40 protein-coding genes, 4 tRNA genes, 3 rRNA genes and 4 pseudogenes (2 of these 51 only partly in view) are annotated in these 57,671 nt (G+C 59.3%); 33 read left to right on the top strand and 18 right to left on the bottom strand.

The window, feature by feature from the left end:
* The 13 genes from glmM to PSH87_RS24125 all read left to right on the top strand — a co-directional run.
* A protein-coding gene (gene glmM / locus PSH87_RS24185) for a phosphoglucosamine mutase (RefSeq protein ID WP_017735548.1) crosses the window boundary here: on the top strand, positions 1-1,049 show its 3' portion. Its footprint begins 289 nt before the window's first position; only the last 1,049 of its 1,338 coding nucleotides appear in the window; its start codon lies off the left edge, out of view; it ends in the stop codon at positions 1,047-1,049.
* A gap of 66 nt (positions 1,050-1,115) precedes the next feature.
* Positions 1,116-1,871: a triose-phosphate isomerase gene (gene tpiA, locus PSH87_RS24180; protein ID WP_026136640.1), complete on the top strand. Its 756-nt coding sequence runs from the start codon at positions 1,116-1,118 to the stop codon at positions 1,869-1,871.
* A 4-nt stretch (positions 1,872-1,875) separates the two neighbouring features.
* Complete coding sequence (gene secG / locus PSH87_RS24175; protein ID WP_026136641.1) at positions 1,876-2,259, top strand: preprotein translocase subunit SecG; 384 nt, start codon at positions 1,876-1,878, stop codon at positions 2,257-2,259.
* 22 nt (positions 2,260-2,281) lie between these two features.
* A tRNA-Leu gene (locus PSH87_RS24170) sits at positions 2,282-2,367 on the top strand.
* A 96-nt stretch (positions 2,368-2,463) separates the two neighbouring features.
* A tRNA-Met gene (locus PSH87_RS24165) sits at positions 2,464-2,540 on the top strand.
* Positions 2,541-2,680: 140 nt separating this feature from the next.
* Positions 2,681-3,139, top strand: a complete 459-nt coding sequence (gene rimP / locus PSH87_RS24160; protein WP_032864760.1) for a ribosome maturation factor RimP — start codon at positions 2,681-2,683, stop codon at positions 3,137-3,139.
* A gap of 47 nt (positions 3,140-3,186) precedes the next feature.
* Positions 3,187-4,668 (top strand): transcription termination factor NusA, encoded by a 1,482-nt coding sequence (gene nusA, locus PSH87_RS24155; RefSeq protein WP_017735551.1) that lies wholly within the window; start codon positions 3,187-3,189, stop codon positions 4,666-4,668.
* A gap of 27 nt (positions 4,669-4,695) precedes the next feature.
* On the top strand, positions 4,696-7,212 hold the full coding sequence (infB, locus tag PSH87_RS24150) for a translation initiation factor IF-2 (RefSeq protein ID WP_017735552.1): 2,517 nt from the start codon (positions 4,696-4,698) through the stop codon (positions 7,210-7,212).
* A gap of 159 nt (positions 7,213-7,371) precedes the next feature.
* On the top strand, positions 7,372-7,767 hold the full coding sequence (rbfA, locus tag PSH87_RS24145) for a 30S ribosome-binding factor RbfA (protein ID WP_003176137.1): 396 nt from the start codon (positions 7,372-7,374) through the stop codon (positions 7,765-7,767).
* 3 nt (positions 7,768-7,770) lie between these two features.
* Entirely contained in the window at positions 7,771-8,688 is a 918-nt protein-coding gene (gene truB / locus PSH87_RS24140) for a tRNA pseudouridine(55) synthase TruB (protein WP_026136642.1), read from the top strand.
* A 115-nt stretch (positions 8,689-8,803) separates the two neighbouring features.
* On the top strand, positions 8,804-9,073 hold the full coding sequence (gene rpsO, locus PSH87_RS24135; protein WP_003176135.1) for a 30S ribosomal protein S15: 270 nt from the start codon (positions 8,804-8,806) through the stop codon (positions 9,071-9,073).
* Between the two features lie 194 nt (positions 9,074-9,267).
* On the top strand, positions 9,268-11,373 hold the full coding sequence (pnp, locus tag PSH87_RS24130; protein ID WP_017735554.1) for a polyribonucleotide nucleotidyltransferase: 2,106 nt from the start codon (positions 9,268-9,270) through the stop codon (positions 11,371-11,373).
* Between the two features lie 299 nt (positions 11,374-11,672).
* Positions 11,673-12,293, top strand: coding sequence for a BON domain-containing protein (locus tag PSH87_RS24125; protein ID WP_026136643.1), 621 nt, complete (start codon positions 11,673-11,675; stop codon positions 12,291-12,293).
* Between the two features lie 295 nt (positions 12,294-12,588).
* On the opposite strand, the gene PSH87_RS24120 is transcribed toward PSH87_RS24125, so the two are convergent.
* The 14 genes from PSH87_RS24120 to dksA all read right to left on the bottom strand — a co-directional run bounded on the left by PSH87_RS24120 (position 12,589) and on the right by dksA (position 32,108).
* A complete protein-coding gene (locus PSH87_RS24120; RefSeq protein WP_305431397.1) occupies positions 12,589-15,507 on the bottom strand; it encodes a DUF748 domain-containing protein in 2,919 nt (972 codons plus the stop codon).
* Between the two features lie 87 nt (positions 15,508-15,594).
* Positions 15,595-16,611, bottom strand: coding sequence for a class I SAM-dependent rRNA methyltransferase (locus PSH87_RS24115; RefSeq protein WP_017735557.1), 1,017 nt, complete (start codon positions 16,609-16,611; stop codon positions 15,595-15,597).
* A gap of 67 nt (positions 16,612-16,678) precedes the next feature.
* Positions 16,679-17,548, bottom strand: a complete 870-nt coding sequence (locus PSH87_RS24110) for an oxygenase MpaB family protein (protein WP_017735558.1) — start codon at positions 17,546-17,548, stop codon at positions 16,679-16,681.
* A gap of 16 nt (positions 17,549-17,564) precedes the next feature.
* Entirely contained in the window at positions 17,565-19,502 is a 1,938-nt protein-coding gene (gene acs, locus PSH87_RS24105) for an acetate--CoA ligase (RefSeq protein ID WP_305431396.1), read from the bottom strand.
* 105 nt (positions 19,503-19,607) lie between these two features.
* The gene (gene pgi / locus PSH87_RS24100) at positions 19,608-21,272 is read right to left on the bottom strand and encodes a glucose-6-phosphate isomerase (protein ID WP_207045574.1); all 1,665 of its coding nucleotides are present in this window, start codon (positions 21,270-21,272) and stop codon (positions 19,608-19,610) included.
* 213 nt (positions 21,273-21,485) lie between these two features.
* The gene (panC, locus tag PSH87_RS24095; RefSeq protein ID WP_017735561.1) at positions 21,486-22,337 is read right to left on the bottom strand and encodes a pantoate--beta-alanine ligase; all 852 of its coding nucleotides are present in this window, start codon (positions 22,335-22,337) and stop codon (positions 21,486-21,488) included.
* On the bottom strand, positions 22,334-23,134 hold the full coding sequence (panB, locus tag PSH87_RS24090; RefSeq protein WP_017735562.1) for a 3-methyl-2-oxobutanoate hydroxymethyltransferase: 801 nt from the start codon (positions 23,132-23,134) through the stop codon (positions 22,334-22,336). The genes panC and panB overlap by 4 nt, the downstream gene beginning before the upstream one ends.
* A 364-nt stretch (positions 23,135-23,498) precedes the next feature.
* Complete coding sequence (folK, locus tag PSH87_RS24085; protein ID WP_305431393.1) at positions 23,499-23,984, bottom strand: 2-amino-4-hydroxy-6-hydroxymethyldihydropteridine diphosphokinase; 486 nt, start codon at positions 23,982-23,984, stop codon at positions 23,499-23,501.
* A 2-nt stretch (positions 23,985-23,986) separates the two neighbouring features.
* The gene (locus tag PSH87_RS24080; protein ID WP_017734147.1) at positions 23,987-25,375 is read right to left on the bottom strand and encodes a polynucleotide adenylyltransferase PcnB; all 1,389 of its coding nucleotides are present in this window, start codon (positions 25,373-25,375) and stop codon (positions 23,987-23,989) included.
* Positions 25,376-26,072: 697 nt separating this feature from the next.
* The gene (locus tag PSH87_RS24075; RefSeq protein WP_305431391.1) at positions 26,073-27,503 is read right to left on the bottom strand and encodes a sigma-54 dependent transcriptional regulator; all 1,431 of its coding nucleotides are present in this window, start codon (positions 27,501-27,503) and stop codon (positions 26,073-26,075) included.
* 22 nt (positions 27,504-27,525) lie between these two features.
* Complete coding sequence (locus PSH87_RS24070; protein ID WP_026136437.1) at positions 27,526-30,480, bottom strand: sensor histidine kinase; 2,955 nt, start codon at positions 30,478-30,480, stop codon at positions 27,526-27,528.
* Positions 30,464-30,640: a hypothetical protein gene (locus PSH87_RS24065; protein ID WP_003176118.1), complete on the bottom strand. Its 177-nt coding sequence runs from the start codon at positions 30,638-30,640 to the stop codon at positions 30,464-30,466. The genes PSH87_RS24070 and PSH87_RS24065 overlap by 17 nt, the downstream gene beginning before the upstream one ends.
* A gap of 62 nt (positions 30,641-30,702) precedes the next feature.
* Complete coding sequence (gene gluQRS, locus PSH87_RS24060; RefSeq protein ID WP_017734144.1) at positions 30,703-31,590, bottom strand: tRNA glutamyl-Q(34) synthetase GluQRS; 888 nt, start codon at positions 31,588-31,590, stop codon at positions 30,703-30,705.
* An 83-nt stretch (positions 31,591-31,673) separates the two neighbouring features.
* Positions 31,674-32,108 carry an RNA polymerase-binding protein DksA gene (dksA, locus tag PSH87_RS24055; protein WP_017734143.1) on the bottom strand — a complete coding sequence of 145 codons (435 nt, stop codon included), beginning with the start codon at positions 32,106-32,108 and terminating at the stop codon, positions 31,674-31,676.
* A gap of 313 nt (positions 32,109-32,421) precedes the next feature.
* Between dksA and PSH87_RS24050 the strand changes: the two genes are divergently transcribed.
* Both PSH87_RS24050 and sfsA read left to right on the top strand, forming a co-directional pair.
* Entirely contained in the window at positions 32,422-33,594 is a 1,173-nt protein-coding gene (locus tag PSH87_RS24050) for a pyridoxal phosphate-dependent aminotransferase (protein WP_305431390.1), read from the top strand.
* A pseudogene (gene sfsA / locus PSH87_RS24045) lies at positions 33,594-34,306 on the top strand (DNA/RNA nuclease SfsA). Before PSH87_RS24050 ends, sfsA begins: the two are co-directional and overlap by 1 nt.
* Here the strand turns inward: sfsA and PSH87_RS24040 are convergent.
* Positions 34,303-34,620: a Rieske (2Fe-2S) protein gene (locus PSH87_RS24040; protein WP_017734140.1), complete on the bottom strand. Its 318-nt coding sequence runs from the start codon at positions 34,618-34,620 to the stop codon at positions 34,303-34,305. The pseudogene sfsA and the gene PSH87_RS24040 sit on opposite strands and share 4 nt — an antisense overlap.
* A 156-nt stretch (positions 34,621-34,776) precedes the next feature.
* Between PSH87_RS24040 and PSH87_RS24035 the strand changes: the two genes are divergently transcribed.
* The 3 genes and pseudogenes from PSH87_RS24035 (at position 34,777) to PSH87_RS24025 (ending at position 37,457) form a co-directional block, all read left to right on the top strand.
* Positions 34,777-35,655 (top strand): hemin ABC transporter substrate-binding protein, encoded by an 879-nt coding sequence (locus PSH87_RS24035; RefSeq protein WP_017734139.1) that lies wholly within the window; start codon positions 34,777-34,779, stop codon positions 35,653-35,655.
* A gap of 50 nt (positions 35,656-35,705) precedes the next feature.
* Positions 35,706-36,690, top strand: a pseudogene (locus PSH87_RS24030) (FecCD family ABC transporter permease).
* Positions 36,690-37,457, top strand: coding sequence for a heme ABC transporter ATP-binding protein (locus tag PSH87_RS24025; protein ID WP_017734137.1), 768 nt, complete (start codon positions 36,690-36,692; stop codon positions 37,455-37,457). Before PSH87_RS24030 ends, PSH87_RS24025 begins: the two are co-directional and overlap by 1 nt.
* Positions 37,458-37,703: 246 nt before the next feature.
* On the opposite strand, the gene PSH87_RS24020 is transcribed toward PSH87_RS24025, so the two are convergent.
* From PSH87_RS24020 to PSH87_RS24010, 3 genes are all read right to left on the bottom strand, one after another.
* Positions 37,704-37,976 carry a TfoX/Sxy family protein gene (locus tag PSH87_RS24020; RefSeq protein WP_017734136.1) on the bottom strand — a complete coding sequence of 91 codons (273 nt, stop codon included), beginning with the start codon at positions 37,974-37,976 and terminating at the stop codon, positions 37,704-37,706.
* A gap of 202 nt (positions 37,977-38,178) precedes the next feature.
* The gene (locus PSH87_RS24015; protein WP_017734135.1) at positions 38,179-38,523 is read right to left on the bottom strand and encodes a pentapeptide repeat-containing protein; all 345 of its coding nucleotides are present in this window, start codon (positions 38,521-38,523) and stop codon (positions 38,179-38,181) included.
* A 93-nt stretch (positions 38,524-38,616) separates the two neighbouring features.
* On the bottom strand, positions 38,617-40,173 hold the full coding sequence (locus PSH87_RS24010; protein ID WP_305431385.1) for a bifunctional aminoglycoside phosphotransferase/ATP-binding protein: 1,557 nt from the start codon (positions 40,171-40,173) through the stop codon (positions 38,617-38,619).
* A gap of 118 nt (positions 40,174-40,291) precedes the next feature.
* On the opposite strand from PSH87_RS24010, the gene mrcB reads away from it, so the two are divergent.
* The 15 genes and pseudogenes from mrcB to recC all read left to right on the top strand — a co-directional run.
* A complete protein-coding gene (gene mrcB / locus PSH87_RS24005) occupies positions 40,292-42,616 on the top strand; it encodes a penicillin-binding protein 1B (protein WP_305431384.1) in 2,325 nt (774 codons plus the stop codon).
* A 16-nt stretch (positions 42,617-42,632) separates the two neighbouring features.
* On the top strand, positions 42,633-43,367 hold the full coding sequence (locus PSH87_RS24000) for a M48 family metallopeptidase (protein WP_305431383.1): 735 nt from the start codon (positions 42,633-42,635) through the stop codon (positions 43,365-43,367).
* Positions 43,367-43,696, top strand: a complete 330-nt coding sequence (locus PSH87_RS23995; protein ID WP_017734131.1) for a YqcC family protein — start codon at positions 43,367-43,369, stop codon at positions 43,694-43,696. The genes PSH87_RS24000 and PSH87_RS23995 overlap by 1 nt, the downstream gene beginning before the upstream one ends.
* 431 nt (positions 43,697-44,127) lie before the next feature.
* Positions 44,128-45,852 carry an acetolactate synthase 3 large subunit gene (locus PSH87_RS23990; RefSeq protein WP_026136434.1) on the top strand — a complete coding sequence of 575 codons (1,725 nt, stop codon included), beginning with the start codon at positions 44,128-44,130 and terminating at the stop codon, positions 45,850-45,852.
* Positions 45,853-45,854: 2 nt separating this feature from the next.
* Positions 45,855-46,346: an acetolactate synthase small subunit gene (gene ilvN / locus PSH87_RS23985; protein WP_003176102.1), complete on the top strand. Its 492-nt coding sequence runs from the start codon at positions 45,855-45,857 to the stop codon at positions 46,344-46,346.
* 47 nt (positions 46,347-46,393) lie between these two features.
* Positions 46,394-47,410, top strand: a complete 1,017-nt coding sequence (ilvC, locus tag PSH87_RS23980) for a ketol-acid reductoisomerase (protein WP_305431382.1) — start codon at positions 46,394-46,396, stop codon at positions 47,408-47,410.
* Positions 47,411-47,555: 145 nt separating this feature from the next.
* Positions 47,556-48,414 (top strand): annotated as a pseudogene (gene pssA / locus PSH87_RS23975) (CDP-diacylglycerol--serine O-phosphatidyltransferase).
* A 64-nt stretch (positions 48,415-48,478) separates the two neighbouring features.
* Entirely contained in the window at positions 48,479-49,492 is a 1,014-nt protein-coding gene (msrP, locus tag PSH87_RS23970; protein ID WP_017734127.1) for a protein-methionine-sulfoxide reductase catalytic subunit MsrP, read from the top strand.
* Complete coding sequence (gene msrQ, locus PSH87_RS23965; RefSeq protein WP_017734126.1) at positions 49,492-50,112, top strand: protein-methionine-sulfoxide reductase heme-binding subunit MsrQ; 621 nt, start codon at positions 49,492-49,494, stop codon at positions 50,110-50,112. Before msrP ends, msrQ begins: the two co-directional genes overlap by 1 nt.
* 487 nt (positions 50,113-50,599) lie before the next feature.
* A 16S ribosomal RNA gene (locus tag PSH87_RS23960) occupies positions 50,600-52,139 on the top strand.
* 83 nt (positions 52,140-52,222) lie between these two features.
* Positions 52,223-52,299, top strand: a tRNA-Ile gene (locus PSH87_RS23955).
* Between the two features lie 30 nt (positions 52,300-52,329).
* Positions 52,330-52,405 (top strand) — tRNA-Ala (locus tag PSH87_RS23950).
* 249 nt (positions 52,406-52,654) lie between these two features.
* Positions 52,655-55,546, top strand: a 23S ribosomal RNA gene (locus PSH87_RS23945).
* A gap of 156 nt (positions 55,547-55,702) precedes the next feature.
* A 5S ribosomal RNA gene (rrf, locus tag PSH87_RS23940) occupies positions 55,703-55,818 on the top strand.
* Together the 16S, 23S and 5S rRNA genes with 2 tRNA genes alongside form the textbook arrangement of a ribosomal RNA operon.
* Before the next feature lie 134 nt (positions 55,819-55,952).
* A pseudogene (gene recC / locus PSH87_RS23935) lies at positions 55,953-57,671 on the top strand (exodeoxyribonuclease V subunit gamma) (it continues 1,735 nt past the right edge of the window).

The following is a 57,671-nucleotide window of genomic DNA, read 5'->3' as shown; positions in this document are numbered from 1 at the left end:
TGATCAGTGCTTCGCACAATCCCCATGATGACAACGGCATCAAGTTCTTCTCCGGTCAGGGCACCAAGTTGCCTGATGAAATCGAACTGATGATCGAAGAGTTGCTGGATGCGCCGATGACCGTGGTCGAGTCCAGCAAATTGGGCAAGGTGTCGCGCATCAACGACGCCTCGGGCCGCTACATTGAGTTCTGCAAGAGCAGCGTGCCGACCAGCACCAATTTTGCCGGGCTGAAAATCGTCGTCGATTGCGCGCATGGTGCGACCTACAAGGTAGCCCCGAGTGTCTTCAAGGAGTTGGGCGCGGATGTCACCGTGTTGTCGGCTCAGCCGGATGGTTTGAACATCAACGAAAACTGCGGCTCCACTCATATGGAGCAGTTGCAGGCCGCCGTACTCGCCAAACATGCCGACCTCGGTATTGCCTTTGATGGTGATGGCGATCGCGTGCTGATGGTCGATCACACGGGGGCCGTGGTCGATGGCGATGATCTGTTGTTCATCATTGCGCGTGATTTGCATGAGCGTGACAAGCTGCAAGGCGGTGTAGTCGGCACGTTAATGAGTAATCTGGGGCTGGAGCTGGCCTTGGCTGATCTCGGCATACCTTTCGTTCGCGCCAACGTGGGTGACCGTTATGTGATTGCCGAGTTGCTGGAGCGTAACTGGCAGGTCGGCGGCGAGAACTCCGGGCATGTGGTCTGCTTCCAGCACACCACCACAGGCGACGCGATTATTGCTGCGCTGCAGGTGTTGCTGTCGTTGCGCCGCCGTGAAGAGAGTCTTGCCCAGGCGCGTCAGGCGCTGCGCAAGTGTCCGCAGGTGCTCCTCAATGTGCGCTTCGCGGGTGGCGAAAACCCGATCGAGCACCCGGCTGTCAAAGAGGCGTGCGAGCGCGTAACGCTAGCAATGGCGGGGCGTGGGCGCGTGTTGTTGCGCAAGTCCGGCACAGAGCCTCTGGTGCGTGTCATGGTCGAAGGTGACGATGAAACACAGGTTCGCGAGCACGCTGAAAGCCTGGCAAAACTGGTAAGTGAAGTTTGCGCCTGAATTCGGCTTGCCAGTGATGATGTGGTTGGGTAACATCTGCGCCCACTTTGACCGACGAGGTACAGCATGCGTCGCACTATGGTAGCTGGTAACTGGAAGATGCACGGTACCCGCGCCAGTGTCGCTGAGCTGGTAAATGGCCTTCGTCACTTGGCCTTGCCTAGCGGTGTTGATATCGCTGTATTTCCGCCTTGCTTGCATATCGCCCAAGTGGTTGATGGCTTGAAAGGCAAGTCGATTCAGGTCGGCGCGCAGAACTCTGCAGTGGAAGCGATGCAAGGTGCGTTGACGGGTGAGATTTCGCCGAGTCAGCTGGTTGATGTGGGTTGTTCCTATGTGCTCGTTGGGCACTCCGAGCGTCGTCAGATGATGGGCGAGCGTGATGGAACACTCAACCGCAAGTTCGCAGCGGCACAGGCTTGTGGCTTGATTCCAGTGTTGTGCGTAGGGGAAACCTTGGCGGAGCGCGAATCGGGCAAGACTCTTGAAGTTGTCTCGCGTCAGCTGGGCAGCATCATCGAGGAGCTGGGTGTTGGTGCGTTTGCAAAGGCAGTAATTGCTTACGAGCCGGTCTGGGCCATTGGTACCGGGCTGACTGCTACACCGCAACAGGCGCAGGATGTGCACGCAGCCATCCGCGCGCAGTTGGCGGCAGAGAATTCTGAGGTCGCACAAGGTGTGCGGCTTCTATACGGCGGCAGCGTGAAGGCGGCCAATGCGGTCGAACTGTTCGGCATGCCGGATATCGATGGGGGGCTCATTGGTGGAGCTTCCCTGAATGCAGATGAGTTCGGTGCGATCTGTCGCGCCGCGGGAAACTGAAAAAATGCTGGAAACAGTCGTAGTCGTTTTTCATCTGTTGGCTGCCCTGGGCGTAGTTGCCCTGGTTTTGTTGCAACAGGGTAAAGGTGCGGATGCTGGTGCGTCTTTCGGTGCAGGTGCTTCAAATACTGTGTTCGGAAGCCAAGGTTCCTCTACCTTTCTTAGTAAGTTTACTGCTATACTTGCCGCAGGTTTTTTCATAACCAGCTTAGGGTTAGGTTACTTTGCTAAAGAGAAAGCTCATGTGCTGACTCAAGTAGGCTTGCCAAACCCAGCGGTGCTGGAAGTACCAAAAGCAAAACCGGCTTCTGACGATGTCCCGGTGCTTCAAGAGCAAAAGTCGGCTACTCCAGCGACTGACGTACCTCAAGCTCAAGAGCAGAAGTAAGAAGGGTTGTAAACGCTGTATTGCCGAGGTGGTGGAATTGGTAGACACGCAACCTTGAGGTGGTTGTGCCCATAGGGTGTAGGGGTTCGAGTCCCCTTCTCGGTACCAATTATCAGGAGAGCCCGCTGTTGCGGGCTTTCTTGTAGGTGGAAGGTTACATTGACCCTGCAAGGGATCGGTCGTATACTTCCGCCCCAGCTTTGTCGCGGGGTGGAGCAGTCTGGTAGCTCGTCGGGCTCATAACCCGAAGGTCGTCGGTTCAAATCCGGCCCCCGCAACCAGTTTTAGCGGAGCCCCTTTTAAGGGGCTTTTTGTTAGCTGGACACTTTCAACGCCGCTGTTCGACGGCGTTTCAAGGATGGGCGTTTCGCCCATTTTTTTATTTTGCACAGCATGCACATACATGCACGAGGGGGTTCAGGTGTCGAGCAAGCTAGAAGAGTTGCAGGCCTTGCTGGCCCCGGTGGTCGTGGCCCTAGGCTATGAATGCTGGGGTATTGAGTTTTCGGCTCAAGGTCGCCACTCAATGTTGCGCGTTTATATCGATAAAGAGGGCGGTGTGCTGGTGGACGATTGCGCCATTGTCAGCCGTCAGATCAGCGGTGTCCTGGATGTTGAAGATCCAATCTCCGTTGAATACACCCTCGAAGTTTCCTCGCCAGGCATGGAACGCCCACTGTTCACTATCGAGCAGTTTGCCAAATATGCCGGTGACCAAGTGAAGATCAAGCTGCGCTCCCCTTTTGAAGGGCGACGCAATTTTCAGGGCCTTCTACGCGGTGTAGAAGAACAGGATGTCGTGGTGCAGGTAGACGACCATGAGTTCCTGTTGCCGATCGATATGATCGACAAGGCCAACATTATTCCCAGTTTTGACTGAGACGCGGATCCCGCGGATCCAATGGCTTGCGAAAGGCGAGGCGTACGATGAGCAAAGAAGTACTGCTGGTTGTTGAGTCGGTATCCAACGAAAAGGGTGTACCGGCAAGCGTGATTTTTGAAGCGTTGGAGCTGGCCCTGGCCACTGCTACCAAAAAGCGTTTTGAAGACGAAGTTGATCTGCGTGTGGAAATCAACCGCCACACCGGTGCCTACGAGACTTTCCGTCGCTGGACGGTTGTCGAAGAGGACGATCTTGATGATCCGGCCATCGAAACCTGGCCAAGCAAGGTTGCGCAAACGCACCCTGGCGCCAAGGTCGGTGATGTTGTCGAAGAAAAGATCGAGTCCATCGAGTTCGGCCGCATTGCTGCACAGACTGCCAAGCAAGTCATCGTGCAAAAAGTCCGCGAAGCTGAGCGCGCGCAAGTCGTTGACGCTTATCGCGAGCGCCTGGGTGAAATCATCTCCGGCACCGTGAAAAAAGTGACCCGCGACAACGTGATCGTCGACCTGGGCAACAACGCCGAAGCGTTGCTGGCCCGTGAAGACATCATCTCTCGCGAAACCTTCCGTGTTGGCGTGCGTCTGCGTGCGCTGCTCAAGGAAATCCGCACCGAGAACCGCGGCCCTCAGTTGATCCTGTCGCGTACCGCGCCGGAAATGCTGATCGAGCTGTTCCGTATCGAAGTGCCGGAAATCGCCGAAGGCCTGATCGAAGTCATGGCTGCGTCCCGCGACCCGGGTTCGCGTGCCAAGATCGCGGTCCGTTCCAAGGACAAACGCATCGACCCGCAAGGCGCTTGCATTGGTATGCGCGGTTCGCGCGTCCAGGCAGTGTCGGGCGAATTGGGCGGTGAGCGTGTGGACATCGTCCTGTGGGACGACAACCCGGCGCAGTTCGTGATCAACGCCATGTCGCCGGCTGAAGTGGCGGCAATTATCGTTGACGAAGATGCCCATGCAATGGACATCGCCGTTGGCGCAGACAATCTGGCTCAGGCCATTGGTCGTGGTGGTCAGAACGTGCGTCTGGCCAGCCAACTGACTGGCTGGACCCTGAACGTGATGACCGAATCGGACATCCAGGCTAAGCAGCAAGCTGAAACCGGTGACATCCTGCGCAACTTCATCGACGAGCTGGAAGTCGACGAAGACCTGGCGCAGGTGCTGGTAGATGAAGGCTTCACCAGTCTGGAAGAGATTGCCTACGTACCGTTGGAAGAAATGCTCAACATCGACGGCTTTGACGAAGACACCGTCAACGAGCTTCGCGCTCGGGCCAAGGATCGTTTGTTGACTAAAGCCATCGCTACTGAGGAAAAGCTGGCAGACGCCCATCCGGCCGAAGACCTGCTCTCGCTTGAGGGTATGGACAAGGATTTGGCGATGGAACTGGCGGTGCGCGGCGTAATTACCCGCGAAGACCTGGCCGAGCAGTCTATTGACGATCTGCTCGACATCGACGGCATTGACGATGATCGTGCCGGCAAGTTGATCATGGCCGCCCGAGCCCATTGGTTCGAGTAACTAGGCGCGGCCTGAGGAGAGAAGTGCATGACGCAAGTCACGGTGAAACAACTGGCCGATGAGGTCAAAACACCGGTAGAGCGCCTGTTGCAGCAGATGCGTGAGGCAGGTCTGCCGCACACCGCCGCCGATGAAGGTGTGAGCGATAGTGAGAAGCAGTCTTTGCTGACTCACTTGAAGAGCAGCCACAAGGCGAAAGTGGAAGAACCGCGCAAGATTACATTGCAGCGCAAAACCACCAGCACCCTGCGTGTTGCTGGTAGCAAGAGCATCAGCGTTGAAGTACGCAAGAAGAAAGTCTTCGTACAACGCAGCCCGGAAGAAATCGAAGCCGAGCGCAAGCGCGAACTGGAAGAACGTCGCGCAGTAGAAAATGCTGCTCGTCAGAAGGCTGAAGAAGAGTCCAAGCGTCGCGCCGAAGAAGAAGCGCGTCGCCAGCCTGCTGCTGCGCAAACTGCTGGTACTGAAGCGGTCGCTGCGCCTGTTGAAGCTGTGCGTGAGGCCGCTCCGGTTGCCGCTGCACCTGCTCCTGCAGCCGACGCTCGCAAGCGTGACGAACCTCGTCGCCCGGACAAACCACGTGCCGACGATAACAATCGTCGTAGCGGCGGTGGCGATGGCGAGCGCAAAAACGCTCCGCATCGTGCTTCGGTCAAAGAGAAAGCGCCTGCTCCACGCGTTGCCCCACGTACTACCGACGAAGAAAGCGATGGCTTCCGTCGTGGTGGTCGCGGCAAGGCCAAGCTGAAAAAACGCAACGCCCACGGTTTCCAGAGCCCAACCGGCCCTGTCGTGCGTGAAGTGAAGATCGGCGAGACCATCACTGTTGGCGATCTTGCCCAGCAGATGTCGGTCAAGGCAGCTGAAATCATCAAGTTCATGTTCAAGCTGGGCACTCCGGCCACCATCAACCAGGTACTGGATCAGGAAACTGCCCAACTGGTTGCTGAAGAGCTGGGCCACAAAGTGACCCTGGTCAGCGACACCGCCCTGGAAGATTCCCTGGCCGAGTCCCTGAAGTTTGAAGGTGAGGCAGTTTCCCGTGCGCCGGTCGTGACCGTAATGGGCCACGTTGACCACGGTAAGACTTCCCTGCTCGACTACATCCGTCGTGCCAAGGTTGCTGCTGGCGAAGCCGGCGGTATCACCCAGCACATCGGTGCGTACCACGTAGAAACCGAGCGCGGCATGGTCACCTTCCTCGACACCCCTGGTCACGCTGCGTTTACCGCAATGCGTGCCCGTGGTGCCAAGGCGACCGACATCGTGATCCTGGTCGTTGCAGCGGACGACGGCGTAATGCCGCAGACCATTGAAGCTGTCCAGCACGCCAAGGCTGCCGGTGTTCCACTGGTCGTTGCCGTGAACAAAATCGACAAGCCGGGCGCTGATCTCGATCGCATCCGTAGCGAACTGTCGGTTCACGGCGTGACGTCCGAAGAGTGGGGCGGCGAGACGCCATTCGTATCGGTCTCCGCGAAGATGGGTACCGGCGTTGACGAACTGCTCGAAGCCGTTCTGCTGCAAGCCGAAGTCCTGGAACTGACCGCTACCCCATCGGCCCCTGGTCGTGGTGTCGTGGTTGAGTCCCGTCTCGACAAGGGCCGTGGCCCGGTTGCGACCGTACTGGTTCAAGACGGTACCCTGCGCCAAGGCGACATGGTCCTGGTCGGTTCGAACTACGGCCGTGTACGTGCCATGCTCGACGAGAACGGCAAGCCAATCAAGGAAGCAGGTCCTGCTATCCCGGTCGAGATCCTCGGCCTGGACGGTACGCCGGACGCTGGCGACGAGATGAGCGTAGTGGCCGACGAGAAGAAAGCCCGTGAAGTGGCTCTGTTCCGTCAAGGCAAGTTCCGCGAAGTCAAGCTGGCCCGTGCTCACGCCGGCAAGCTGGAAAACATCTTCGAGAACATGGGCCAGGAAGAGAAGAAGACGCTTAATATCGTCCTCAAATCTGACGTACGTGGTTCCCTCGAAGCGTTGAACGGCGCCTTGAACGGCCTGGGTAACGACGAAGTGCAAGTGCGCGTTGTCGGTGGCGGTGTCGGTGGTATCACCGAGTCCGACGCCAACCTGGCACTGGCTTCCAACGCTGTACTGTTCGGCTTCAACGTGCGTGCCGATGCTGGCGCTCGCAAGATCGTCGAGCAGGAAGGCCTGGACATGCGTTACTACAACGTCATCTACGACATTATCGAAGACGTCAAGAAAGCCCTTACCGGCATGCTTGGCAGCGACGTCCGGGAGAACATCCTGGGTATCGCCGAAGTGCGTGATGTGTTCCGCTCGCCGAAATTCGGCGCGATCGCCGGTTGCATGGTTGTCGAAGGCACCGTGTACCGTAACCGTCCAATCCGTGTACTGCGTGAAGACATCGTTATCTTCGAAGGCGAGCTGGAATCCCTGCGCCGCTTCAAGGATGACGCTTCCGAAGTACGTGCCGGCATGGAATGCGGTATCGGCGTCAAGAGCTACAACGACGTCAAGGTTGGCGACAAGATCGAAGTCTTCGAGAAGGTTCAGGTTGCTCGCAGCCTCTAACTCGCGCACTTCCGGAGCCACGCAGCGTGTGGGCATGCAAATGCCCCGTGCAGCGTACGGACTCTAAACGCAACGCCCGGTCTGGCTTTTGTCAGGCCGGGCGTTTGCCGCTTTCAGACCCCACGGGTTTCACCGTGTGGCAGTAACAGGTAACAAGACATGGCAAAAGAATACAGCCGTACCCAGCGTATCGGAGATCAGATGCAGCGCGAGCTGGCCCAACTGATCCGTCGTGAAGTCAAAGACCCGCGCGTTGGCCTGGTGACCATCACCGCCGTTGAAGTGAGCCGTGACGTTGGTCACGCCAAGATCTTCATCACCGTGATGGGGCAGGACAACAGCGAAGAAATCGCGCAAAGCATCAAGGTGCTCAACTCGGCCGCAGGCTTCCTGCGCATGCAGTTGGCCCGTGAAATGAAGCTGCGCAGTGTTCCCCAGTTGCACTTCCACTACGACGAAAGTGTCGTGCGTGGTGCGCACCTGTCGGCACTGATCGAGCGCGCCGTGGCTGAAGACAGCCAGCACCCGTCCACACCTGAAGACGCCAAGGAGTAAGTGGTGGCTCAGGTCAAACGTATCCGTCGCAACGTCAGCGGCATCATTCTGCTCGACAAGCCCATTGGCTTTACCTCCAATGCCGCCTTGCAGAAGGTTCGCTGGCTGCTCAATGCCGAGAAGGCCGGGCACACCGGCAGCCTCGATCCCCTGGCCACCGGTGTGTTGCCGTTGTGCTTTGGCGAGGCCACCAAGTTCTCGCAATACCTGCTCGATTCCGACAAGGGTTACGAAACCCTGATGCAACTGGGCAAGACCACCACCACGGCCGATGCCGAAGGTGATGTTTTGCAGGTTCGCGACGTGACCGTTGGTCGTGCGGATATTGAAGCGGCTTTACCCGGTTTTCGTGGGCAAATCAGTCAGATACCGCCCATGTACTCGGCGCTCAAGCGTGATGGGCAGCCTCTTTACAAGCTGGCACGTGCGGGCGAAGTAGTGGAGCGCGAACCGCGTTCTGTTACTATTGCGCGCTTGGAATTGCTCGCCTGTGAAGGTGACACTGCGCGCCTGGCCGTGGACTGCAGCAAAGGCACCTATATCCGTACCCTGGTGGAAGATATTGGTGAAAAGCTCGGTTGCGGCGCGTACGTTGCAGAACTGCGACGCACCCAGGCCGGCCCTTTCACCCTGGCCCAGACGGTCACGCTGGAAGAGTTGGAAGCGGTGCATGCCGAAGGCGGCAATGAAGCAGTTGATCGCTTCCTGATGCCATCGGACAGCGGTTTGCTGGATTGGCCATTGCTGCACTTCTCGGAGCACAGCGCGTTCTACTGGCTCAACGGCCAGCCGGTACGTGCCCCGGACGCGCCGAAGTTCGGCATGGTGCGGGTACAAGATCATAACGGTCGCTTTATCGGTATCGGTGAAGTGAGCGAAGACGGGCGCATCGCGCCGCGTCGACTGATTCGGTCAGAATGACCGAACGAGTGTGGCTGTTAACAGGCACGGTCAACACTCATTTTTAGATACAGGGATTTGTCCCTGGCCTGTTGAGACTGCCCTTTGGGCGGTTTCCTGAAAAAAGGATTGCCTCATGGCTCTCGACGTTCAAGAAAAAGCACAAATCGTTGCTGACTATCAGCAAGCTGTTGGTGACACTGGTTCGCCAGAAGTGCAAGTTGCACTGCTGACCCACAACATCAACAAGCTGCAAGGTCACTTCAAGGCCAACGGTAAAGACCACCACTCCCGTCGTGGTCTGATCCGCATGGTAAACCAGCGTCGTAAGCTGCTGGACTACCTGAAAGGCAAGGATCTGGGTCGTTATCAGGCTCTGATCGGTCGCCTGGGTCTGCGTCGCTAATAAGCGATTGCGCTAGAGGTTGGTTGTCTGCCGTGTGTCAGTGGGATTCCCGCTGGCCCATGGCAGGCTCCCAGCCTCAAGTTTTATCTGGATACACGTTTTACCCTGGACGAGGCTCGGGCCGATTCCCGAGATTGCCCAAGAATTTCGCAAGAAGACAAGTTCCCCAAGAGCCACAAAGAAGGTAGGACACCGTGAACCCGGTTATCAAAAAGTTCCAGTTCGGTCAGTCGACCGTTACCCTTGAGACAGGCCGTATCGCCCGTCAAGCCTCCGGCGCAGTGCTGGTTACCGTTGACGACGACGTTACCGTATTGGTGACCGTTGTTGGCGCCAAGACCGCTGACCCAAGCAAAGGCTTCTTCCCTCTTTCCGTTCACTACCAGGAAAAGACTTACGCTGCCGGTAAGATCCCTGGTGGTTTCTTCAAGCGCGAAGGCCGTCCTTCCGAGAAAGAAACCCTGACTTCCCGACTGATCGACCGTCCGATCCGTCCGCTGTTCCCAGAAGGCTTCATGAACGAAGTGCAGGTTGTCTGCACCGTCGTTTCCACCAGCAAGAAAACCGATCCGGACATCGCTGCGATGATCGGTACCTCGGCTGCCCTGGCTATCTCGGGCATTCCGTTCGACGGCCCGATCGGCGCCGCCCGTGTTGCTTTCCACGAAAGCACCGGCTACCTGCTGAACCCGACTTACGAGCAACAGAAAGCATCGAGCCTGGACATGGTCGTTGCCGGTACCTCGGAAGCCGTATTGATGGTTGAATCGGAAGCCAAAGAGCTGACCGAAGACCAGATGCTGGGTGCAGTACTGTTCGCCCACGACGAGTTCCAGTCTGTTATCAAGGCTGTCACCGAGCTGGCTGCCGAAGCTGCCAAGCCAACCTGGACCTGGGCTCCACAGGCCGAAGCGACCGAACTGCTGGGCGCTATCCGCTCCGAGTTCGGCGCTGCGATCTCCGACGCCTACACCATCACCGTCAAGGCCGATCGCTACGCTCGCCTGGGCGAGTTGAAGGATCAGGTTGTTGCCAAGCTGTCCGGTGAAGAAGGCCAGCCTTCGTCCAGCGAAGTCAAAGCCGCTTTCGGCGAAATCGAATACCGCACCGTTCGCGAAAACATCGTTAACGGCAAGCCACGTATCGACGGTCGCGACACCCGCACCGTACGCCCGCTGAACATCGAAGTCGGCGTTCTGCCGAAGACTCACGGTTCGGCGCTGTTCACCCGTGGTGAAACCCAGGCCCTGGTAGTCGCGACTCTGGGCACCGCCCGTGACGCACAGCTGCTGGACACCCTGGAAGGCGAGAAAAAAGACCCGTTCATGCTGCACTACAACTTCCCGCCGTTCTCGGTGGGCGAGTGTGGTCGCATGGGTGGCGCTGGTCGTCGTGAAATCGGTCACGGCCGTCTGGCCCGTCGTTCGATCGCCGCCATGCTGCCGGCTGCCGACGTGTTCCCGTACACCATCCGTGTTGTATCGGAAATCACCGAGTCCAACGGTTCCAGCTCCATGGCTTCCGTTTGCGGTGCTTCACTGGCCCTGATGGACGCCGGTGTGCCGATGAAGGCGCCGGTTGCCGGTATCGCCATGGGCCTGGTTAAAGAAGGCGAGAAGTTCGCCATCCTGACCGACATCCTGGGTGACGAAGACCACCTGGGCGACATGGACTTCAAAGTAGCCGGTACCTCCAAAGGTGTGACCGCGCTGCAGATGGACATCAAGATCAAAGGCATCACCGAAGAGATCATGGAGATCGCCCTGGGCCAAGCCCTGGAAGCGCGCCTGAACATCCTCGGCCAGATGAACCAGATCATTGGTCAGTCCCGCACCGAACTGTCGGAAAACGCTCCGACCATGATCGCGATGAAAATCGACACCGACAAAATCCGTGATGTCATCGGTAAAGGCGGCGCGACTATCCGTGCGATCTGTGAAGAGACCAAGGCTTCGATCGACATCGAAGACGACGGCTCGATCAAGATCTTCGGCGAAACCAAGGAAGCGGCTGAGGCTGCACGCCAGCGCGTCCTGGGCATCACTGCTGAAGCCGAGATCGGCAAGATCTACGTCGGTAAGGTTGAGCGCATCGTCGACTTCGGCGCGTTCGTCAACATCCTGCCGGGCAAAGACGGTCTGGTGCACATCTCCATGCTGAGCGACGCTCGTGTCGAGAAAGTGACCGACATTCTGAAAGAAGGCCAGGAAGTGGAAGTGCTGGTACTGGACGTGGACAACCGCGGCCGTATCAAGCTGTCCATCAAGGACGTAGCAGCAGCCAAGGCTTCGGGCGTTTAATCACCCCCAGGCTTCACGCTGAAAAAAAGGACTCTTCGGAGTCCTTTTTTTATGGGCGCGCAAAAAGTGCAGGAAAATCAACACCGCCCACGCTGTGGAAAAAGCCGCAACTTGCACGCAGGCACGATGGGCTTCATGCAAGTTGCACGATTCCGAAAATTGAGAGATTTTCTAACTTGTTGTTTTAAAAGGATTTTATAGGTCTGCAAAACTTGGCACAGCGCCTGCAATATCTCTGTTAACGCTGCAGCATCAAGGTACACACACTGCAGACTTTTAATAAAACAGGAGTTACTCGTATGAAGAAGTTCGCTCTCGCTACTGCTACCGCTCTGACCATGGCCATGGCTGCTAACGTAGCCTTTGCTCAGACTTCCCAAGCGCCTATGACTCTGGCAGCCGGCGAAGTGACCAAAGCCAAGGAGTCCACCTCGGACACTTGGATCACCACCAAGGTAAAAGCTGATCTGCTGACCGAAAAAGGTATTCCAGGTTCGGACATCAAGGTTGAAACCAACAAAGGTGTGGTTACCCTGTCGTCTGACGTAGAAATCTCCGAATCGCAGAAAGCGACCGCTGTCGCTATCACCAAGAAAATCAAAGGCGTGAAAGCGGTCTCTGCCGACAGCCTGCATGCAGGCGGCGCCTACAAAGCCGACAATGTCGACAAGACCAAGAGCGCTGCCGCCGGCGCCAAAGAGTCTACTTCCGATACCTGGATCACCACCAAAGTGAAAGCTGACCTGGTGACCGAGAAAGGCATTCCTGGCACCGACATCAAAGTCGAAACCAACAAAGGTGTTGTTTCCCTGTCTTCGACCGCCGCAGTGACCGAAGCACAGAAAACCACCGCGGTGAACATCACCAAGCAAATCAAAGGCGTTAAAGCTGTATCGGCCGATGGCCTGAAAGCAGAGTAATGCCCAACGTATCGTCTTGAACAAAACGTCGGCGGCAACGAGTGAGCCAGATATCCACTCAATGCACCTCACGTGTTCATGCGACCGACCACAGGGATGTGGTCATTACAGGCCCCGGCACTTGTGTCGGGGCCTGTTCTATTGTGGGTTGGAATACCGACGATAAGTCGATGAAGATCAAATGTGGGAGCGGGCTTGCCCGCGATTGCAGTGGATCAGTCAAAGCTGTTCAAGCTGACCCACCGCTATCGCGGGCAAGCCCGCTCCCACACAAGCCCACCCACATGTTTGTGGCTTACTCGGCATCCAGATGCATCGGTGTCACCACCCGCCCATCTTTCTCCGCCTGACCCAGGTTGGCATCAATGAAGTACACCCGGTCATCTTCCAGCTGGCCCTTGTCCACCAGGTAGTCCTTGATCGTGCTCGCACGGTCCTGGCCAAGTTGGCGCAGCAGTACGTCACTGGCGCTCCAGAACTTGATCACGCCGTCACGCAGCTTCGCAGTGCGGTCACTGTCGCTCAGGTCCTTCCATTCCGCCGGAGGTTGCTGTTTCAGGCGGGTGCGGTAGATGCCTTCCAGCAATGGCGCCTTTTCCTTCTCCGGTACAACCAGCAGCGAAGCCTGGGCGGGAACCTTGTCGCCACGGCGCTGAAGGATCTTGTAGTAGTTGTATTGGTATTCACGCTCCAGACGCTCTGCGGCCAGGAACGGCCCGTCGCTGCTGGCAGCGGCCGTGCCTTCGATTTCCAGGCGCAGGGCCGGGCGTTCTTTCAGCGCCTTGGCCAGCGTGTTCAAGGCGCCTTCGGCATCCTTGTTCAGCTCGCTGGAACCGGCGGCGAAGGACACATTGCCCAAGTCCTCCGCGCCACCGCCGGTAACCAACCCACCGATAAACTTGAACGGTGCCGTTGCGGCGCGTACCACCAGGTTGCGCAGGGTCTGCCACACGATCGGCATCACGCTGAACTGTGGGTTGTTGAGGTCGCCCGTCACTGGCAGCTCGATGGAGATTTTGCCATCGGAGTCCTTGAGTAACGCGATGGCCAGGCGGATCGGCAAGTCCACGGCGTCGGCGCTGTCGACTTTCTCACCCAGTTGCAGTTGCTCGACCACCACTTTGTTTTCGGCTTTCAGCTGGCCTTTGGTGATCACGTAATGCAGGTCGAGATTGAGCCGGCCCTTGCGGATACGGAAACCGGCGAACTTGCCGGAGTAGGGGGTCAGGGTCGTCAACTCGACCCGTTTGAAGCTGGTGGCGATATCCAGCGCCGCCATAGGATCAAACGGGTTCACGCTGCCCTTGATTGTCACCGGCGCGTAGCGATCCACCTTGCCCTTGATGTCGACGCTGGCCGGTTTGGCCTGGCGGCTGTCGATCGTACCGATCTGCCCGTTGAGCTGTTGAATGGCGGTGGCAAAGTTGGGGGTCAGGCTGAAGTCGGCAAAGTTGGCCGAACCGTCGTTGATCGCAATCTGCCCGATACGAATGCCCAGCGGCTTGTCTTTGCTGGCCGGTTTCGGACTCTTATCGGGCGCCTGTGGAATCAGCAAGTCATCGACGTTGGTGGTGCGGTCGTCGTTGATCATGAAACGCGCATAGGGTTGCAGCAGGTTGACCTTGTCGATCGACAGGCTCTCGCCGTGCTGGTAGTTGACGCCTTCGACCACCAGGCGCTGCCATTTGAGGAAGTCGCGGGTCTTGAGGGTGTCGAGGGTATGCAGCTGGTCGACCTGGGCGCGTCCGGTGATTTGCAGCTTGAGTGGATCGGCGCTTTTGAGGTTCACGTCCAGGTTGCTGCCGAGCATGCCGCTACGCAGTTCCAGGCGAATGAACGGGCTGATGTAGGCCTGGGCAACCCGCAGGTCGATGTCCTGGGTATTGACCTTGAGCTTGGCGCTGATCGGGTTCAGGTTGACCTCGCCCGTCGCGAGGATCTTGCCCTGCTTGCCCAGGCCGGTATCGACCTTCAGGGTAAACGGGCTTTGGTTGAGGCTGTCGAAGTTCTGCACGTCGACGTTCAGCGGGCCCAGCTCCAACGCGACGGCAGGTTTGACCTGGCGGTCGGCCAGATGCACCTGATAGTTACGCAGTTGCACGTCCTTGAGCAGCACTTGCCACGGTTTGCTGGGCGCTGCCGGTGCCGGTTTGGGGGAGTCGGCGGTAGCCGGCGCTGTGGCGGCTTCCGGCTTCTGGGCCGACTTGCTCGGTTGGCTGGCAAACAGTTTCTGCCAGTCCAGTTGACCGTCGGCTTCGCGGGCGGCCCAGGTTTCCAATTTGTTGCTACGGATCTTGCCCACCACCACTTGTTGCTTGGCCAGGTCCACGGTGGTTTCGCTGACGTCCAGGCGCTCCAGGCGTACCAGCGGCCGGCCATCCGGAGCCTTGAGGGCAAACGGTGCGATGCTGGCGGCGGTGTTGGTCAGGTTCAGCTCGGTCTCTTTGGCCAGGCTGAATTTGTAGTCGGTGCTGAAGTTCAGCACGCCGTCCTCAAGCACCAGCGGCAGCGCATCACGGACATACGGCCACCAGGCCTTCATCTTGCCGTCGGTGACTTTCAGCGTACCTTCGGACGTGATCGGCACCAGGCTGAAGTTGCCTTTCCAGTCGATCTGCCCGCCTTCCGGGCCGGCGGCGACCAGGGTCATGTCGGCATTGTCTTCGGGCAGTGTGCTGAGGTTTTTCAGCTCGAAGTCGAGTTTGTCGTAGAGGAATTCGATGGGCTCGCTGGGACGCAAGTCTTCGAAGTGCACATAGCCGCCGGCCAGCTTGATGGCGTCGATCCGCAAGGGAAAGGGCTTGGCATTCGGGTCGGCCGGGGTGGGCTCGCTGGGCGGAATCTTGAACAGTTGCGCCAGGTTCAACTGGCCGGACTTGTCGAACAGCAGCTGCGTCTTCGGCTGGTCCAATTGCACATCGGCCAGGTGCAGCGCGCGGGTCCACAGGCTGTCGATCTGCAGGTTGGCGTAGAGGCGTTCGAAACCGATCTGTTCTTTGCCCGGCTCGCCGATCTTCAGGCCCCAGACCGTCAGTTCCAGGCTGAACGGGTTGAGCTCGATGCGCTCGATCCGTGCCGGCACCGTGGCGTAATTGGCCAGTTGCTGGTTGGCAATGCGCAGGGCAATGCCGGGCAAAATCAGAAAGCCCAGCAAGCTGTACAGGGCAACGGCGGTCAACAAGGCGCCAGTGGCGCGAATCAATCCTTTGGGCATGGGGCGGCGCCATCTATGTCAAACAGGAGTGCCTTGGAGTATGGCACGGGTTTTCGGTTCCGAAGAGCAGGGCTATTGGGAAACGTCCTACAGCTGCAGTATCAGAGTTTTCAGCGGTGGCTGCTGGTCTTGTGAAGGGAAATCCACCCCCGGCGTCATGATTTTCCAGTCGCGTACCGGGCGCCCGGCCTTCTCCGCGCAGCGCAGCACCTGTTCGCGCCAGTCATCCATGCTGACCTTCGCCAGGTTGTTGCAGCAGATCAGCACGCCATTGTCGGCCGTGGCGAGCAGTGCGGGCTTGAGCAGGCTTTGGTAGTCACGCAACAGGTCGACGGTGCCAAAGGCGCTCTTGGCCCAGGCCGGAGGGTCGAGCAATACGAGGTCGTACTGACGCTGTTCCAGGCGTGGGTAGCTCGGCAGTTTCTGGCCGCGACGCTGGGTAATGGGCAGGCCGGCCAGTTGGCGGATCGCCGGGAAGTAGTCGGACTGCACGAATTCCATGGCTGGCAATTGCGGGTTCAGCTCGCCGTTTTCGCGACCAACCGCCAGGTTGCCCTCGGCAAAGTCCAGGTTGCACACCTCGCGGGCACCACCCGCCGCCGCGCTGAGGCCGACGCCGCAGGTGTAGGCGAACAGGTTCAACACGCTTTTGCCGGCGCTGTGGGCCTTGACCCAGCCGCGGGTGTTGCGCAGGTCGAGGAACAGCAGCGGGTCCTGCCCGGCATGGCGCCCGCGCACGCGGTAATTGAGGCCCCACTCGTGGCCGACCAGATCTTCCAGCGCTGCCGGTTCGGCGCGGTACACCGTGTCTTCGCGATCGATCCGCGAGTTGCCACGGGAACGGTCGTTGTACACCAGCAGCAATTCCAGGCCGATGTACTGGTTGATCAGTTGGTGCAGGTCCAGCAACTCGTCGGTTTGCAGCGACTGGTGGAAGCTCTGCACCAGCAATTGCGGGCCGTAGCGGTCGATGGTCAGGCCGCCGGCGCCTTCCTGGCTGCCATGGAACAAGCGGTAGCAGTCGGTGCCTTGGGCGTGCAGCTCGTTGATCAGGTCTTGGCGATGATCGAGGGCGGCGCGCAGCGCCTGATTCAAGGGAGACATGGAGCGCGCCTTGCTTAAGTAATGGGGGTAAATGTGGGCGCGGAGTTTAACAGCTATAGGGCCTGGCCTACATCAGCCCCATCCGCCGATGCGCCCGTTGTACCGAACCATTGCGCATCGCCCAGCGCAGCAGCGGTGCACTGCGCTTGACCCCGGCGCGGATCATCTGGCGTTGCAGCGGGCTCTGGTGCTGGTCAAGCATGGCGCTGGCCCAGTCCGGCAACAGGTCGATCCCGGCCTGCATCATCAGCGCGCCAAACGGCTTGGCCAAGGTGCTTGGCGCCGGGGCATCGAGCAGCAGGCGCAACACTTCGCGGCTGCGCTCGTCGCACAAGAGTTGTGGGCGGATACGCGCCAGGTAATCCGACACTTCCTGCCGCGAACGCGGCACATGCCGCGCGCCCAGTTGTTCGGCGACCAGGGCGATTTCGGCGTAGTAGCGGTCCTGGTCACGCCCCGACAGGTGCGGGTTGCGGTAGCGCAGGTGGGCGGCGAGAAAGTTGCTCACTTCCGCCACATGCACCCAGGTCAGCAACTCCGGGTCGCTGGCCGCATACGCGCGGCCGTCCGGTGCATGGCCGACCACTTGCAGGTGAATGGTGCGCACTTTTTCGATCAGCCATTCGGCGTCCTTGCGCGAGCCAAAGGTGGTGCCGGAAATGAACTGCGACGTGCGCCGCAAGCGCCCGAGCATGTCCTGGCGAAAGTTCGAGTGATCCCACACGCCGGCCAGGGCCAGCGGGTGCAAGGCTTGCAGCATCAAGGCGCTGATGCCGCCGATCAACATGCTGCTGAAGTCGCCATGGACTTGCCAGCTGACCGAGTCCGGCCCGAACAGGCCGGGGTCGCCCTTGGGGTTTTCCAGGTCCAGTTGGCCCAGTGACAAGCCCGTGAGGCTCATCAACTGGGTTTCGATACGGCTGCGGATAAATTCCATGGCGATTCAGGTTTTCCTATCGGTTCAGGCGTTTGTCGATCAGGCCATCGACCACGCTGGGATCGGCCAGGGTGGACGTGTCACCGAGGCTGTCCAGTTCGTTGCAGGCGATCTTGCGCAAAATCCTGCGCATGATTTTGCCGGATCGGGTCTTCGGCAAGGCCGGCGCCCATTGGATCAGTTCCGGCTTGGCAAAGCTGCCGATTTCCTTGCTGACCAGCTCCAGCAGGTGTTTTTTTAGCCCATCGTCGGGCGTGACGCCATTCATCGGGGTGACAAAGGCGTAGATGCCCTGGCCTTTGACATCATGGGGGTAGCCCACCACGGCGGCCTCGGCCACCAGGTCGTGGAGGACCAGGGCGCTTTCCACTTCAGCAGTGCCGATGCGGTGCCCGGAGACGTTGATCACGTCGTCAATACGCCCGGTGATCCAATAGTCGCCATCTTCATCACGCCGCGCGCCGTCGCCGGTGAAGTAGTAGCCGGGGTAGGGTTTGAAATAGGTGTCGATCATGCGCTGCGGGTCACCGTAGACGCTGCGGATCTGCCCGGGCCAACTGGCCTTGATCGCAAGTACGCCACTGCCGGCGCCGTCACAAGCTTTACCGTGCTCATCCAGCAACACCGGTTGTACGCCGAACATCGGCTGGGTCGCGCAGCCCGGCTTGATCCGCTGCGCGCTGACCAGCGGGCTGAGCATGATGCCGCCGGTCTCGGTCTGCCACCAGGTATCGACAATCGGGCAGCGCTGCTCGCCGACGGCATTGAAATACCAGTCCCAGGCTTCGGGGTTGATGGGCTCGCCCACGCTGCCGAGCAACCGCAGGCTGGCGCGGGATGTATTCTCCAGCGGGCCGTGGCCTTCACGCATCAGCGCGCGCAGGGCCGTCGGCGCGGTGTAGAAGATGTTGACCTGATGCTTGTCGATCACCTGCCAGAAGCGCGAGCTGTCCGGGTAGCTCGGCACGCCTTCGAACATCAGCGACGTCGCGCCATTGGCCAGCGGGCCGTACACGATGTAGCTGTGGCCGGTGACCCAGCCCACGTCGGCGGTGCACCAGAACACTTCGCCGTCGCGGTAGTCGAGCACGTACTTGAAGGTCATCGCCGCTTGCAGCAGATAGCCGCCGGTGGTGTGCAGCACGCCTTTGGGTTTGCCGGTGCTGCCGGAGGTGTAGAGGATGAACAGCGGGTCTTCGGCGTCCATCGGCTCGGGTGGGCAGTCGGCGCTGGCGGCGTCGAGGGCGTGTTGATACTTGAGGTCGCGACCTTCGCTCCAGTTCACCTTTGCCCCGGTGCGTTCCACCACCAACACGGTGCTGACATTCGGGCAACTGGCCAGGGCTTTATCGACATTCTGCTTCAATGCCACCGGCTTGCCGCCGCGCACGCCTTCGTCGGCGGTGATCACCGTGCGGCAGTCGGCGTCGAGGATGCGGTCACGCAGGGCATCCGGCGAGAACCCACCAAACACCACCGAGTGCACCGCGCCAATGCGGGTGCAGGCCAGCATGGCGTAGGCCGCTTCCGGGATCATCGGCATGTAGATGCACACCCGGTCGCCTTTCTTCACGCCACGGCCTTTCAGCACGTTGGCCAGGCGGCTGACGTTTTGGTGCAGTTGGTTGTAGGTGATTTTGGAGGATTGTGTCGGATCGTCGCCTTCCCAGATGAAGGCCGTTTGCTCAGCGCGGTGCGCGAGGTGACGGTCGATGCAGTTGTAGCTGACGTTCAGTTGGCCGCCGGCGAACCATTGCGCAGCGCCGGTGTGGATGTCCGATTGCTGAACGGTGTGCCAGGGGCTGATCCAGTCGAGAAAAGCCTTGGCCTGTTCGGCCCAGAAGGTATCGGGTTGCTCGATGGATTGGCGGTAGAGGCGCCTGTAGTCCTCTTGACTGAGTTGCGCAGCGCGGCGCACGGCATCGGCAGTGGGGAAAGTGCTGATATCGAACATGAGCGGTCCTTATTCTTGTTTTAGGCACAAGACATAAAGATGCACGCTGTGGGGGGAGGGTTCAAGGCCAACCTCCAAACGGACGTTGGCCTTGAAGGGGCAGGATCAGCCGCGGTGACGACCGCGGAAATAGTTGATCAAGCCTTGGGTCGAGGCGTCATCTGCCACGGCTTCTTCGGCGCCGGTCAGGCGGTTGTACACGCCCTTGCCCAGCTCTTTGCCCAACTCCACGCCCCATTGGTCGAAGGCGTTGATGCCCCAGATCACGCTCTGCACGAACACCTTGTGCTCGTACATGGCCACCAGTGCGCCGAGGCGACGCGGGCTGATGCGTTCCACCACCAGGGTGTTGCTCGGGCGGTTGCCCGGGATCACCTTGTGCGGTGCCAGCTTCTGCACTTCTTCTTCGGCGATGCCCTTGTCGCGCAGCTCGGCTTCGGCTTCGCTGCGGGTCTTGCCGAGCATCAGCGCCTGGCTTTGCGACAGGCAGTTGGCGTACAGCCACTGATGGTGGTCGGACACCGGGTTGAAGCTGACAATCGGCACGATAAAGTCGGCCGGGATCAGTTGGGTCCCCTGGTGCAGCAACTGGTGGTAAGCGTGCTGGCCGTTACAGCCGACGCCGCCCCAGATCACCGGGCCGGTATCGGTGGACACCGGCGTGCCGTCCTGGCGCACGCTCTTGCCGTTGGATTCCATGTCCAGCTGTTGCAAGTGCTTGGTGATGTTGCGCAGGTAGTGGTCGTACGGCAGGATCGCGTGGCTCTGCGCGCCCCAGAAGTTGCCGTACCACACGCCCAGCAGGCCCAGCAGCACCGGCATGTTCTGTTCGAACGGGGCGTTCTGGAAGTGCTGGTCCATGGTGTAGGCACCGGACAGCAGTTCCTTGAAGTTGGACATACCGATGGCCAGGGCAATCGGCAAACCGATGGCCGACCACAGCGAGTAACGGCCGCCGACCCAGTCCCACATCGGGAAGATGTTTTCTTCGCGGATACCGAACGCCACGGCCGCCGCGTTGTTGCTCGATACGGCGATGAAGTGGCGGTACAACTCGGCTTCCGAGCCACCCTGGGCCAGGTACCAGGCGCGGGCGGCCTGGGCATTTTTCAGGGTTTCGAGGGTGTTGAAGGATTTCGACGAGACGATAAACAGCGTGGTCTCGGCGCGCAGCTTCATGGTCAGTTCGTGGAACTCACTGCCGTCGATATTCGCCAGGTAGTGGCAGCGCACGCCTTTGTGGGCGTAGGACAGCAGCGCTTCGGAGACCAGCTCCGGGCCGAGGAACGAGCCACCGATGCCGATGTTCACCACGTCGGTGATCGGCTTCTCGGTGTAGCCACGCCACAGGCCGTCGTGGATGCGGCCGACCAGGTCAGTGATCTGGTTCAGCACCTTGTGCACGTCCGGCATGATGTTCACGCCGTTGACCGACAGCTTGTCACCCACCGGGCGGCGCAGCGCGGTGTGCAGGGCAGGGCGGCCCTCGGACGAGTTGACCGGCTCGCCCGCGTACAGCGAGTTGATCGCGGCCTTGAGGTCGACTTCCTTGGCCAGGGCCACCAGCAAATCACGGGTTTCGCTGGTGATCAGGTTTTTCGAGTAATCGAGGAAAAGTCCGCAGCTGCTCAAGGTGAATTGGGAAAAACGCTGGGGATCGGCATTGAACGCGTCGCGCATGCTGAAATCCTGCATGGCTTGGCGGTGTTGATTGAGCGCTTGCCAGGCGGGCAGAGCGGTAACGTCATGAGGAGTGCGGTAGTACGCCATCGCTGCGGGTTTCCTTTTATTACGGGGACTGCCTTTAGGACACTTCAAAGCCCGGAACGTCCTGCCTCTCATCAAGCGGCGGGTTCCAGACAGCGCTAACCAAGAGCGCAGGGCGATTACATTAAACCTAGCGTGTGAACTTGTCTTGGCTTTGTCTGCGCTGTGGCCGGTACTTTTTTATACCGGCACGGCAGGGAGGGCAACAGGCGAGGGTCAGTTGAGGTTCAGATGCAGGTTATCGATGAGGCGAGTTGTGCCCAGGTAGGCTGCGACGAGGATCACCACATCGCGGTCTTCAGGGGTTGCCGGGCGCAGGTTTACGCCTTGACGCACTTCGAGGTAGTCCATGCGCAGGCCGGCGGCTTCGATCTGCTGGATCTGTTCGGCGCGCAGCTTGGCGAAGTCGTGGTCACCGGCTTGGATGGCTGCGGCAATCTGGCTGAGGCTGCGGTACAGCACCGGCGCGATGGCGCGCTGTTCTGCGCTGAGGTAACCGTTGCGCGACGACAGCGCCAGGCCGTCCTCGGCGCGCACGGTGGGCTCGCCGATGATCTGGATCGGCATGTTCAGGTCCTGCACCATGGCGCGGATCACGGCCAGTTGCTGGTAGTCCTTCTGGCCAAATACCGCGATGTCCGGCTGGACCATGTTGAACAGCTTGCTCACCACGGTCGCCACGCCTTCGAAGTGCCCCGGACGGCTGGCGCCGCACAGGCCTTCCGACAGGTGTGGCACGCTGACGCGAGTCTGCCCGGTGGTGCCGCCGGGGTACATTTCCTCGACGGTGGGCGCGAACAGCAGGTTGCAGCCGGCTTGCAGGAGCTTTTCCTGGTCAGCGGCCAGGGTGCGCGGGTAGGTATCCAGGTCTTCGCCGGCGCCGAACTGCAGCGGATTGACGAAAATACTGGCGACCACGAAGTCCGCTTGCTGCGCGGCCTTGGTCACCAGGGTGGCGTGGCCGCTGTGCAGGTTGCCCATGGTCGGCACAAAGCCGATGCGTTTGCCGGCGTTGCGGGCGTGGGTCACAGCGGCCCGCAGTTCGCGTAGGGTTTTGACCGTGTTCATGCAGAGAATCCGTGTTCGGCGCCGGGGAAGGTCACGCCTTTGACTTCGCTGACGTAGGCGCTGAGGGCGGCGTGGATGCTGTCCTGGCCGGTCATGAAGTTCTTCACGAACTTCGGCACGCGGCCGGAAATCGACAGGCCGAGCATGTCGTGAACCACGAGCACTTGGCCATCGGTGGCCGAGCCCGCGCCAATGCCGATCACCGGCACCTTGACGGCCTGGGTGATCTCGGCGGCCAACTCACTCGGCACGCACTCCAGCAAGATCATCGCCGCGCCCGCTTGTTCCAGGGCGATGGCATCGGCACGCATCTGCCGCGCCTGCGCTTCGTTGCGGCCTTGCACCTTATAGCCACCGAGGACATTCACCGACTGCGGCGTCAGGCCCATGTGTACGCACACCGGTACGCCGCGCTCAGCGAGCAGGCGCACCGACTCGGCGAGCCACAGGGCGCCTTCGACCTTGATCATGTGCGCGCCGGCCTGCATCAGCTTGCCCGCGTTCTGGAAGGTCTGTTCGAGGGTGGCGTACGCCATGAACGGCAGGTCGGCGATGATGAAGGCACCATCGTTGCCGCGCTTGACGCTGGCGGTGTGGTAGGCAAGTTCATCGGTGGTAACAGGCAAGGTGCTGTCATTCCCTTGAAGAACCATGCCCAGGGAGTCGCCCACCAGTAACACTTCAACCCCGGCCTGGCAGCTGGCGTGGGCGAAGGTGGCGTCATAGCAGGTCAGCATGGTGATTTTTTCACCTTTGAGCTTGAGGCTCTGCAAGGTGGTCAGGGTAATGTCTGGCATGAAAAGGGTCCTCGTTCAGGCGCTTGGAAACAGCGAGTAACGCGCGTGAGTCTTCGTTTATACAGGCGCACTGTCTTGAGAGCAGTGCTTATAAGGCCTGGATTGCGCCCTTTAGCGCCGGGTTGGCGGCAGCGGGACGCCTATAGTCGTGAGGAGGGCACGGGAAGTCAATTGGATGTGTTACCGCATTGTTACGAGGGGGGTGTTACCCGTGTTACTGATGCGATTCAGCCTGTGGATAGGGTTTTTAGAACACGGGAGGTCAAAGGTGGGAGCTGGCTTGCCTGCGATAGCGGTGGGTCAGCCAAGTCTGTGTAGCTGACCCACCGCTATCGCAGGCAAGCCAGCTCCCACAGTGACCGAGTCAGTCTTGAGTCAGACGTTCCAGGCCGACAAACGGGCAAGCTGCCAGCAAGTCGCTGAGGCGTTGGCCGTCAGGTAATTGCAGCGTGTCGGTTGCCAGCTCGGCCAGCGGATACAGCACGAACGCCCGCAGGTGCATCTGGTAGTGCGGCACCTTCAGGCGTGGCTCGTCGATCAGGCGATCGCCAAACAGCAGGATATCCAGGTCCAGCGTACGCGGGCCCCAACGCTCAAGGCGTTCGCGGCCCTGGTCGTTCTCGATGGCTTGCAGCGCGTCCAGCAGTTGCAGCGGCGCAAGGTCGCTGTCGAGGGCGGCCACCGCATTGGTGTAGCGCGGTTGGCCCGGGAGCAGGGAATCACTCTGATAAAACGCGGACACGCCGGCCACCGTGGTACCTGGCAACAGCGCCAGCGCCTCGACGGCGCTGCGCAATTGTTGATCGGGGGCGGCGAGGTTGCTGCCCATGCCGATGTAGATGCGTTCCACGCTTACTCGCCTGAGGTGTCGGCGGCGCTGCGTTTACGCTTGGTGCCGCTGCGCCGGCGTTTTTTCGGGCCTTCGCCGTCGCCTTTGCTGCCGAGGTCGCGAATCATGTCGCGGCGTTCGCTGTCATTGGCGTCCTGGTAATCGGTCCACCATTCGCCGAGGCCGTCGGTCTGCTCGCCGGCGCTTTCGCGCAGCAGCAGGAAGTCGTAGCCGGCGCGGAAGCGCGGGTTGTCCAGCAGCAGGTCGGCGCGTTTGCCGCTGCGGCGTGGCAGGCGCTCCTGCATGTCCCAGATCTCGCGGATCGGCATGGTGAAGCGTTTCGGAATGGCAATGCGCTGGCACTGTTCGGCGATCAGCTCGTGCGCGGCTTCCTGCATCGCCGGGATGGGCGGCATGCCGCGCTCTTGCAGGCGCAGGACGCGTTTGGGCAGGGCTGGCCACAACAGGGCGGCAAACAGGAACGCCGGGGTCACCGGTTTGTTCTGCTTGATGCGCAAGTCGGTGTTGATCAGGGCTTCGCTGATCAGGGTGTGGGTATAGGTCGGGTTCTGTTCCAGTGCTTCGGCGCTGGCCGGGAACAACGGGTCGAACAGTTGCAGGTCCACCAGCATCTCGAAGGTGTCTGCGGCGTAGCCCGAGAGGAACAGCTTGAGCACTTCTTCGAACAGGCGCGCCGAGGGGATTTCCCGCAGCATGGGGGCCAGTTCGCGGATCGGCGCAGCGGTGTGCTTCTCGATGCCAAAGTTCAGCTTGGCGGCGAACCGCACCGCACGCAGCATGCGTACCGGGTCTTCCTGGTAGCGCTGCGTCGGGTCGCCGATCAGGCGGATCAGGTTGTTGCGAATGTCGTGTACGCCGTTGGCGTAATCGAGGATGCGCTCGCTGACCGGGTCGTAATAAAGGGCGTTGATGGTGAAGTCGCGGCGTTGCGCGTCTTCTTCCAGGCTGCCGTAGACGTTGTCGCGCAAGATGCGCCCGCTCTCGTTGCGGGAGGACTGGTTGGTGTCTTCCTCTTCATCGTTCTGCGGGTGATTGGCGCGGAAGGTCGCGACTTCGATGATCTCGCGACCGAAGTGGATATGCACGAGCTTGAAGCGACGACCGATGATGCGCGCATTGCGGAACTCGGCGCGCACTTGTTCAGGCGTGGCGCTGGTGGCGACGTCGAAATCCTTGGGCGTGATGTTGAGCAGCATGTCGCGCACGCAACCACCCACCAGGTAAGCCTGGTAGCCGGCGTTCTGCAAACGCTCGACGATGTTCACCGCATAACGGCTGAACTGGGCGCGCTGCAACGAATGCTGGTTGCTGTTAAGCACCTCAGGCGTGCTGCGAATGTGTTGCGTACGACGCAAGGGAGAACGGAATGACTGGAACAACTTCTTCAGCATGGGATGCACTGTTTGAAGGAATGTTCGGCCATAACGAAGAATGACCGCATGATGGGCGAGGATTCTAGCATTTAGTCAGGGGATGGTGTAGGAACAAGCTACAGGCATTGCGCCATAAGCCTTTAAACGTCGAATGCCGGAAACTACAAGGGGAGCCGAAGCTCCCCCAGAAGTAGTTGCGTGCTCTATTTTTATTATGGATTTCGGGCTTTTTGTTTTTGTTGATCGCCCTCGCCATGAAGCTTCACCTTCATGACACTCCCAATCGGGAGTCAAGAGCAAACGGATTGCTTTGGTCGCTGTGTTGCTGATCTAGGATCCAACCAGTTCAGGCTCTGCCTTAGGGCAGTTTTTGTTGTTCTCGGCCTGGTTGCGGGGCAAGCCCCAAATGCAACGCCTCTCCAAAAGAATCAGTTAGCTGCGCCTCCGCCGTGTTGTTTTTGTTATGCGTGAGTCGATTCGTCTTATTTTTATTGTCTTGTACAAAGCTTGTTATTGTTTTTGTACTAAGCATATAGCAGGGTGCGTGCCAACTTTTGCGCCGACCAGCAAAATCAGGGGGTTGAGCTGGTTTTGAGGTTTCTGAGGGCGAAAAAAAGCCGGGGCTTCGTTACCGTAAGCCCCGGCTTTTGTTACGTGAAAAATCAGCGGTAACAGTTTTTTCACATCTGAGGGTGTTACCTGTGGGGGCACGCCCTCAACTTTCGCTGGCGACCCCGGTCTTGCGCCGTGGGATGCCCAGGCGCTGGCGGCGTTCCCACAGGCATTTACGGCTCACGCCCAGTTTGCGCGCCAGTTCGGTCTCGGTCATGTGGTCCTGATGCTCAAGGACGAAGTGCTGGAAGTAATCTTCCAGTGACAAATCTTCCGTCGGCTCATGGCTGGTATTGCTACCACCGCCCTGTTGCGGGGCCAGGCCGATGAAATCATCGTCGTCCAGGTCGCTGAGTTCGATGTCGATACCCAGCAGCTCGGCAGAAATTTCCGGGCTCTCCGACAGGATCACCGCACGCTCGACCGCGTTCTCCAGTTCCCGCACGTTACCTGGCCACGAGTAATGCCTGATCGCCTGCTCGGCGTCCGGGGCAAACTTGAGGTCGGTCCGGTTGATACGCGCACTCTGGCGCAGCAGGAACGCGTTGGCGATCTCGTTGACGTCGGCGCCACGCTCGCGCAGGGCCGGCAGCTTGAGGGCAATCACGTGCAGGCGGTAATACAAGTCTTCACGGAACTGGCCGATCTTGGCCAGGCTCTTGAGGTCTCGGTGAGTCGCCGCGATCAGGCGCACATCGACCTTTTGCGATTGCACCGAGCCCACGCGGCGGATCTCGCCTTCTTGCAGTACCCGCAGCAAGCGCGCCTGGGCTTCCAGTGGCAGTTCGCCGATTTCATCGAGGAACAAGGTGCCGCCGTCCGCCGCTTCCACCAGGCCCGCCCGCCCGGCGCTGGCGCCGGTAAACGCGCCTTTCTCGTGGCCGAACAGTTCGGACTCGATCAGGGATTCAGGAATGGCCGCGCAGTTCACCGAGATCATCGGCGCCTTGGCACGCTTGGACAGGTTGTGCAGGGCGCGGGCCACCAGTTCTTTACCGGTGCCCGACTCGCCCTGGATCAATACATTGGAGTCGGTGGGCGCGACTTTGCGGATCTTGCTGTACAGGTCCTGCATCGGTGGGCAGGAGCCGATGATGCCGATCTCGCCGTTGCTGTTATCCACACCCGGCTTGTCGGCGGCCTTGCCAGCCGGACGCTGCTCGGCCGGCGCACTGCTGGCCGACTGCCGGTCACGCAGGATGCGGGCCACGGCCTGGAGCATTTCGTCATGATCGAACGGCTTGGCGATGTAGTCCACCGCGCCCATCTTCATGGAGTCCACCGCCGACCGCAGGCTGGCGTAGCTGGTCATGATCAGCACCGGCGTGCCCTGGCCAAGCTTGATCAGCTCGGTACCCGGTGCACCGGGCAGGCGCAGGTCGCTGACAATCAGGTCGAACGTGGGAATGCTGAAACGCTCCTGGGCTTCCTGCACCGAGCCAGCTTCGCTGACCTGGTACTGATTACGTTCAAGCAGGCGACGCAAGGCAGAGCGGATAATGGTTTCGTCTTCGACGATCAAAATGTGCGGCATTGATTCAATTCTCTCGACGGTCTCAGTTCACAGCGGACGTCGCTTCGACATGACGCGGCAAGGTCACCCGGATACGGGTGCCGCGTTGGCTTTCGGTGTCAGCCGGGCTGTCGATGGTGATTTGTCCATAATGCTCTTCAACGATGGAATAGACCAGTGCAAGGCCCAGACCGGTACCTTCACCGGGGTCCTTGGTGGTGAAGAAGGGTTCGAACAATCGGTCCATGATGTTCTGTGGAATGCCGCTGCCTTCGTCCTCGACGATCAGGTCCACCGTATGCTCGAAAGCCTCGGTCTTGACGCGTACCGCACCGCCCGGCGGGGTTGCGTCGCGCGAGTTGGACAGCAGGTTGATCAGCACCTGGGCCAGGCGTTGTGAGTCGCCGTCGACCCAGTGGTCGGGATCGCACAAATTGAAAAACTGTACTTCGAAATTGCGCCGGTTCAGGGCCAGCAGCCCAATCGCATCCTGCGCCACTTCGGCCAGGCACACGGCTTCGTCCTGGTTCTGATGGGCGCCTGCGTGGGCAAAGCTCATCAGCGACTGCACGATGCGCGAAACCCGTTTGGTCTGCTCAAGGATCTGCCCGCTGATTTCGGTGATCTCGCCGTCTTCTTCGCGCTCTTCCCGCAGGTTTTGCGCCAGGCAGGCGATACCGGTGATCGGATTGCCAATCTCATGGGCCACACCGGCGGCCAGGCGACCAATGCTGGCCAGGCGCTCGGAGTGCACCAGTTTGTCTTCGAGCATCTGGGTTTCAGTCAGGTCTTCCACCAGCAGCACAAGGCCGCTGTTACCTGGTGCCAAGGGCTCGTCGATGGCGGCTTTGTGCAGGTTCAGCCAACGGGTCTGGCCGTCGAGGGCCAGGTGCTGTTTGTGCAAGTGTTCGTCGGGCAGGTTGATAAACCCTTGCAGCAGTTCCTTCCAGGGCTCGCCCAGGGTGTTCAGGCGCGAGCCGACCACGCGCTGCGCGGCGATGCCGGTGAGTTCTTCCATGGCCTTGTTCCACATCAGGATCTCTTGATCCTTGGCCAGGGAGCAGACGCCCATCGGCAGTTCCTGCAGGGTCTGACGGTGATAGCGGCGCAGGGCATCGAGTTCGGCGGCAAGGCCGGTGAGGCGCGAGTGGTAATCCTCCAGCCGGCTCTCGATGAAATGGATGTCTTCGGTGACGTAGTTTTCGCCGCCGGCCTTGTAGGGCAGGAACGTTTCCACCATGTCCTGGGACACACTCGGTCCCATCAAACCGGAGAGGTTGGCCTCGATCCGATCACGCAGGCGGCGCAGGGCGTACGGGCGGCGTTCGTCGAACGGCAGGTAGAGATCGCGCAGCGCCTGCTCGACCTCTTTTTGCGCCGCCTTGGCGCCCAAGGGTTTGGCCAGCTGCGTGGCGAACTCCTGGGGTGACGCCGCATGCAGCTCACGGCGTTGCGGGCGGCGTACGTTGTCCACGGCGCAGGCTTCGGCGGCGCTGGTTTCTTCCGGGCTGGCGTTGGTGAACAGCGAGATCAGGGTGAACATCAGGACGTTGGCGGCCAGGGAGGCAATCGCAGCCATGTGCCAGCTGGTGTCGTCGAGCACGTAGATCATGTTCAGCAACGGGATGTAGAAGCCCTGCAAGTTGCCGACCAGCGGCAGCAGCATGGTCACAACCCACACGAGAATGCCCGCCAGCAACCCGGCGATAAACCCACGGCGATTGGCGGTCGGCCAGTACAGCACCGACAACACCCCAGGGAGGAACTGCAAGGTGGCAACAAACGCGACGATGCCCAGGTTGGCCAGGTCCTGCCCGGCGCCCAGCAGCAGGTAGAAACCATAGCCCGCCATGATGATCGCGACGATCAGCGCGCGGCGTGTCCACTTCAGCCAGCGGTAGATATTGCCTTCAGCCGGCGGCTGATACAGCGGCAGTACAAGGTGATTGAGGGCCATGCCCGACAGCGCCAGCGTGGTGACGATGATCAGCCCGCTGGCCGCCGACAAACCGCCGACATAGGCCAGCATCGCCAAGGCCGGGCTGTTGGCCGCAATGCCGATGCCGAGGGTGAAGTATTCAGGGTTGGTGGTGGCGCCCAGTTTCAGGCCCGCCCACAGGATCAGCGGCACCGCCAGGCTCATCAGCAACAGGAACAGCGGCAAGCCCCAACTGGCGCTGACCAGTGAGCGCGGGTTGAGGTTCTCGGTGAAGGTCATGTGGTACATGTGCGGCATCACGATTGCCGAGGCGAAGAACACCAGCAGCAATGTGCGCCACGGGCCTTCCTGCAACGGCGTGTGCAAGGCGGCGAGGGCAGTCTGGTTTTGCAGCAGCCACAGCTCAAGCTGTTGCGGGCCGTCGAACACGCCGTAGAGCGCGTAGAGGCCGACACCGCCGATGGCGATCAGCTTGATCACCGACTCGAAGGCAATCGCAAACACCAGGCCTTCGTGCTTCTCGCGGGTGGCGATATGGCGCGAGCCGAAGAAGATCGTGAACAGGGTGATCAGCGCGCAAAAGGCCAGGGCGACGCGGTGTTGCACCGGCTCACGGGTGAGGATGCTGATGGAGTCGGCCACGGCCTGGATTTGCAGGGCCAGCAGCGGCAACACGCCGATCAACATGAAAATGGTGGTCAGCGCGCCAGCCCAGGTGCTGCGAAAGCGGAAGGCAAACAGGTCGGCCAGGGACGATAGCTGATAGGTGCGGGTGATTTTCAGGATCGGGTACAGCAACACCGGCGCCAGCAGGAACGCGCCGGACACGCCGAGGTAGCTGGACAAAAAGCCATAGCCGTACTGATAGGCCAGGCCTACGGTGCCGTAAAACGCCCAGGCACTGGCGTAGACGCCGAGGGACAAGGTGTAGGTCAGCGGATGGCGAATGATCGCCCGCGGAATCATTCCGCGCTCACTGATCCAGGCCACCCCGAACAGCGCGGCCAGGTAGGCGGCGCTGACCAGCAGCATCTGGGTGAGGCTAAAGCTCATCGGCATCTTTTTGGCTCTGCAGGATGAAAGTCACGACGATCAGGATCAGCCACAGCAGATACGGGCGATACCAGGCGCCCGTGGCGTCGATCCACCAATCCATGATGGCGGGGGAAAACAGGTAGATCCCGACGACCAGCAGCAGGACCAATCGATAGATGTACATGTTGGCCTCTGTGTAAAAACGTGGGGCGATGGTAACGGATGCTTGGCAAGCTGCAAGCGCCTTCAGTTCAATTGCGCTTCGGCCAGCGTGAGTGTGCGCGGGATGAGTGTGGCATCCCAGTGCTGGATGCCCCAATCCAGCAGCTCCCGTGGGCTGGCGTGCAGCAACTCGGCGCCGGGTTGCTGGCCGAGGGCGCGCAAGGCCCTTAGCAGCAACGGCGTGGCCTGGTCGGGCGTCAACGGCGGCGAGCGGTAGGACTTGCCGAGCTTGTTGCCGTCCGGCTGGATGATCAGCGGGACGTGCAGGTAGCGCGGCTGGCGCAGGCCCAGCAGTTCCTGCAGGTACAGCTGGCGCGGTGTGGAGTCCAGCAGGTCGGCACCGCGCACGATATCGGTGACACCTTGCCAGGCATCGTCGAGGACCACGGCCAGTTGATAGGCGTAGAGGCCATCGCGGCGCCGGATGATGAAGTCGCCGACATCGCGGCCCAGGTGCTGTCGGAATTCGCCTTGCACGCGGTCGGTAAAGTGGTATTCCAGCTCGGGAACCCGCAAACGGATAGCCGCATCCTGCTGCTCGTGGCCGGCGTTGCGGCACAGGCCCGGGTAGATGCCATTGTAGGGTTCCAACTGCTTGCGCGAACAGGTGCAGGCGTAGGCCAGGCCGTGGTTGAACATGTCGTTCAGCACTTTGGCGTAGGCATCGTGCCGCTCGCTTTGTCGGACCAGTTCACCGTCCCACTCAAAGCCGTAGCTTTCCAAGGCGTGCAGAATCGCCGCCTGGGCGCCGGGTTCTTCACGGGGTGGGTCGAGGTCTTCCATGCGCATCAGCCAGCGGCCGTTGTTGGCGCGGGCATCGAGGTAGGAGGCGAGGGCGGCGACCAGGGAGCCAAAGTGCAAATGGCCGCTGGGCGTGGGGGCGAAGCGCCCGATATAGGTAGAGGCTGTCATGGGCCGGATACTACTGGAAATTCGCTAAACGCCAGAAACAAAAATGGGGCGTTTGCACGCCCCATTCGTTCAGTTCGGAAGGATTACTTGCCGACCTGTTTTTCCTTGATTTCAGCCAAGGTCTTGCAGTCTACGCAGAGGTCCGCGGTTGGGCGGGCTTCCAGGCGACGGATACCGATTTCGACGCCGCAGGATTCGCACCAGCCGTATTCTTCGTCTTCGATCAGTTGCAGGGTCTTGTCGATTTTCTTGATCAGCTTGCGCTCGCGATCACGGGCACGCAGTTCAAGGGCGAATTCCTCTTCCTGGCTGGCACGGTCTGCCGGGTCCGGGAAGTTGGCGGCTTCGTCCTTCATGTGGTCAACCGTACGGTCGACTTCCTGCATCAAGTCCTGCTTCCACTGCTTCAGGATTTTGGAGAAGTGTTCGCGCATGGGCTTGCCCATGTATTCCTCACCCTTCGATTCTACGTAGGGCTGGAAACCGCTGATGTTCTGTTGCTTTGCTTGGGTGGGCATGAATGGACCGCCTCTCACTCTTCTAATCCATTGCGCAGGATTGCAACATCACCGACACCTGCCGGCCCTGCGGCTGCAAGCGGGCGAACTTACCAGATAGATTCGGGGTGCGCCACTCCCGGTTGTCGAGGCCCCGCCCTGTACGGGTTGCGAACGGCTGCAAGAGGGGAGGCAGCAGCCTCGAATGTTGATTTTAGTCGTTCTGGCGGCGCTTGCCCGAACCGCTCGGCGCGCGGCGTATGGCAATAGAACGGGCGTTACGCGTGGGGTTGGGTAGAATCGACGCTTTGTACTTACCCGTTAAGGAAGGCTAATGGCTCAGCCCTACAGTGCGCGCAGTCGCGCCATCGAACCTTTTCATGTCATGGCGTTGCTGGCGCGGGCCAATGAGCTTCAGGCCGCCGGGCACGATGTGATCCACCTGGAAATCGGCGAGCCGGATTTCACCACCGCCGAACCGATTATCCAGGCCGGCCAGGCCGCACTGGCCAACGGCAAGACCCGCTATACCGCCGCCCGTGGGCTGCCGGAGCTGCGCGAAGCCATCAGCGGTTTCTACCAGCAACGCTACGGCTTGAACGTGGACCCGGAACGTATCCTGATTACTCCCGGCGGTTCCGGCGCGTTGCTGTTGGCCAGCAGCTTGTTGGTGGACCCAGGCAAGCACTGGCTGCTGGCGGACCCCGGTTACCCGTGCAACCGGCACTTCCTGCGCCTGGTGGAAGGCGCGGCGCAACTGGTACCGGTGGGGCCGGAAGTGCGCTATCAATTGACGGCCGATCTGGTGGCGAAGCATTGGGATCAAGACAGCGTGGGCGCGCTGGTCGCTTCCCCGGCCAACCCGACCGGCACCATCCTCACGCGTGATGAACTGGCTGGTTTGTCGAGCGCGATCAAGGCCCGTAACGGCCACTTGGTGGTGGACGAGATCTACCACGGCCTCACCTACGGCACCGATGCCGCCAGCGTGTTGGAAGTGGACGACGACGCCTTCGTCCTGAATAGTTTTTCGAAGTATTTCGGCATGACCGGCTGGCGCCTGGGTTGGCTGGTGGCACCGCCAGAAGCGGTCGGTGAATTGGAGAAGTTGGCGCAGAACCTCTACATCAGCGCACCGAGCATGGCCCAGCACGCCGCGCTCGCCTGTTTCACCGAGCAGACCCTGAGCATCCTGGAAGAGCGCCGCGCCGAATTCCGCCGCCGTCGCGACTTCCTGCTGCCAGCCTTGCGTGAGCTGGGGTTCGGCATTGCCGTCGAGCCGGAGGGGGCGTTCTATTTGTATGCCGACATCCGCGCGTTCGGCGGCGATGCCTTCGCGTTCTGCCGGCACTTCCTCGAAACCGAACATGTAGCGTTCACGCCCGGGCTGGATTTCGGCCGCTATCAAGCCGGCCACCATGTGCGCTTTGCCTACACGCAAAACCTTGATCGCCTACAGGAAGCGGTGGACCGCATCGCCCGTGGCTTGCGGAGCTGGCAAGGCTGATGCGCTTTAATCCTCCCCTCGAAGAAGGGTCGTCTGATTCGCCGTTACAAGCGTTTTCTCACCGATATCGAAACCGTTAGCGGCGAGTTGCTCACCATTCACTGTCCCAACACCGGCTCGATGCTCAATTGCATGGTGGAAGGTGGGCAGGTGTGGTTCAGTCGCTCCAATGACCCCAAGCGCAAGCTGCCGGGCACCTGGGAAATCGCCGAGACACCCCAGGGGCGCCTAGCCTGCGTGAACACCGCGCGCGCCAATCCGCTGATCGAGGAGGCGTTGCGCGCCGGGGGTGATCAGCGAGCTCAATGGCTTTACCGACTTGAAGCGTGAATTGCCTTACGGCCAGGAGAACAGTCGCATCGACTTTCGCCTGGACTATGCCGACGGTGCGGCGTACGTCGAAGTCAAAAGTGTCACCCTGGGCTTCGATGGCAGCGCAGTTGCGGCTTTCCCCGATGCGGTGACGCAGCGCGGCGCCAAGCATTTGCGCGAGTTGGCGCACCTGGCACGCGACGGTGTGCGGGCGGTGCAGTTGTATTGCGTCAACCTGTCGGGGATCGAGGCGGTGCGCCCGGCTGTGGAGATCGATCCCGCTTACGCCGCGGCATTGCGTGAAGCCAAGGCCGCTGGCGTAGAGGTGTTGGCGTACGGCGTGCGAGTCACGCCCGAGGAAGTGCGCGTGGATCGGCGTCTTGAGGTGCTGTTCGACTAGAGTTCCACCCACAGGCCCTGCGCGTCCTCACGGCCGGGCAGGGCGGTGAGGCTTTGGCCGGCGCACGGGCCGGAGATGCACTCGCCGCTTTCGATCAGAAACAAGGCGCCGTGGGTGGCGCACTGGATCAGGCTGGCGCTGCTGTCGAGGAACTGGTCGGCTTGCCATTCCAGCGGGATGCCGCGATGGGGGCAGCGGTTGATATAGAAGTAGGCAACGCCGTCACGGCGCACCGCCAACAATTTGCAACCATCGATTTCAAAACCGCGGCTGCTGTCGGGCGCAAGGGTGTCGGAGGGGCAGAGAAACTTCATTTCAATCCTTAAGTGCCTTGACGTTCAAATGCAAACAATTATCAAATGCCGGCTTCGCCCGTTAGCTGACTGGGCGCTCAGTACGATGCCCGGAAGGGATTATCTGTCACATCGTTGAGTGCTCGTAAGGCCCCGCCTCTGGAAGGAAACCCTGTTATGCGCCTGAGTACCAGCGCTATTGCGCTTGTTGTCGGACTGCTGGTCAACCACGGGGCGCAAGCCTCTGAACTGCCGCAACGCTGGGTCAGTGCCGGTGGGGCGCTTTCGGAGTGGGTGACGGCCCTGGGCGGGGAGTCGAAGCTGGTGGGGGTGGATACCACCAGCCAGCATCCGGCGTCACTCAAGGCCTTGCCGAGCATTGGTTATCAGCGACAACTGTCGGCGGAGGGCATCCTGAGCCTGCGCCCGCAGATCCTCGTGGGCACCGAGGAAATGGGCCCGCCGCCGGTACTGGCGCAGATCCGCAGCGCGGGTGTGCAGGTGGAAATGTTTTCGGCGCAGCCGGATTTGCCGACGCTGCAAGGCAATCTCCAGCACTTGGGCAAGCTGTTGGGGGATGAGGCCAAGGCCCATGAATTGTTTGCAGGCTATGAGAAGGCGCTGGACCAGCAGAAAAGCTGGGTGACCAAGGCCCAAGCCATGCAAAAAGCCCCGGGTGTATTGCTGTTGCTCGGCCATGCAGGCGGCAAGCCGCTGATCGCCGGTAAAGACACGGCGGCAGACTGGGTGCTGCAACAGGCGGGCGGGCGCAATCTGGCGACCCACAGTGGCTACAAGCCATTTTCCGTGGAGTCGCTGGCGGGCTTGAGCCCTGATGTGCTGGTGTTTTCTGATCGCGCCCTGAGCGGTGATGCGGCGCGGACGGCCTTGTTCAAGGAAAATCCGATCCTGGCGGCAACCCCTGCGGCCAAGAGTGGGCGGGTGTTTGAGTTGGACCCGACGCTGTTGGTCGGTGGGCTCGGGCCGCGCTTGCCCCACAGCCTGGTGCAATTGTCCGCCGGGTTTTACCCGTCCCAGGCCAAGCCTGCTCCATGACCACTCCTGTTAAACCCAAGACGCTGTTTATCGGGCTGGCGCTGTTGTGTGTGCTGGCGATCTGGCTGTCGTTGGCCCTGGGCCCGGTCAGTCTGCCGTTGCTGGATACGCTCAAGGCAGCATTGCGCCTGATGGGCGTGCCCATCAACGGCCAAGGGCTGGAGCAGGCGGAGCTGATCCTGGGGCAGATTCGTTTGCCGCGCACGTTGCTCGGGCTTGGCGGTCGGCGGCGTGCTGGCGTTGTCGGGTGTGGCGATGCAGGGCTTGTTTCGTAACCCGCTGGCGGATCCGGGGTTGGTCGGTGTGTCCAGCGGTGCGGCGCTGGGGGCGGCCATTGCGATTGTCGGTGGAACGTTTTTTGGTGGTTTGCCGGATGTGTTCGGCCCGTACCTGTTGTCGTTGTGTGCGTTTCTCGGTGGGTTGGGTGTCACGGCGCTGGTTTATCGGCTGGGGCGACGCAACGGCCAAACCAATGTCGCCACGATGCTGCTGGCCGGTATCGCCCTGACGGCGCTCGCCAGTTCGGCCGTGGGTTTGTTTACCTATCTGGCGGATGACGCCACGTTGCGCACCCTGACCTTCTGGAACCTGGGCAGCCTCAACGGCGCCAGCTATTCGCGGTTGTGGCCGTTGTTGCTGGTGGCCGCCGCTGTCTCGCTGTGGCTGCCGCGCCGGGCCAAGGCCCTGAATGCGCTGCTGCTGGGCGAGTCGGAGGCCAGCCATCTCGGGATTGACGTTGAGCGGCTCAAGCGCGAACTGGTGTTCTGTACGGCCCTGGGTGTGGGCGCGGCGGTGGCGGCGGCGGGGATGATCGGGTTTGTCGGCCTGGTAGTGCCGCATCTGGTGCGCTTGCTGGCGGGGCCGGATCATCGGGTGTTGCTGCCGGCTTCGGTGCTGGCGGGGGCGAGTTTGCTGCTGTTCGCTGACCTGGTAGCACGGCTGGCCCTGGCGCCGGCGGAATTGCCCATCGGGATTGTGACCGCGTTTATCGGTGCGCCATTTTTTCTCTACCTGTTGTTGCGGGGGCGAGCCTGATGTTGCGCGTGGAAGATTTGCAGATCCGGCGCGGGCGCAAAACCGTGCTGGCGGATGTCACCCTGCAATTGTTGCCGGGGGAAGTGCTCGGTGTGCTGGGCCCCAACGGTGCGGGCAAAAGCACGTTGCTTGGGGCGTTGTGTGGTGAGTTGCAGCCGGACCAGGGCGGCGTGTGGTTGGATCAGCGGCCCTTGGCAGATTGGAGCGGATCGCAACGTGCGCAGCGTTTGGCAGTGTTGCCGCAAACCTCGACCCTGGATTTTGCTTTTCGCGTCGAAGAAGTCGTCGGCATGGGCCGCTTGCCCCATCAGAGCGGGCGGGTGCGCGATGACGAAATCATCGCCGCAGCCTTGCAGGCGGCAGATGTCGGGCATTTGAGCGGGCGCAGCTATCTCGCCCTGTCTGGCGGCGAGCGTCAGCGTGTGCATCTGGCACGGGTGCTGGCGCAGTTATGGCCCGGTGAGGCGGGGCAGACATTGTTGCTGGATGAGCCCACGTCGATGCTGGACCCCTTGCATCAACACACGACCTTGCAGGCCATTCGCACCTTTGCGGATCGCGGTGCAGCCGTGTTGGTGATCCTGCATGACCTGAATCTGGCGGCGCGGTATTGCGATCGGATTCTGTTGCTGGAGGACGGCCGTCCCCATGCCCTGGATACGCCATCGCAGGTCATGCAGCCTGGGCCACTCAAGGCAGTGTTTGGTTTGGATGTGTTGGTGCAGCCGCATCCGGAGCGTGGGCATCCGCTGATCATTGCGCGCTGAGGCGGGCAGTTTTCTCCAGGCAAAAAAAGACCCGGCAAGAGCCGGGTCAAATAACCGTGATTAGCCTGATGAGGAGATAATCTGAGAGTCCGAACCAATGGTCTTTCAGTTATCGGCTGATCTCGCGACCAGTTGTGATAATCATAACGATTCTCATTTGAGAGTCAACAATTGTTTTTGCGCTCTCCTCTGCTTTTCTCAAACGGCCGTTCGGAATGCCCGTAAATGCTGGGTTTTGCCGCAGATCTAATTCTTCTGGCGCGCCGAAATAGCCTCCAATTGACGGTTCAACGCCTCCTTGCGTTCGGCTGGAATATCGTTCCAGTGAACATCCATCAATGCCCCTTCGATTGCATACAGCAGTACTTTCGATGCGCGGAACCCGCGAGTCCGCACGGCTCGATAAGCATCGACCGCGCCCAGGCGGCGCAAGTCGGACGCACTGTGGATGCCCACCGCATGCAGCCACTGTGCTGACGTCTTGCCGAGGTTTTTCAGGTGTTGCAGCTCATCGTTCATCAAGCCTCCTTGCGACGGCCGAATGGTTCGGTGGGTATCGTGACCAGGCAAGCCTGAAAAGGAGTGTAGCGCTCAGTAGGAAAAGCGTGGTTCTTTGGCCGGAAGCGGCCTAAAAGCTTATAAGAATGGTGCGAGAATTTTTGGGATGGGCAGACGCAAACCCCGGCGCACGGGTGCGCTCCGGGCTTTTTTATGCAAGAGGTTACTTGGTGCGGTAGCGCAGGCGCGTACCGAAATTGACCGACATGAGGATCTCATCGGCGGTCAGTTCAGGCGGGAAGTAGGTGCCCGAGATTTGTGCATGCGCCAGGCTGGCGCCCTCCAGTGAGCAGTCGCGCAAGTCCAGGCCGCGCAAGTCGGCGGAGCGGAAGTAGGCGTCAGTGAAGTCCACGCCTTCAGCGTTCAAGTCACGTAGATCCAGCCCGCGGAAATCGCCGCCGCGCATGTCGATGGTGCCGCCTTTCGGGCGTTCCTGGTTGAAGCCGCGGATATCGTCTTTATGCAGGAGCGAATAGAGCGGGGTATCAAGAAGCTTGGGCTGACTCATGACAACGACTCCTGTTGGATTTATGACGCCATTATAGTGCCACTATCGCTTGGCCGTGCGCCCAAAGTAGGTGACACGGCCAAGAAATATTTCTTACAGACCTGGCAGGCGCTGGCGGATGTGCGCCACCAAGGCGTCCAACGTCCCGCTTTCATTGGTCTCGACGCGCTTGCTCAGGAGCAGTTCCTCGTCTGTCAGTGGGTCGCGATTGGCCTGCTGTTCGTCGATAACTGCCAGTGTGGCGTCGGAAGGGTCGTTTTTATCCGCCTGACGCTGTGCCAGCCAGCTCTCGATAACGGCGCGTGGTGCGTTGCAATCCAGGATCAGGAAGGGCGCGCCGGTGGCTTCGGCAACCTTGGCGGCGGCATCGCGTTGTGCGCGCTTCAGGAAAGTGGCGTCCAGCACGACTGGGAAGCCGGCGCGCAACACGGTCGCGGCGAGCTCATTCAAGCGTGCGTAAGTCGCGGCGCTGGCATCGGCCGCATAGATGCCGGCCTGTGGCATGTTTTCGACCTGTTGCTCGCCGAACAGGCGCTTGCGCTCCACATCCGAACGCAGGCGTACGGCACCGAGCGCTTCAACCAGGCGCATGGACACCTGGCTTTTACCGACGGCAGAAACACCGTGGGTGATCGCCAGGAAGCGCGACGGGATGGTGCTGTAGCTTTCGGCCAGGTTGGCGTAGTTGCGGTACTGGCGCAGGCTGGTGGCACGCTGCACGGGGGTCGCGTCGCCCGGCATGCTGAACAGCGCGATCTTCGCGCGTACCAGGGCGCGGTAGGCTTTATAGAAGTTCAGCACTTCCAGGCCTTGATAGTCGCCGGTCAGTTCCAGGTATTGGCTGATGAAACGACGCGCCAGGGATTTGAGGCCACGGTCTTCCAGGTCCATCGCCAGGAAGCCGGTGTCGGCGTAGACGTCGGTGAAGCGGAAGGGTTCGTTGAACTCGATGCAATCGAAGATCACGACTTGGCCGTCGATCAGGGTGGCGTTGCCCAGGTGGATGTCACCGTGACATTCACGGGTGAAACCCTCCAGCTTGCGCTGGGCAAACAGCGGCTTGAGGCGCTCGAAGCTGCTTTCGGCCCAGGCTTGCAGGGCGTCCAGTTGAGTCAGGTCTGCCTTGTCGCTGAGGAACGGGCGGATCTGGTCGAAGTTCTGGCGCACCGGTGCCATGAGTTCATCCGGGGTACCGGCCGGGTGGTCCTGCGGAACTTTCGGCGCCGTGAGGTGGAAATGCGCGATCTGCTTGGCCATCTCATCGATGTGCGCGGCGGTCAGTTCGCCGTTGGCTTGCAGGGTGCTGAGCAACTGGCTCTGCGGGAACTGGCGCATCTTCAGCGCGTACTCGATGACCGGGCCTTCACCACCCAGTTGCGGGGCGTCGGCAGTGCCGGTGATCGGCAATACTTCAAGATACAAATCTTCGGTCAGGCGTGCGTTGAGACGCAGCTCTTCGCGGCAGAAGTGACCGCGATCTTCCAGCGATGTGAAGTCCAGGAAGCCGAAGTTCATCGGCTTCTTCAATTTATAAGCGTAAGGACCGGTGAGCACGACCCAGGAAATATGGGTCTCGATAACTTGGAACGCTTCAACCGGATGAGGGTACAAAGCCGGGTTTTGCAGGGCTGCGATCAGGGACTGGCTCACGGGCGATCCTTCAAAGACTGGGGGAAATCATGGCGGGCATTATGGCTGCTGACGCCTGCCATGCAAACCGCTGTCCGGCTCATGTTGATCATCAATAAAGTGCGTATAATCCGCCGCCATGACTCGAACCCGATCTCCCCGTTCCCGTAAAAAACCTCCTTCCCGCGGCCTGCGCCCGTGGCTGGGCTGGGCGCTCAAGCTCAGCCTGGTGGGCCTTGTGGTACTTGCCGGCTTTGCGGTGTACCTCGACGCCGTGGTGCAGGAGAAGTTCTCCGGCAAGCGCTGGACCATTCCGGCCAAGGTGTATGCACGCCCGCTGGAATTGTTCACCGGCCAGAAGCTGAGCAAGGATGACTTCCTCACCGAGCTCGACGCGCTGGGCTATCGCCGTGAGCCTGTGAGCAATGGCCCGGGCGCGGCGGCGGTCAGCGGCAATACCGTCGATCTGAACACCCGTGGCTTCCAGTTCTATGAAGGCCTGGAAAAAGCCCAGCCGGTGCGTGTGCGGTTCTCCGGCGACTACGTGGCCGAACTGGCGTCCCTCAACGGCTCGAAGTTGCCGGTGGTGCGCCTGGAGCCGCTGATGATCGGCGGTATTTACCCGAAGAACCTTGAAGATCGCATCCTGATCAAGCTCGATCAGGTGCCGCCGTACCTGCTCGAAACCCTGGTCGCCGTGGAAGACCGCGATTTCTACAGCCACTGGGGCGTCTCGCCGAAGTCGATTGCCCGCGCCGTCTGGGTGAACACCTCCGGCGGCAAGATGACCCAGGGTGGCAGTACGCTGACGCAACAATTGGTCAAGAACTTCTACCTGACCAACGAGCGCAGCCTGACCCGCAAGCTCACCGAAGCCATGATGGCGATGCTGCTGGAGTTGCACTACAGCAAGCAGGAGATCCTCGAGGCGTACCTCAATGAGGTCTTCGTCGGTCAGGACGGCCAGCGCGCGGTGCACGGTTTCGGCCTAGCCAGCCAGTTCTTCTTTGGCCAGCCGCTGTCCGAGCTCAAGTTGCACCAGGTCGCGTTGCTGGTCGGCATGGTCAAGGGGCCGTCCTACTACAACCCGCGGCGCAACCCGGAGCGTGCGCTGGAGCGCCGCAACCTGGTGTTGGATGTACTGGAACAGCAGGGCGTTGCCACTGCTGAACAAGTGGCTGCGGCGAAGAAGATGCCGCTGGGCGTCACCACGCGCGGCAAGCTGGCCGACAGTTCGTTCCCGGGCTTTATCGACCTGGTCAAGCGCCAACTGCGTGAAGACTACCGCGACGAAGACTTGACCGAAGAAGGTCTGCGGATCTTCACCAGTTTCGACCCGATCCTGCAGATGAAAGCCGAAGCGTCGGTTAACGATACCTTCAAGCGCATGACGGGCCGTAAAGGCGCCGATGAAGTCGAAGCAGCCATGGTCGTGACCAACCCGGAGACCGGTGAAGTCCAGGCGATGGTGGGCAGCCGCCAGGCCAGTTTTGCCGGTTTCAACCGTGCACTGGATGCGGTGCGGCCGATTGGCTCGCTGGTCAAGCCGGCGGTCTACCTGACGGCGCTGGAAAAACCGAGCAAATACACGCTGACCAGTTGGCTGTCGGATGACCCGCTGTCGGTCAAAGGTGGCGATGGGCAGGTGTGGACGCCGCAGAACTTCGATCGTCGTTCCCACGGTACGGTGTTCCTGTACCAGGGGCTGGCGCATTCCTACAACATCTCCACTTCGCGCCTGGGGCTTGAAGTGGGCGTGCCGAATGTGTTGAAAACCCTCGCTCGCCTGGGCATCACCCGTGAATTCCCGGCTTTCCCGTCGATCCTGCTGGGGGCCGGCGCGATGACGCCGATGGAAGTCGCGACCATATACCAGACCCTGGCCAACGGTGGTTTCAATACCCCGATGCGTGGGATTCGTAGCGTACTGACCGCCGAAGGTGAGCCGCTCAAGCGTTATCCGTTCCAGATTCAGCAGCGTTTCGATGCAGGTTCCATCTACCTGATCCAGAACGCCATGCAGCGCGTGATGCGTGAAGGCACCGGTGCCTCGGTCTATAAGGTGCTGCCGTCGAACCTGACGCTGGCGGGCAAGACCGGTACCAGTAACGACTCGCGCGACAGCTGGTTCGCCGGTTTCGGCCAGGATGTGCTGGCGGTGGTGTGGATGGGTCGTGATGACAACGGCAAGACCCCGTTCACCGGCGCGACCGGTGCGCTGCAGGTCTGGACCAGTTTCATGCGCAAGGCCGACCCGCTGCCGCTGAACATGCCGCAGCCGGACAATATCGTGCAGGCCTGGATTGATCCGCACACGGGGCAGGGCTCCGATGCCAACTGTCCGGGCGCGGTACAGATGCCGTATATTCGCGGCAGCGAGCCACCACCCGGCGCCGCGTGCGGTGGCAGTGCCCCTGCTGACGCGGATTCGGTGATGGATTGGGTCAAAGGCTGGATGAATTAAGCAAAGAGGGTTTCACGTGAACAAGTGGTTGTTTCCAGCTATTACAACTCTGGCTTTGCTCGGTGGTTGCTCCAGCGTGCAGCGCGGCTCCATCCCTGTGGTGGATTCGAGCACTGCGGTGTCCAACAGCGACCGTATCTCGGCCACTGGCGGCTTCCGCCAGACCGTGACGAATCGTCCTGCTCAGGCCCGTCCGCAGGCTGTGCCGCAGGATTCGGGCGTCGTGGTGATGGTGCCGGGTAGCGGTGCTGCTACCGCCGCGCCGATCAGCGCCGAGCCGTGGACGCCGGGGCCAAGTACGTCCGGTCCGATCGATGCCACGCCGATTCAAACGGCGCCGATCAACCAGGGCACCTACAACATGCCATCGACGCCAAGCGGCATTCCGTCGTCGTCCAATTCCGGCGGCCTGTCGGCTGACGAGCAACTGGACGGCCCGGTCCTGGCCCTGCTGACCACTGCCCAGCAACAGCAGGCCGGTGGCGATCTCAATGGCGCGTCGTCCAGCCTGGAGCGTGCCCAGCGCGTTGCACCGCGCGAGCCGCAAGTGCTGTATCGCCTGGCCCAGGTGCGCATGGCCCAGGGTGATGCGCCGCAAGCCGAACAGTTCGCCCGTCGTGGCCTGACGCTGGCCAACGGTCGTCCCGACCTGCAAGCCAACCTGTGGGCACTGATCGGTGATGCGCGTGCCGCCCAAGGCGATGCCGCCGGTGCCGCTCAGGCACGGCAAAAAGGCAAGGTTACCTACTGATGGATGTGCGTTTTCCTGCGATTGCCGAGCAGTTGCTGCTGATTGAACGTGAATTGCGCGTGCAGGGCTGGTGGGACGAGGTGTCCCCCAGCGTCGAGGCGCTCAGCAGTGTCGAACCCTTTTCGGTCGATACCCTGGACTTTCACCAGTGGCTGCAATGGATCTTCCTGGCGCGCATGAAGCAGATCCTCGAACAGGACCTGCCGTTGCCGAATGCCTCGGGCATCCTCGAAATGGCCGAGATGGTGTATGCCGACCGCCCGCGAGAGAGCCTTGGCTTGCGTAACGCGCTGAAAAAGTTCGACCAATTGATCGTCGACGCTCGTTAATTGCCTGACTGCCGGGTTTTCCGGCAGTCTTGCGCACATTTCTACCGCTTGACGACATTCAGGCGAGTTTTATCCCTCCTCAAAGCCCTTTCTTCTACGTTCTCATGCGCTTAGTTGGAAAAAAGCGCAATTATTGCTTGACTTGAACGGCCTGAAACAGAAGAATCCAAAGTCCGCTGTATCGGGACTGCCAGAAGCAGGCCCGCTCAGCAGATCATGAGGCGCACATCCGCGCCGACCTGTTACACCCGCAACGCGTTACCTCGCGCTGGGTGGGAAAAGCCCGCAACACTTGGGACGATCCCAATACTTGCTCAGTCAGTGCTGACGTAGTCGGCGACCACCGTCGCTCATGCTCTGTTGAGAAGTAAACCTATTAAGACCCGTCGGTTTTCAACGGACGGTATTCTGGCGTTTTAGAGGTGAACAACGTGGAGCTTTTATCTGGTGGTGAGATGCTCGTCCGCTTTTTGCGTGACGAAGGCGTCGACTATATCTACGGGTACCCAGGTGGTGCTCTGCTGCATGTCTACGACGCGCTGTTCAAGGAACCGGCTGTTAATCACATCCTGGTTCGCCACGAACAGGCCGCGACCCATATGGCTGACGGTTATGCCCGTGCCACCGGTAAAGCCGGTGTGGTACTGGTAACGTCCGGCCCAGGCGCAACCAATGCCATTACTGGCATCGCGACTGCGTATATGGACTCCATCCCGATGGTGATCATTTCCGGCCAGGTGCCAAGCACCATGGTGGGTACCGACGCATTCCAGGAAACCGACATGATCGGTATCTCCCGGCCGATCGTGAAACACAGCTTCATGATCAAGCATGCGTCGGAAATCCCGGAAGTCATGAAAAAGGCGTTCTACCTTGCACAGTCCGGTCGCCCGGGCCCGGTGGTGGTCGATATCCCTAAGGACATGACCAATCCGGCGGAAAAATTCGAATACGTCTTCCCCAAGAAAGCCAAGCTGCGTTCCTACAGCCCGGCCGTTCGTGGGCACTCGGGGCAAATCCGCAAGGCGGCAGAAATGCTCCTGGCGGCCAAGCGTCCTGTGCTGTACTCGGGTGGTGGCGTGATTCTGGGCGGCGGTTCCGCACCGTTGACCGAACTGGCCAAGATGCTCAACCTGCCGGTGACCAACACCCTGATGGGCCTTGGCGCATTCCCGGGCACCGACCGACAGTTCGTCGGCATGCTGGGTATGCACGGCAGCTACACCGCCAACCTGGCCATGCACCATGCCGACGTGATCCTGGCAGTCGGTGCACGTTTCGATGACCGCGTGATCAACGGCCCGAGCAAGTTCTGCCCGAATGCCAAGATCATCCACATCGACATCGACCCGGCGTCCATCTCCAAGACCATCAAGGCCGACGTGCCGATCGTAGGTCCGGTGGAAAGTGTGCTGACCGAAATGGTCGCAGCACTGAAGGACATCGGCGAAACGCCAAACAAGGAATCCGTTGCCAGCTGGTGGAAACAGATCGACGAATGGCGCGGTGACCGCGGCCTGTTCCCTTATGACAAGGGCGACGGCAGCGTCATCAAGCCACAAACCGTGATCGAAACCCTGTGCGAAGTGACCAAGGGCGACGCCTTTGTGACCTCCGACGTGGGCCAGCACCAGATGTTCGCCGCGCAGTACTACAAGTTCGACAAGCCAAACCGCTGGATCAACTCTGGTGGCCTGGGCACGATGGGCTTTGGTTTCCCGGCGGCCATGGGTGTGAAGTTGAGCTTCCCGGACACCGACGTTGCATGCGTGACCGGTGAAGGCAGCATCCAGATGAACATCCAGGAATTGTCGACCTGCTTGCAGTACGGCCTTCCGGTGAAGATCGTCTGCCTGAACAACGGCGTACTGGGCATGGTTCGCCAGTGGCAGGACATGAGCTACAACAGCCGTCACTCCCATTCCTACATGGAGTCGCTGCCAGATTTCGTCAAATTGGTTGAAGCCTATGGCCACGTCGGCATTCGCATCACCGATCTGAAAGATCTGAAGCCGAAGATGGAAGAGGCGTTCGCCATGAAGGACCGCCTGGTGTTCATCGATATCAAGGTGGACACCAGCGAGCACGTCTACCCGATGCAGATCAAAGACGGCTCTATGCGCGACATGTGGCTGAACAAGACGGAGCGTACTTAATCATGCGGCATATTATCTCCCTGCTTCTGGAGAACGAACCCGGCGCTCTGTCTCGTGTTGTCGGTCTGTTTTCGCAACGCAACTACAACATCGAAAGCCTGACCGTGGCCCCGACCGAAGACCCGACCCTGTCGCGCCTGACGTTGACCACCGTGGGCCACGATGAGGTGATCGAGCAGATCACCAAGAACCTCAACAAGCTGATCGAAGTGGTCAAGCTGGTCGACCTGTCGGAAAGTGCCCACATCGAGCGCGAGCTGATGCTGGTTAAAGTCAAGGCCACGGGTGCTCAACGTGCCGAGATCAAGCGTACTACCGATATTTATCGCGGGCAGATCGTCGATGTGAGCGCCAGCGTTTATACCGTTCAACTGACCGGTACGAGCGACAAGCTGGACAGCTTCATCCAGTCGATCGGGACGGCCTCGATTCTGGAAACGGTACGCAGTGGTGTCACCGGGATTGCCCGTGGCGACAAAGTACTCAGCATCTAACCCAAATTAGTGAATGGCCTTACGGCCTGGATATATAGAGGAACCTCATGAAAGTTTATTACGAAAAAGATTGTGACCTGTCGATCATCCAGGGCAAGAAAGTCGCCATCATCGGCTACGGCTCCCAGGGCCACGCTCAAGCGTGCAACCTGAAAGACTCCGGCGTGGACGTGACCGTTGGCCTGCGCAAAGGCTCGGCCACCGTTGCCAAGGCTGAAGCCCACGGCCTGAAAGTGACTGACGTTGCTTCCGCTGTTGCTGCTGCCGACCTGGTCATGATCCTGACCCCGGACGAGTTCCAGTCCGCGCTGTACAAGAACGAAATCGAGCCGAACATCAAGAAAGGCGCCACCCTGGCCTTCTCCCACGGCTTCGCGATCCACTACAACCAGGTTGTGCCGCGCGCTGACCTCGACGTGATCATGATCGCGCCGAAAGCACCGGGCCACACCGTGCGTTCCGAGTTCGTCAAAGGCGGCGGTATCCCTGACCTGATCGCGATCTACCAGGACGCTTCGGGCAACGCCAAGAACGTTGCGCTGTCCTACGCTGCTGGCGTGGGTGGCGGTCGTACCGGCATCATCGAAACCACCTTCAAGGACGAGACTGAAACCGACCTGTTCTGCGAACAAGCCGTTCTGTGCGGCGGTACCGTTGAGCTGGTGAAAGCTGGCTTCGAAACCCTGGTTGAAGCTGGCTACGCGCCAGAAATGGCCTACTTCGAATGCCTGCACGAACTGAAGCTGATCGTTGACCTCATGTACGAAGGCGGTATCGCCAACATGAACTACTCGATCTCCAACAACGCCGAATACGGCGAGTACGTGACTGGCCCGGAAGTGATCAACGCCGAGTCCCGTCAGGCTATGCGCAACGCCCTGAAACGTATTCAGGACGGCGAATACGCCAAAATGTTCATCACCGAAGGCGCTACCGGCTACCCTTCGATGACCGCCAAGCGTCGTAACAACGCCGCTCACGGTATCGAAGTCATCGGCGAGCAACTGCGCTCCATGATGCCGTGGATCGGTGCCAACAAGATCGTCGACAAAGCCAAGAACTAAGTCGTACGCATCAAGGGAAAACGCGGCTTAGGCCGCGTTTTTTCGTTTGGGGGGCCGGTTCTGGTATAAAGCTGCATCGTTTGCGGGCAAACACTCGCCGCAAGTATCAGTCGAATTTTTTTCACACCGTTGCAAGGTAAAGTCCATGAGCGAACGTCCCGAAGAGCCAAACCAGGCTCCTGACGCCGAAAGCCTGCTACCGATCGATGAGCATGTCGAAGAAGGGCATGACGCGGAAGGCCGCAAGGTCCGGCATCGTGGTATCTATCTGCTGCCCAACCTGTTCACCACGGCGAACCTGTTTGCCGGCTTCTATTCCATCATCAACTCCATGAGCGCCCAAAGTGCGCTGGCGGCGGGGGATGCGGTCAGTGCCAGCAAATACTTCGGTTTTGCGGCCATCGCAATCTTTGTTGCCATGGTGCTCGACGGCCTCGATGGGCGTGTGGCTCGCATGACCAATACCCAAAGTGCCTTCGGTGCCGAGTACGACTCGCTGTCGGACATGGTCGCCTTTTGGTGTCGCGCCCGCGTTGCTGGCATTTGCCTGGGCGCTGGGTGATATGGGCAAGGTCGGCTGGATGGTCGCCTTTATCTATGTCGCGGGGGCTGCGTTGCGCCTGGCACGCTTCAATACCCAGGTGGGCACTGCCGACAAGCGTTACTTCATCGGCCTGGCCAGCCCTGCTGCTGCAGGTGTGGTGGCGGGTATCGTCTGGGCGTTCAGCGACTACGGCATCCAGGGTTCGAAGATGTCGTTCCTGGTGGCCTTGATGGTTGCGGCGGCCGGCATGCTGATGGTCAGCAATATCAAGTACAACAGCTTCAAGGAGCTGGATCTCAAGGGGCGCGTGCCTTTTGTGGCAATCCTGGCCGTTGTGCTGGTGTTTGCGGTGGTCTTCAGTGATCCGCCGCGAATCCTGCTGCTGGCGTTCCTGGTCTATGCCGCGTCCGGCCCGGTGCAGTACTTGCTGCACCTGCGTCGGGACAAAACATTGCCTTAATGTAAATTTCCCCCATACTCCGCAGTCTATTGGTGCATCAGTTCTCCAATGCTGCGGAGTTGCCATGTTAATCAAATTGCCAAAAGCGTCCGATTGCCACGAATCGGATGTCACGCCTGAATCCCTTTATTTCTCTCGCCGCAGCTTGCTCGGCGGTGCGCTCGCCGGTATCGCTGCCAGCAGCCTGCCGCGTTGGGCCAGTGCGGATGATGCCTCGCGTTATGCCGATGTTGAGCCGGGCAAGGCACCGAATTGGTTTGCCGAGAAACTGCCTGGCACCCAATGGCAGGCGGTGACGGTAAAAGACGAAGCGATAACGCCATTCAAGGATGCAACCCACTACAACAACTTCTATGAGTTCGGCACCGGCAAAGGTGACCCGGCAACGAACGCCGGTTCGCTCAAGACCGAGCCCTGGAGTGTTGTGATTGATGGTGAGGTTGCAAAGCCAGGGCGTTATGCCCTGGAAGACTTCATGAAACCTTATCAGTTGGAGGAGCGGATCTACCGTTTGCGGTGTGTTGAGGCGTGGTCGATGGTCATCCCCTGGATTGGCTTCCCGATCTCGGCTTTGCTCAAGCAAGTCGAACCGACCTCCAAGGCCAAGTACATCCGGTTTGAAACGCTCCAGGATCCGAAGAGCATGCCGGGCCAGCGCTCAAGCTTTGGTCTGATCGACTGGCCTTATATAGAAGGGTTGCGCTTGGATGAGGCGATGAACCCTTTGGCGATTCTCGCCGTTGGCATGTACGGGCGTGAGTTGCCTAACCAGAATGGTGCTCCGTTGCGTTTGGTGGTGCCGTGGAAGTACGGCTTCAAAAGCGTGAAGTCCATTGTGCGCATCAGCCTGGTCAGTGAGCAGCCGAAAACCACCTGGCAGAGTATTGCGGCGGATGAGTATGGGTTCTACGCGAATGTGAACCCTACGGTTGATCATCCGCGTTGGACTCAGGCGCGTGAGCGGCGCCTGCCGAGTGGGCTGTTCAGTCCCAATGTGCGTGAGACGCAGATGTTCAACGGCTACTCGGATGAAGTTGCCTCTCTTTATAGTGGCCTGGATTTGCGGAAGAACTACTGATGCGCTATCCGATCTGGCGCCTCGGCGTGTTTATCGCGGCGGCAGTGTGGCCGCTGTTCTGGCTATACGAAGCGTGGAGCTCCGTTCTCGGGCCTGATCCGGGCAAAGTGCTGGTGGATCGGCTGGGTCTGGGGACGTTGATCCTTTTACTGATCACCCTTGGAATGACGCCGTTGCAGAAGTTGAGCGGTTGGGCGGGGTGGATAGCTGTGCGGCGGCAGTTGGGGCTGTGGTGCTTTGCTTATGTAGTGCTGCATTTGGCGGCTTATTGCGTGTTTGTCCTTGGGCTCGATTGGTCGCAGTTGGGGGTGGAGCTGCGCAAGCGGCCTTACATTATTGTGGGGGCGCTGGGCTTCTTGTCGCTTCTGGTGTTGGCGGTGACTTCAAATCGCTATAGCCAGCGACGTTTGGGGAGTCGGTGGAAGAAGCTGCACCGTCTGGTTTACGTGATTCTCGGGCTGGGCTTGCTGCATATGTTGTGGATCGTGCGGGCCGATCTGAAGGAGTGGGCTATCTATGCTTCTATAGGTGCGCTGCTTTTGGTCTTGCGGTTACCGCCAGTGATGCGCCGAATTCCACGTCTTATTGCTAAAAAAGCATCTTCTGCAACAAAAGCGTAATTAAAGGTTGACGGCGAATTGTAACTGTCTATAATTCGCCCCACTTCCGGTGCAGTCGAAACGGAAAACTCCTTGGTAAACAATGAGTTATGTGAGTTTCGGCAGCAGGTTGCTTCAGTTCATCGAAGCCAGAAAGAAGTTGAAAAAGAGGTGTTGACAGCAGCGTGTAACGCTGTAGAATTCGCCTCCCGCTGATGAGAGATCTGAAGCGCAAGTGGTTGAAGTTGTTGAAGAATTCTTCGAAAGCTTCTGAAAATAATCACTTGACAGCAAATGAGGCTGCTGTAGAATGCGCGCCTCGGTTGAGACGAAAGATCTTAACCAGCCGCTCTTTAACAACTGAATCAAGCAATTCGTGTGGGTGCTTGTGGAGTCAGACTGATAGTCAACAAGATTATCAGCATCACAAGTTACTCCGCGAGAAATCAAAGATGTGACCAACGATTGCTGAGCCAAGTTTAGGGTTTCTTAAAAACCCAAAGATGTTGAACTGAAGAGTTTGATCATGGCTCAGATTGAACGCTGGCGGCAGGCCTAACACATGCAAGTCGAGCGGTAGAGAGAAGCTTGCTTCTCTTGAGAGCGGCGGACGGGTGAGTAATGCCTAGGAATCTGCCTGGTAGTGGGGGATAACGTTCGGAAACGGACGCTAATACCGCACGTCCTACGGGAGAAAGCAGGGGACCTTCGGGCCTTGCGCTATCAGATGAGCCTAGGTCGGATTAGCTAGTTTGGTGAGGTAATGGCTCACCAAGGCGACGATCCGTAACTGGTCTGAGAGGATGATCATCACACTGGAACTGAGACACGGTTCCAAGACTCCTACGGGAGGCAGCAGTGGGGAATATTGGACAATGGGCGAAAGCCTGATCCAGCCATGCCATGCCGCGTGTGTGAAGAAGGTCTTCGGATTGTAAAGCACTTTAAGTTGGGAGGAAGGGCAGTTACCTAATACGTGATTGTTTTGACGTTACCGACAGAATAAGCACCGGCTAACTCTGTGCCAGCAGCCGCGGTAATACAGAGGGTGCAAGCGTTAATCGGAATTACTGGGCGTAAAGCGCGCGTAGGTGGTTTGTTAAGTTGGATGTGAAACCCCGGGCTCAACCTGGGAACTGCATTCAAAACTGACTGACTAGAGTATGGTAGAGGGTGGTGGAATTTCCTGTGTAGCGGTGAAATGCGTAGATATAGGAAGGAACACCAGTGGCGAAGGCGACCACCTGGACTAATACTGACACTGAGGTGCGAAAGCGTGGGGAGCAAACAGGATTAGATACCCTGGTAGTCCACGCCGTAAACGATGTCAACTAGCCGTTGGAAGCCTTGAGCTTTTAGTGGCGCAGCTAACGCATTAAGTTGACCGCCTGGGGAGTACGGCCGCAAGGTTAAAACTCAAATGAATTGACGGGGGCCCGCACAAGCGGTGGAGCATGTGGTTTAATTCGAAGCAACGCGAAGAACCTTACCAGGCCTTGACATCCAATGAACTTTCTAGAGATAGATTGGTGCCTTCGGGAACATTGAGACAGGTGCTGCATGGCTGTCGTCAGCTCGTGTCGTGAGATGTTGGGTTAAGTCCCGTAACGAGCGCAACCCTTGTCCTTAGTTACCAGCACGTTATGGTGGGCACTCTAAGGAGACTGCCGGTGACAAACCGGAGGAAGGTGGGGATGACGTCAAGTCATCATGGCCCTTACGGCCTGGGCTACACACGTGCTACAATGGTCGGTACAGAGGGTTGCCAAGCCGCGAGGTGGAGCTAATCCCATAAAACCGATCGTAGTCCGGATCGCAGTCTGCAACTCGACTGCGTGAAGTCGGAATCGCTAGTAATCGCGAATCAGAATGTCGCGGTGAATACGTTCCCGGGCCTTGTACACACCGCCCGTCACACCATGGGAGTGGGTTGCACCAGAAGTAGCTAGTCTAACCTTGGGAGGACGGTTACCACGGTGTGATTCATGACTGGGGTGAAGTCGTAACAAGGTAGCCGTAGGGGAACCTGCGGCTGGATCACCTCCTTAATCGACGACATCAGCTGCTCCATAAGTTCCCACACGAATTGCTTGATTCATTGAAGAAGACGATAAAGAAGCAGCCCGAAATTGGGTCTGTAGCTCAGTTGGTTAGAGCGCACCCCTGATAAGGGTGAGGTCGGCAGTTCGAATCTGCCCAGACCCACCAATTTTGTGTGGGAAACGCCTGTAGAAATACGGGGCCATAGCTCAGCTGGGAGAGCGCCTGCCTTGCACGCAGGAGGTCAACGGTTCGATCCCGTTTGGCTCCACCACTACTGCTTCTGTTTGTTGAAAGCTTAGAAATGAGCATTCCATCGTGATGATGGTGAATGTTGATTTCTAGTCTTTGATTAGATCGTTCTTTAAAAATTTGGGTATGTGATAGAAAGATAGACTGAACGTTACTTTCACTGGTAACGGATCAGGCTAAGGTAAAATTTGTGAGTTACTCAGTTTTGAGTATTATCGAATTTTCGGCGAATGTTGTCTTCACAGTATAACCAGATTGCTTGGGGTTATATGGTCAAGTGAAGAAGCGCATACGGTGGATGCCTTGGCAGTCAGAGGCGATGAAAGACGTGGTAGCCTGCGAAAAGCTTCGGGGAGTCGGCAAACAGACTTTGATCCGGAGATGTCTGAATGGGGGAACCCAGCCATCATAAGATGGTTATCTTACGCTGAATACATAGGCGTAAGAGGCGAACCAGGGGAACTGAAACATCTAAGTACCCTGAGGAAAAGAAATCAACCGAGATTCCCTTAGTAGTGGCGAGCGAACGGGGACTAGCCCTTAAGTGGCTTTGAGATTAGCGGAACGTTCTGGAAAGTACGGCCATAGTGGGTGATAGCCCTGTACGCGAAAATCTCTTAGTCATGAAATCGAGTAGGACGGAGCACGAGAAACTTTGTCTGAATATGGGGGGACCATCCTCCAAGGCTAAATACTACTGACTGACCGATAGTGAACTAGTACCGTGAGGGAAAGGCGAAAAGAACCCCGGAGAGGGGAGTGAAATAGATCCTGAAACCGTATGCGTACAAGCAGTGGGAGCCCACTTTGTTGGGTGACTGCGTACCTTTTGTATAATGGGTCAGCGACTTATTTTCAGTGGCGAGCTTAACCGAATAGGGGAGGCGTAGCGAAAGCGAGTCTTAATAGGGCGTCTAGTCGCTGGGAATAGACCCGAAACCGGGCGATCTATCCATGGGCAGGTTGAAGGTTGGGTAACACTAACTGGAGGACCGAACCGACTACCGTTGAAAAGTTAGCGGATGACCTGTGGATCGGAGTGAAAGGCTAATCAAGCTCGGAGATAGCTGGTTCTCCTCGAAAGCTATTTAGGTAGCGCCTCATGTATCACTGTAGGGGGTAGAGCACTGTTTCGGCTAGGGGGTCATCCCGACTTACCAAACCGATGCAAACTCCGAATACCTACAAGTGCCGAGCATGGGAGACACACGGCGGGTGCTAACGTCCGTCGTGAAAAGGGAAACAACCCAGACCGTCAGCTAAGGTCCCAAAGTTATGGTTAAGTGGGAAACGATGTGGGAAGGCTTAGACAGCTAGGAGGTTGGCTTAGAAGCAGCCACCCTTTAAAGAAAGCGTAATAGCTCACTAGTCGAGTCGGCCTGCGCGGAAGATGTAACGGGGCTCAAACCATACACCGAAGCTACGGGTATCACGTAAGTGATGCGGTAGAGGAGCGTTCTGTAAGCCTGTGAAGGTGAGTTGAGAAGCTTGCTGGAGGTATCAGAAGTGCGAATGCTGACATGAGTAACGACAATGGGTGTGAAAAACACCCACGCCGAAAGACCAAGGTTTCCTGCGCAACGTTAATCGACGCAGGGTTAGTCGGTCCCTAAGGCGAGGCTGAAAAGCGTAGTCGATGGAAAACAGGTTAATATTCCTGTACTTCTGGTTATTGCGATGGAGGGACGGAGAAGGCTAGGCCAGCTTGGCGTTGGTTGTCCAAGTTTAAGGTGGTAGGCTGGAATCTTAGGTAAATCCGGGATTCTAAGGCCGAGAGCTGATGACGAGTTAACTTTTAGTTAACGAAGTGGTTGATGCCATGCTTCCAAGAAAAGCTTCTAAGCTTCAGGTAACCAGGAACCGTACCCCAAACCGACACAGGTGGTTGGGTAGAGAATACCAAGGCGCTTGAGAGAACTCGGGTGAAGGAACTAGGCAAAATGGCACCGTAACTTCGGGAGAAGGTGCGCCGGTGAGGGTGAAGGACTTGCTCCGTAAGCTCATGCCGGTCGAAGATACCAGGCCGCTGCGACTGTTTATTAAAAACACAGCACTCTGCAAACACGAAAGTGGACGTATAGGGTGTGACGCCTGCCCGGTGCCGGAAGGTTAATTGATGGGGTTAGCTAACGCGAAGCTCTTGATCGAAGCCCCGGTAAACGGCGGCCGTAACTATAACGGTCCTAAGGTAGCGAAATTCCTTGTCGGGTAAGTTCCGACCTGCACGAATGGCGTAACGATGGCGGCGCTGTCTCCACCCGAGACTCAGTGAAATTGAAATCGCTGTGAAGATGCAGTGTATCCGCGGCTAGACGGAAAGACCCCGTGAACCTTTACTATAGCTTTGCACTGGACTTTGAATTTGCTTGTGTAGGATAGGTGGGAGGCTTTGAAGCGTGGACGCCAGTCTGCGTGGAGCCAACCTTGAAATACCACCCTGGCAACTTTGAGGTTCTAACTCAGGTCCGTTATCCGGATCGAGGACAGTGTATGGTGGGTAGTTTGACTGGGGCGGTCTCCTCCTAAAGAGTAACGGAGGAGTACGAAGGTGCGCTCAGACCGGTCGGAAATCGGTCGTAGAGTATAAAGGCAAAAGCGCGCTTGACTGCGAGACAGACACGTCGAGCAGGTACGAAAGTAGGTCTTAGTGATCCGGTGGTTCTGTATGGAAGGGCCATCGCTCAACGGATAAAAGGTACTCCGGGGATAACAGGCTGATACCGCCCAAGAGTTCATATCGACGGCGGTGTTTGGCACCTCGATGTCGGCTCATCACATCCTGGGGCTGAAGCCGGTCCCAAGGGTATGGCTGTTCGCCATTTAAAGTGGTACGCGAGCTGGGTTTAGAACGTCGTGAGACAGTTCGGTCCCTATCTGCCGTGGACGTTTGAGATTTGAGAGGGGCTGCTCCTAGTACGAGAGGACCGGAGTGGACGAACCTCTGGTGTTCCGGTTGTCACGCCAGTGGCATTGCCGGGTAGCTATGTTCGGAATAGATAACCGCTGAAAGCATCTAAGCGGGAAACTAGCCTCAAGATGAGATCTCACTGGAACCTTGAGTTCCCTGAAGGGCCGTCGAAGACTACGACGTTGATAGGTTGGGTGTGTAAGCGCTGTGAGGCGTTGAGCTAACCAATACTAATTGCCCGTGAGGCTTGACCATATAACACCCAAGCAATTTGACTACTCGAAAGAGCATCAGATTGCGGTGTGTGAAGACGATAGAACCGAAAGTTCGATTCTCACAAAACACCGAAAGCTGTCACATACCCAATTTGCTGAAGCGAGGCCACTTGGTCACGACTCAGTACCCGAATTTCTTGACGACCATAGAGCATTGGAACCACCTGATCCCATCCCGAACTCAGCAGTGAAACGATGCATCGCCGATGGTAGTGTGGGGTTTCCCCATGTGAGAGTAGGTCATCGTCAAGATTAAATTCCGAAACCCCATTTGCGAAAGCAGATGGGGTTTTGTTTTGGGCGCGGGAAAAGTACGCGAAGGGCCATTACGGTGACCTTCGATGCTAAAGTCCATGCCTCGATTTTGTTTTCCCAAGGAAGCCGTTATGCCGGATGCGACGTCCCTCAGCGCTGGATTCATGGTGGTTCATGGCAACCGCCTGGACGAACTGCGCAGCCTGGTCGTCAGTTGGATGCGCCGCTATCCCCTGGCCCCCCTGGAAAATGAAATCGCCTTGGTACAAAGCAACGGCATCGCCCAATGGCTCAAACTAGCCCTGGCCGAAGACCCGGAAGATGACGACATGGGCGGCTGTGGCATCGCCGCCGCAATCGATGTGCAACTGCCCGGCAGCTTCATGTGGCAGCTCTACCGCATGGTCCTTGGCCGTGACGAAATCCCGCTCAAGTCCCTGCTCGACAAAGCCCCGCTGACCTGGCGCCTGATGCGCCTGCTCCCGGAGCTCATCGATCAACCTCACTTCGAGCCGCTGCAACGCTTCCTCACCCACGACACCGACCTGCGCAAGCGCTACCAACTCGCCGAACGCCTCGCTGACCTGTTCGACCAATACCAGGTCTACCGCGCCGATTGGCTGGAAGACTGGGCCGCAGGCAGCCACCAATTGCGTAACGGTCGAGGCGAGTCAAAACCCCTGGACCCCGGCCAACTGCTGGCAAGCCGAGTTATGGCGCGCGCTGTTGCTGGATGTGGGTGAAGCAGGCATGGCCGAAAGCCGCGCCGGCGTGCATCAGCGCTTCATCGAACGGATCAATACCCTGGAAAAAGCGCCACCGGGCCTACCTTCCCGAGTGATCGTCTTCGGCATTTCATCGTTGCCCGCCCAAGCGCTGGAAGCCCTCGCCGGGCTGGCTCGTTTTAGCCAAGTCCTGCTCTGCGTACACAACCCTTGCCGTCACCACTGGTCCGACATCGTCGCCGACAAAGACCTGCTGCGTAACGAATACAAACGCCAGGCGCGCAAGACCGGCATGCCGGTCACCATCGACCCACAAACCCTGCACCAGCACGCCCACCCGCTGCTGGCCGCCTGGGGCAAACAAGGCCGTGACTACATCAGCCTGCTGGACAGCTACGACGATCCCAACAGCTACCGCGCCGCGTTCCGCGATGGTCGCATCGACCTGTTCAGCGACAGCGAACCCACCACGCTGCTCAACCAGCTCCAGGACGACATCCTCGAACTGCGTCCGCTCAATGAAACCCGCGAGCTCTGGCCAGCTGTCGATCTACAGCGCGATGCGTCCATCCGTTTCCACATCGCCCACAGCGCCCAACGCGAAGTAGAGATCCTCCACGACCAGTTGCTCCAACGCTTCAGCGCCGACCCCACGCTGCGCCCCCGCGACATCATCGTCATGGTCCCCGACGTCGACAGCTACGCACCGCACATCCGCGCCGTGTTCGGTCAGCTTGAGCGCAACGACCCGCGCTTCATCCCCTTCACCCTCACCGACCAAGGCCAACGCGGCCGCGACCCCTTGCTGATCGCCGTCGAACACTTGCTTAAGCTCCCCGACAGCCGCTTCCCGGTCAGTGAAATCCTCGACCTGCTCGACGTCCCCGCCCTGCGCGAACGGTTCGCCATAAAAGAGCGCGACCTACCCACGTTGCACCGCTGGATCGAAGGCGCCGGTATTCGCTGGGGACTTAACGCGGAACAACGCGCGGGGCTTGGACTGCCACAAGAGCTGGAACAAAACAGCTGGCGATTCGGCCTGCGCAGGATGTTGCTCGGTTACGCCGTAGGCACCGGCGCAGCCTGCGACGGCATCGAACCCTATGACGAAATCGGCGGCCTCGA

Origin of the sequence: Pseudomonas sp. FP453 (assembly GCF_030687495.1) — a bacterium.
Classification (GTDB): domain Bacteria; phylum Pseudomonadota; class Gammaproteobacteria; order Pseudomonadales; family Pseudomonadaceae; genus Aquipseudomonas.
This window is presented reverse-complemented; position numbering and strand designations above follow the sequence as displayed.

Bases quoted from the DNA above. Each gene is read 5' to 3' on its own strand.
- tpiA (WP_026136640.1), top strand. From the start codon at position 1,116: ATGCGTCGCACTATGGTAGCTGGTAACTGGAAGATGCACGGTACCCGC.
- secG (WP_026136641.1), top strand. From the start codon at position 1,876: ATGCTGGAAACAGTCGTAGTCGTTTTTCATCTGTTGGCTGCCCTGGGC.
- nusA (WP_017735551.1), top strand. From the start codon at position 3,187: ATGAGCAAAGAAGTACTGCTGGTTGTTGAGTCGGTATCCAACGAAAAG.
- infB (WP_017735552.1), top strand. From the start codon at position 4,696: ATGACGCAAGTCACGGTGAAACAACTGGCCGATGAGGTCAAAACACCG.
- rbfA (WP_003176137.1), top strand. From the start codon at position 7,372: ATGGCAAAAGAATACAGCCGTACCCAGCGTATCGGAGATCAGATGCAG.
- rpsO (WP_003176135.1), top strand. From the start codon at position 8,804: ATGGCTCTCGACGTTCAAGAAAAAGCACAAATCGTTGCTGACTATCAG.
- PSH87_RS24125 (WP_026136643.1), top strand. From the start codon at position 11,673: ATGAAGAAGTTCGCTCTCGCTACTGCTACCGCTCTGACCATGGCCATG.
- PSH87_RS24120 (WP_305431397.1), bottom strand. From the start codon at position 15,507: ATGCCCAAAGGATTGATTCGCGCCACTGGCGCCTTGTTGACCGCCGTT.
- PSH87_RS24115 (WP_017735557.1), bottom strand. From the start codon at position 16,611: ATGTCTCCCTTGAATCAGGCGCTGCGCGCCGCCCTCGATCATCGCCAA.
- PSH87_RS24110 (WP_017735558.1), bottom strand. From the start codon at position 17,548: ATGGAATTTATCCGCAGCCGTATCGAAACCCAGTTGATGAGCCTCACG.
- acs (WP_305431396.1), bottom strand. From the start codon at position 19,502: ATGTTCGATATCAGCACTTTCCCCACTGCCGATGCCGTGCGCCGCGCT.
- pgi (WP_207045574.1), bottom strand. From the start codon at position 21,272: ATGGCGTACTACCGCACTCCTCATGACGTTACCGCTCTGCCCGCCTGG.
- panC (WP_017735561.1), bottom strand. From the start codon at position 22,337: ATGAACACGGTCAAAACCCTACGCGAACTGCGGGCCGCTGTGACCCAC.
- panB (WP_017735562.1), bottom strand. From the start codon at position 23,134: ATGCCAGACATTACCCTGACCACCTTGCAGAGCCTCAAGCTCAAAGGT.
- PSH87_RS24080 (WP_017734147.1), bottom strand. From the start codon at position 25,375: ATGCTGAAGAAGTTGTTCCAGTCATTCCGTTCTCCCTTGCGTCGTACG.
- PSH87_RS24075 (WP_305431391.1), bottom strand. From the start codon at position 27,503: ATGCCGCACATTTTGATCGTCGAAGACGAAACCATTATCCGCTCTGCC.
- PSH87_RS24070 (WP_026136437.1), bottom strand. From the start codon at position 30,480: ATGCCGATGAGCTTTAGCCTCACCCAGATGCTGCTGGTCAGCGCCGCC.
- PSH87_RS24065 (WP_003176118.1), bottom strand. From the start codon at position 30,640: ATGTACATCTATCGATTGGTCCTGCTGCTGGTCGTCGGGATCTACCTG.
- gluQRS (WP_017734144.1), bottom strand. From the start codon at position 31,590: ATGACAGCCTCTACCTATATCGGGCGCTTCGCCCCCACGCCCAGCGGC.
- dksA (WP_017734143.1), bottom strand. From the start codon at position 32,108: ATGCCCACCCAAGCAAAGCAACAGAACATCAGCGGTTTCCAGCCCTAC.
- PSH87_RS24050 (WP_305431390.1), top strand. From the start codon at position 32,422: ATGGCTCAGCCCTACAGTGCGCGCAGTCGCGCCATCGAACCTTTTCAT.
- PSH87_RS24040 (WP_017734140.1), bottom strand. From the start codon at position 34,620: ATGAAGTTTCTCTGCCCCTCCGACACCCTTGCGCCCGACAGCAGCCGC.
- PSH87_RS24035 (WP_017734139.1), top strand. From the start codon at position 34,777: ATGCGCCTGAGTACCAGCGCTATTGCGCTTGTTGTCGGACTGCTGGTC.
- PSH87_RS24025 (WP_017734137.1), top strand. From the start codon at position 36,690: ATGTTGCGCGTGGAAGATTTGCAGATCCGGCGCGGGCGCAAAACCGTG.
- PSH87_RS24020 (WP_017734136.1), bottom strand. From the start codon at position 37,976: ATGAACGATGAGCTGCAACACCTGAAAAACCTCGGCAAGACGTCAGCA.
- PSH87_RS24015 (WP_017734135.1), bottom strand. From the start codon at position 38,523: ATGAGTCAGCCCAAGCTTCTTGATACCCCGCTCTATTCGCTCCTGCAT.
- mrcB (WP_305431384.1), top strand. From the start codon at position 40,292: ATGACTCGAACCCGATCTCCCCGTTCCCGTAAAAAACCTCCTTCCCGC.
- PSH87_RS23995 (WP_017734131.1), top strand. From the start codon at position 43,367: ATGGATGTGCGTTTTCCTGCGATTGCCGAGCAGTTGCTGCTGATTGAA.
- ilvN (WP_003176102.1), top strand. From the start codon at position 45,855: ATGCGGCATATTATCTCCCTGCTTCTGGAGAACGAACCCGGCGCTCTG.
- ilvC (WP_305431382.1), top strand. From the start codon at position 46,394: ATGAAAGTTTATTACGAAAAAGATTGTGACCTGTCGATCATCCAGGGC.
- msrP (WP_017734127.1), top strand. From the start codon at position 48,479: ATGTTAATCAAATTGCCAAAAGCGTCCGATTGCCACGAATCGGATGTC.
- msrQ (WP_017734126.1), top strand. From the start codon at position 49,492: ATGCGCTATCCGATCTGGCGCCTCGGCGTGTTTATCGCGGCGGCAGTG.